Source organism: Caulobacter sp. S45 (genome assembly GCF_009765965.1).
Lineage (GTDB): Bacteria > Pseudomonadota > Alphaproteobacteria > Caulobacterales > Caulobacteraceae > CAHJWH01.
The window spans coordinates 2,147,884-2,205,554 of record NZ_LMUL01000014.1 but is presented as its reverse complement, the minus strand read 5'-3'; the positions used below and the strand labels follow the sequence as shown (position 1 = coordinate 2,205,554).

The following is a 57,671-nucleotide window of genomic DNA, read 5'->3' as shown; positions in this document are numbered from 1 at the left end:
GTGATCTGGGCCGCGGGGCTTTGGGCCTTCGCCGCGCGGATCGCGGACTCCACCCCGGCGACCGATCCGCCCCGGGCCGACGGGGTGGTGGCGCTGACCGGCGCATCCTCGCTGCGGATCGAAGCGGCCACCGAACTCCTGGAACAGGGGCTCGGCCAGCGCCTGTTGATCTCGGGGGTCAACCGGGAGGCGACCCGCGCCCAGGTGCGCGACACCACCACCAGCGCCGGCCGCGCCTTCGACTGCTGCGTGGACCTGGGGTTCGAGGCGGAGAACACGCTCGGCAACGCTCACGAGACCGCCGGCTGGGCGCGCTATCACCACTACCGCTCGCTGATCGTGGTGACGGGGGACTACCACATGCCCCGCGCCATCCAGGAACTGCACGCCGCCATGCCGGGGGTGGCGCTCTATCCCTATCCGGTGGCGAGCCAGAGCCTGGACGCGCATCGCTGGTGGGCGACGCCGAGCGCGGCGCGGCGCATGGCGCTGGAGTATTGCAAGTACCTGGCGGTGCTCGGTCGCAACGGCTTGTCCGGACTGCATCATCGCGGCGGCGACGCGCCGGAGCGGACCAGGCCAGGACCTACACCTTCGGAAAATGCGACGGAGAATACGGCGGCATGAGACGCGGACGGCGAAGCCTGGTGGGCGCCGCCTTGCTGGCGGTATGGAGCTTCGCCTCGGCGCTGGTGATCGGATTGCTATTCCTGCCGGTGATGCTGGCCCCGCGAAAGGTGGCCTTGTTCCCCATGCGGCTGTGGGCGCGGGGGATGATCCTGGCGCTGCGTCTGCTGGTCGGCGCGCGGGTGGAGATTCGTGGGCGCGAGAACCTGCCCACCACCGGTTGCCTGGTCGCGGCCAAGCATCAGGGCATGATCGACATCATCATCGCGGTGCTGGCGCTGCGCGATCCCTGCATCATCCTGAAAAAGCAGCTGATGCGGATTCCGATCTTCGGCTGGTACGCCTGGAAGTCCGGGATGATCCCCATCGACCGCAAGGGCGGTGCAGTCACCCTGCGCGCCATGAACCACGCCACCGCCTCGGCCCTGGCGCAGGGCCGGCAGGTGCTGATCTATCCCGAGGGCACCCGGACCGAGCCCGGTGCGCCGCCGGCCTACAAGGGTGGCGTCGGGGTGCTGTACCGGGACCTCCAGGCTGTGTGCGCGCCGATGGCTTCCAATTCGGGACTGGTCTGGCCGGCCCATGGTCTGGCCAAGTATTCAGGCCTGGCGGTGTTCGAGTTCCTGCCGCCCATTCCGCCGGGACTGAGCCGCCACGCCTTCATGGCGCGGCTGGAGCAGGAGATCGAGACGACGTCCAACGTCCTGCTGGAGGCGAGCTGAACGGAGAGCGGTCAGACCGCGGTTCGCAACGCCGCCGCTTCCAGCGCCTCCACCCGGGCCAGCAGGGCGTCCATGTCGGGGTCCTCCGCCTGCGCCTCGTGCAGGTGGGCGACCAGGTCGCGGAGATAATCGATGTTGCGGCCCGACAGACCCGAAGCCCCGGCGATCAGTTCGGCCTGGCGCTCGACGCCGAGGTCGCCCGCCCACTGCGGGTGGTCTCGGTCGGACAGGAAGGCCGTGGCCGTGACCCGGCCGCCCTCGGCCAGCACCACCGGCACATGCGCCTCGACATAGGTCTCGGTGGGCTGCTCGCGCTCGAGCAGGTAGGCGTAGACCTGGGGCCAGATGGCGTCGTCCACCCGATAGGCGGTCCCGCGCGTGCACCCGCCCGCCGACAGGCCCAGCACCAGGCCCGGCCGCTCCGGCGTGCCGCGATGATGGACGGAATAGATGCAGAAGGCCCGGCGATGGTCGCGCAGCAGCGCCGGCTGGCTTTCGAGATAGTCGAAGCCCGGCCGCCACATCAGCGAACCGTAGCCGAACACCCAGTGCGGACCGGCTCGCCCGGTCGCCGATTGATCCGCCCTCACCTCGGAAATCCCGTCGCTGTGGTCTGGATCGTTCATTTTTAGCCTATCTTGCGGCCGTACCGGCGCGCCTTTTTCTGCACTGGTCGGGACGCCCGCTGCAAGGCGCAAGCTCGGCCGCCTTGAAGCCGCTCCGATCCAGGCGCTATCTGCGCGAAACGGAAACGCCTCGAACCCCTATGACCGACACCCGCCCGACCTCGCCCCTGGTCCCAAAGCCCAAGCCCGGCATCCTGGACATCGCCCCCTATGTCGGCGGCAAGTCCAGCGCCGAAGGCTTCGCCGACCCGCTGAAGCTGTCTTCCAACGAAAACGTCCTGGGGACCAGCGACGCAGCGCGGCGGGCCTACGTCGGCGTCGCGGGCAAGCTGCACCTTTATCCCGACGGACGGAGCAACGGCCTGCGCGGCGCCCTGGCCGAGCGTTTCGCGCTGGAGCCGGAGCGGCTGATCTTCGGCTGCGGCTCCGACGAGATCTTCACCCTGCTGTGTCAGGTCTACTGCCAGCCCGGCGACAACATGGTGCAAGGCCAGTACGGCTTCCTGGCCTACCGCATCGCCGCCCGCGCCGCCCAGGCCGAGGTGCGCTTCGCCCCCGAGCCCGAGTTCCGCATCGATGTGGACCAGGTGCTCCAGCAGGTGGACGCGCGCACCCGCCTGGTGTTCATCGCCAATCCGTCCAACCCGACCGGGACCTGGATTTCCGGGGCGGAGGTGCGTCGCCTGCACGCGGCGCTGCCTTCCGACGTGGTCCTGGTGCTGGACGGCGCCTATGCCGAATTCGCCGACGACCCCGCCTATGAGGATGGCCTGGAACTGGCGCGCACGGCGCCCAACGTCATCGTCTGCCGCACCTTCTCCAAGATGTACGGGCTGGCGGCGCTGCGGGTCGGCTGGGCCTATGCGGCGACGGCGATGATCGACGCCATGGATCGTATCCGCGCGCCATTCAACATCAACCTGCCGGCCCAGGCGGCGGCGACGGCAGCGCTGGCGGATCAGGCGTTTCTGGACCGCTCCCGCGCGCTGGTGATCGAACAGCGCCCACGTCTGGAAGCCAGCCTCAAGCGGCTGGGCTTGAAGGTCTACCCCTCGCTCGGCAACTTCGTGCTGGTGCGCTTCCCCAGCGAGGCCGGGCGCACGGCGGCGGAGGCCGAAACCTTCCTGGCGCAGCGGGGCGTGCTGGTGCGCGGCCTGGGCGGCTACCAGATCGGCGACGGCCTGCGGATCACCGTCGGCCTGCCCGAGCACATGGATGCGGTGGTCGAGGGCCTGGGCGCCTATCTGCGCGTGGCGGAAGCCGTCGCGTGATCGACCGCCGCAGCCTGATGCTGGCCGGTGGCGCCGGCATCGCCCAACTCGGCCAGCGGGTGCTGCCGCGCATCACCCTGCCGGCCCTACTGGACCAGTCCCACGTCCCGGCGCTCGGCGGCGCGGTGATCACCCCCAAGGGGATCGTCGGGCTCGAGGCCATCGGACGCCGGCGCAGCGGCCAGAAGATCCCGGTCACCGCCCAGGACCTGTGGCTGATCGGCTCCAACACCCAGGCCATGACCGCGGCGCTGTACGCCCGCGTAGCCGAGTCCGGCCGGGTGCGTTGGGGGGCCAAGGTGCCCGACCTGTTCCCCGACCTGACGCCTGAGGAGTCCTGGCGCGACGTCACCATCGAGGAGCTGATGGCCCACGTGGCCGGGGTCAGCGACGAACCGTTCGCCACGCCCGAAGCCCTGCACAAGTGGCTGAACGACACCCGCTCCCTGCCCGCCCAGCGCACCGCCTTCGCCAAGGCCGTGCTGGCCGCGCCGCCAGTAGGACGGCGGGGCGACTACGTCTTCTCCAACGCCGGCTATGTGCTGGTCGGCGCCGCGATCGAACGGGCGACAAAAATGGATTGGGAAACCGCCATCTCGGCGGAGCTGTTCGGTCCCCTGGGCATGGACAGCGCGGGTTTCGGCGCGCCGACGGGCGACCAGCCCTGGGGCCATGCGCGGCTCGACGAGAAGCACAACCTCCAGGTCAACCCCGCCGCCGAGGCGGACGACCCGCCGGTGTTTGGTCCGGCCAGTCGGGTTCACCTGTCGCTGGAGGACTACGCCAAGTTCGTACGCATCTTCCTGACCAACGGCGGCGACTACCTGCAGCCGCGCAGCCTGCCGCACATCGCCTCGCCGATCGTGGACGATCCGACCGGACCGGCGCCGGGATGGCTGGTCAGCACCGAGCGCAGCTGGGCCCAGGGCCCGGTGCTGACCCAGCGCAGCTACAACGGCTACTGGTCCTCCACCGCCATGATCGGTCCGGCCAAGGGGCTTGCGGTGATCGCGGTCTGCAATGCGGGGGGCGCGGACTTCGGCGGCTCCGCCGTCCAGCGGCTGGCGCTCAGCCTGATCCAGAAGTTCGCCGCGAAATCTTGACGGTTATTTGCGGACCGTCTCCGATCCGGGGATGACGCCGATCGAAATCTGCGGACCCGCAAGGAAGCGAATCCGCGAAAACCCAGGGCGCGCTCAACCGACGCCGGCGTCTACTAGCCGGCGCCGGGCGGTGTCTCGATGATCTGTTCCATAGGCTCGGTTTGTGCGGTAAACGCCGACGATGTCTGGTGAAAATGAGCGGCGCCTCGGCGCGGCGAATCGCATTCAGCATTTCCAAACGCAATGTTAGAAGCGTTGCGCCAGTAGCTCTACTGTCCTAACCCGCGCCCGTCCGGTGGAGACTATATCGAATGCGCAAGGCTGTGCTGATGAGCGTCGCCTGTCTGATCGCGGCGGGCTGCCACGCCAAGCCCAAGACCGCCCCGCCGCCGCCCACCGTCGTCATCTCCAAGCCCCTGTCCAAGCGGATCGTCGACTGGGATGATTTCGTCGGCCGGTTCGACGCGGTGAACTCGGTGGACGTGCGGCCCCGGGTGTCCGGCTACCTGCAGTCGATCAACTTCACCGACGGCCAGATCGTCCACAAGGGCCAGGTGCTGTTCGTCATCGACCCGCGCCCCTACAAGGCGGCGCTCGATCAGGCGCAGGGCCAGCTCGCCCATGCGGAGGCCACCCTCGCCAACGCCAAGGTCGAGCTCGACCGGGCGGTCAAGCTGCTGGCCGCGCACGCCATTTCCGAGCAGGAATACCAGACCCGCCTGTCCACCGAGCAGCAGTCGGCCGCCGACGTGCTGACCGCCAAGGGCAATGTCGAGACCGCCGCCCTGAACCTGGTGTTCACGCGGGTGATCTCGCCGCTGAACGGCCGCGCGTCCGACCGCCGCTTCGCAGTGGGCAACCTGGTGACCCAGGACAGCACCATCCTGACCAACGTGGTCGATCTCGACCCGATCCGCTTCACCTTCAACGGGGCGGAGTCGCTGTATCTGAAGTACGAGCGGCAATCCCAGGCCGGCGACCGCCCCTCGTCGCGCCGCTTCGCCAACCCGGTGGACATCCGCCTTCAGGACCAACCCGACTTCGCCATCCATGGCCGGATGGACTTCGTGGACAACCAGCTCGACACCAATTCGGGCACCATCCGCGGCCGGGCTCTGATCGCCAATCCCAAGTACCTGCTCACGCCGGGCCTGTTCGGGCATCTGCGGCTGCTGGGCTCGGGCGCCTACGACGCCCTGCTGATCCCCGACGACGCGGTGACCAGCCAGCAGAGCGACCAGATCGTCTACGTCGTCGACCATGACGGCGTGGTCCAGCAGCGCAAGGTCATGTTCGGCCCCACGGTCGACGGCCTGCGGGTGGTGCGTTCGGGCCTCAAGGCCGACGAGGATGTGATCATCAGCGGCGTCCAACGGGCCAAGGTCGGGGTCAAGGTGCGCATCCAGCAGGGCACGATCACCCCGCCCGACCCCGGAAGCTCGCCAACGCCGGCCGATCTGACGCCGCCGCCGGCCGCCGGCACCTTCGCCGAACAGACACGCTAAGGGCGGCGCGCGCGGATGCGTTTCTCCCACTTCATGATCGACCGGCCGGTGTTCGCGGCCGTCATCGCCATCCTGATCACCCTGCTGGGAGCGATCGCCTATCCGAACCTGCCCGCCGCCCAGTATCCCGAGATCGTGCCGCCGACGGTCAACGTCACGCTGACCTATCCGGGCGCCTCGGCCGAAACCATCGCCGAAACCGTGGCCGATCCGATCGAGGAGCAGATCAACGGCGTCCAGGACATGCTCTACATGTCCTCGCAGTCCACCGGCGACGGCAAGCTGCAGATCACCGTCACCTTCGCGCTCGGCACCGACCTCGATAAGTCCCAGGAACTGGTCCAGGACCGGGTGACCACCGCCCAGCCGCGCCTGCCGCAGCAGGTCCAGCAGACCGGCATCATCGTCCGCAAGTCCAGCCCCGACATCCTGCTGGCGGTGCACATGTACTCGCCGGACAAGTCGCTCGACCAGGCCTACGTCGCCAACTACGTCACCCTGCAGATTCAGAATCCGCTGCTGCGCCTAAAGGGCGTGGGCGACATCAGCACCCGCGCGGCCCGCGACTATTCCATCCGCATCTGGATCGACCCGGACAAGGCGGCGGCGCGCAACCTGACGGTGGACGACATCGTCACCCAGCTGCGCAGCCACAACATCCAGATCGCCGCCGGCAATATCGGCTCGCCGCCCTTCGGCGCACGGCCGTCCGCCTACCAGCTCCAAGTCCAGGCCAAGGGTCGCCTGATCACGCCGCAGGAGTTCGGCGAGATCGTGCTCAAGCGCGACGACCAGAACCGCATCACCCGGGTTTCGGACATCGCCCGGGTCAGCCTGGGCGCGGCGGACTACACCACCAACGCCTATCTGGGCATCCTCACCGACGGCAAGCCGGACACCAACCCCGCCGCCGCCATCGGCGTCCTGCAGCTGCCGGGCACCAACGCCCTGGCCGCCGCCGATGCGGTGACGAAGGAGATGCAGGTCCTGAAGAAGAGCTTCCCGCCGGGGCTCGACTACAAGATCATCTACAACCCGACCCAGTACATCAAGGACTCCATCGCCGAGGTCCGCCAGACCCTGTTCGAGGCCCTGCTGCTGGTGGTCGTCGTGGTGATCGTGTTCCTGCAGAGCTGGCGGGCGGCGATCATCCCCATCCTGGCCATCCCGGTCTCGCTGGTCGGCACCTTCGCGGTGATGCTGGCGGCGGGCTTCTCGCTCAACAACCTGTCGCTGTTCGGCCTGGTGCTGGCCATCGGCATCGTGGTCGACGACGCCATCGTGGTGGTGGAGAACGTCGAGCGCCACCTCGAACACGGAATGGGGCCCCAGGAAGCCGCGCACGCCACCATGGACGAGGTGGGCGGCGCCCTGGTCGCCATCGCGCTGGTGCTGTCGGCGGTGTTCATCCCGGCCGCCATGATCTCGGGCATCTCCGGCCAGTTCTACCGGCAGTTCGCCCTGACCATCGCCACGGCGACCATCTTTTCCCTGATCGTCTCGCTGACCCTGTCGCCCGCCATGGCCGCCCTGCTGCTGCGGCCCAAGCACGCCAGCGGTCGTCGCCTGAAGCCGTGGGAGAAGCCGTTCAGCGGGTTTGCGCGCGTCTTCAACAAGGGCTTCGACCGGCTGGCCAACGGCTATGGCGCAGTCACCAAGAAGCTGATCCGGCTCGGCGTGCTGATGCTGGTGGTCTATGTGGGCCTGATCGCGCTCACCGTCTGGCGGATCGGCGCCACCCCGATCGGCTTCATCCCCGCCCAGGACCAGGGCAACGTGATCATGGCGGCGAACCTGCCCAACGGGTCTTCGCTGGCGCGCACCGACGAGCTGATCCGGCGCACCATCCCCCAGGTGCTCGGGGTGAAGGGCCTGATCGCGACATCCTCCTACGCCGGCGTGGACGCTTCCAGCCAGACCACCAACGCGGCGGCGGGACAGGCCTACCTGATCGAGGACAGCTTCGACGAGCGCAAGAAGCACCACATCACCCTGGACGGCATGATCGCCGACGCCCAGAAGCGGCTTTCGATCGACCCGTCCGCCCAGATCCGCATCCTGCCGCCGCCGCCGGTGCGCGGCATCGGCACCCAGGGCGGGGTGAAGATGATCGTGGAGGACCAGACCGGCAAGGCCGACTACGCGCGGCTTCAGCAGGTCGCCCAGGCCGTGGTCGAGGAGGTGAACAAGGACCCCAGCGTCACCGGCGCCTACCTCACCTTCAACACCAATACGCCCCGCATCTTCGCCGACATCGACCGGACCAAGGCGGAATACTACGGCGTCAACGACAGCTCGGTGTTCGACACGCTCCAGACCTATCTGGGCTCGACCTATATCGACGACTTCAACTACCTGAACCACACCTACGAGGTGTTCGCCCAGGCCGACACCCAGTACCGCCAGGACGTGTCGGAGATCCAGCAGCTGCAGACGCGCACCGCCAGCGGGGCGATGATGCCGCTGGGCGCGGTGGTCAACGTCCACCGCACCACCGGTCCGTACCGCGTGCTGCGCTACCAGCTCTATCCCTCCGCAGAAGTGCAGGCGAGCACGCCGCCCGGCCACTCCACCGGCCAGACCATGGCCGCCATGGAAAAGGCGGCCGCCCGGGTCTTGCCCGAGGGTTTCCACTACGACTGGACCGAACTGGCCTATCAGCAGCAGGCGGCGGGCAATACGGCCGGGCTGGTGTTCGTGCTGGCGGTGATCCTGGTCTTCCTGCTGCTGGCGGCGCTGTACGAAAGCGTGACCATGCCTCTGGCGGTGATCCTGATCATCCCGATGTGCCTGCTGGCCGCCATCACCGGCGTGAACCTGATGGGGATGGACAACAACATCCTGACCCAGATCGGCTTCATAGTGCTGATCGGACTGGCGGCTAAGAACGCCATCCTGATCGTGGAGTTCGCGCGCCAGGGCGAGATCGAGCATGGCCACGACCGCTTCGAAGCGGCGGTGGAGGCGGCGCGCACCCGCCTGCGGCCGATCCTGATGACCTCTTTCGCCTTCATCCTGGGGGTGATCCCGCTGGCCTTTGCCCATGGTGCGGGCGCGGAACTGCGCCAGGCGCTGGGCGTGGCGGTGTTCTTCGGCATGATCGGGGTGACCATCTTCGGCCTGATCTTCACGCCGGTGTTCTACGTGGTGATGCGCTGGCTCGGGGATCGCCTGCCCAAGCCACCAAAGAAGCAGCCGGACGTTCCGACCACCGGGGGCATGCCGTCGGGGGTGGAGACTTGAGCATGGCCAAGCGCTTGCGAAATCCTGTCCTGCGCGGCGCTGGGATCGCCGCCCTGGTCGCGACGCTGGGCGGATGCGTGGTCGGACCGGGCTATGTCCCGCCCAAGACGCCCGCGCCGGACGCGGTCGGCGGCGGGAACTTCGCCTCCAACGCCCCCGACATCACCGCCCTGCCGCCCCCGCCGCCGAACTGGTGGCGGCTGTACAACGTCCCCGCGCTCGACGCCCTGGTCCAGGACGCCCTGACCCACAACACCAACCTGCTGCAGGCCGCCGCCAACCTCAGCGTGGCGCGCGCTGCGCTGTCCCAGGCGCGCGCGGGTCGCTTCCCGTCCACCACGCTGTCAGCGGGCGCCCAGTATGGGGTGAGCAGCGACTCCCTGCTGGTGTCCGACATCGAGAACCGCTCGAGCCTGGGCAGCGGCCCAGTCCCCAACGCCGAAGCCTTCTATTCCTACGGCCTGGACGTCTCCTACGAGGTGGACCTGTTCGGCCGCATCACCCGTTCGATCCGGGCGGCCAAGGCGGACTACCAGGCCCAGGCCGCCGCTGCCGACGTGACCCGCATCACCGTCGCGGCCGAGACCACCCGCGCCTACGTCAACGCCTGCGCATTCGCGCAGGAACTGGCGGTGGCCAACCAGTCGCTGAAGATCACCACCGACGGCTACGACGTCATCGCGGGAGAGCTGAACGCCGGCTCGGTGTCGGACTTCGACCTCGCCCGCCAGCGCGCCCTGGTCGAGCAGACCCGCGCCACCATCCCCACCTTCGAGGGCCAGCGGCGCACCGCCCTGTTCGAACTGGCCGTGCTCACCGGCCGCCCGCCGGAAGACATCTCCAAGGCGGCCGACGCCTGCACCGCGCCGCCCGTCCTGGACCAGGTCCTGCCCGTGGGCGACGCCCAGTCCCTGTTCCGTCGCCGGCCCGACGTGCGCCAGGCGGAACGCCAGCTCGCCGCCAATGTCGAACGGATCGGCGTGGCCACCGCCAACCTGTATCCCTCGATCGATATCGGCGGTTCGGCCCTGGAATCGGCCAGCAAGCTCGGCAACCTGGCCTCGGCCAGCGGGCTGGCGTGGAGCGTCGGGCCGATGCTGACCTGGAACTTCCCCAACACCCTGGTGGCCCAGGCCCAGATCCGCCAGGCGCGCGGCACGGCCTCGGCCTCGCTGGCCAACTTCCAGGGCGTGGTGCTGCAGGCGCTGCAGGACACCGAGGAGGCCCTGACCAGCTATGGTTCCGAGCTGCGCCGCCACGCCTCCCTGGCCGCGGCGCTGGAGGCGGACCAGAGGGCGTACGCCTTGGCCCAGGTGCGTTACCGCGACGGCTCGGCCAGCTATCTGGACCTGCTGACCACCGAGACCGAGCTGGTGAACGCCCAGTCCTCGCTGGCCAATTCCAGCCAACTTCTGGCGTCGGACCAGGTGACCGTATTCAAGGCGCTCGGCGGCGGCTGGGAGCAGGCCCCGCCGGTCACACCGCTGGGAATTCCAGACGCCAAGAAGGGCGGGGCGGAAACGCCGGTGAAGTAGGCGGGGGCCTGCGTGCTTCGAGACGCGCTACGCGCTCCTCAGCATGACGAAGGTTGTGGATTGAGTACGACCACCCGGGCCCACCCACGCTCGTCATCCTGAGGAGCCCCAAAGGGGCGTCTCGAAGGACGCAGACGCGTTCAGCACTCGATGACGTTCACCGCCAGCCCGCCCAGGGAGGTCTCCTTGTAGATCTCCTTCATGTCGTCGCCGGTGCGCTTCATAGTGGCGATCACCTTGTCCAGCGAGACAGAGTGCTGGCCGTCGCCCAGCAGGGCCAGGCGGGCGGCGTCGATGGCCTTGATCGCGCCCATGGCGTTGCGCTCGATGCAGGGGATCTGCACCAGCCCGCCGATCGGATCGCAGGTCAGGCCCAGATTGTGCTCCATGCCGATCTCGGCGGCGTTCTCGATCTGGGCGGTGGTGGCGCCCAGCACGGCGGCCAGTCCCGCCGCCGCCATCGAGCAGGCCACCCCCACCTCGCCCTGGCAGCCGACCTCGGCCCCGGAGATCGAGGCGTTGCGCTTGTACAGCGCGCCGATGGCGGCAGCGGTGAGCAGGAAGGTGCGCCGGGTCTCGGGCGTGCCGCGATGGAAGCGGTCGTGGAAGCGCAGCACCGCCGGGATGATCCCGGCGGCGCCGTTGGTCGGCGCCGTCACCACCCGGCCGCCCGCGGCGTTCTCCTCGTTCACCGCCAGGGCCCACAGGTTGATCCAGTCCATGGCCGACAGCGGGTCGACCAGCTGACGCTCCGCCCGACTGACCAGTTCGTCGCGCGCCTGCCTGGCCCGGCGACGCACGTTCAGGCCGCCCGGAAGCACGCCGCCCATCCGCATGCCGCGCTCGATGCAGGCCTCCATGTCGGCGAAGATGCGGTCCAGGCCAGCCAGCACCTCGGCTTCCGGGCGCAGCGCGAGTTCGTTGGCCAGCATCAGTCCGGCGATCGACAGCCCCGCCGCGTCCGCGCTGGCCACCAGTTCGGCCCCCGAGGCGAAGGGATGGGGGACGGGCGCCGATTCGGCCGGGGCGTTGGCGTTCATCTCCGCCTCCGACGCCACGAAGCCGCCGCCGGTGGAATAGTAGACCCGCGCGAAGGTCTCGACCTCGCCTGAGACATTGGCCGCGAAACGCAGGGCGTTGGGATGGCGCGGGAGGCGGTTGAAGCCTTCCCAGGCGATGTCCTGCGCCTCGTCGAACGCGATGGTCGGCCCGCCCATTCCCAGCGTCATCCGCCCACTGGCGCGCAGGGCTTCCAGCGCGGCGTCGCCCACATCGGGGTCCAGGGTGGCGGGCGCATGGCCCATCAGGCCCAGCATCACCGCCCGATCGGTGGCGTGCCCGCGTCCGGTCAAGGCCAGCGAGCCATGCAGCGTGACCCGCACCTGCTCCACCCCAGCCAGTTGTCCCGCCTCGGCCAGCTCGCCCAGGAACCGCACGGCGGCGGTCATCGGGCCCATGGTGTGCGAGCTGGAAGGACCCACGCCGGGCTTGAAAAGATCGAAAACACTGGTGTTCATGGGCGAAATACACTGCATCCAGATCGAAAACGCCATCCGATCGCGAAAAGCAGCGTGAATTCGAGCGGGGCTATGGCCAAGCCCGACTTTCAAGATATCGTCGCAATGCCGCCGTTTTCTCGACCTGGAGACCTGCATGCCCCTGCGCCGCCTCGCCTGCGTTGCGAGCCTTTCCCTCGCCGCCTTGGCGGTCGCCATGTCCCACGACGCCATAGCGCAGGACGCGGGCATGCTGGGCTTCACCGCCGGCCACGCCGCCGCCGAGCACACCCGCGAACAGGCCCTGGACGCCAGCGTCAGCACCGCCGACCTGGACGCCTGGCTGCTGCGGATGGCCTCGGGACCCAACCAAGTCGGAGCGCCCCACGACCGCGACAACGCCGAATGGCAGCTGCAGCAGTTCAAGGCCTGGGGCTGGGACGCCCATATCGAGACCTTCCAGGTGCTCTACCCGACGCCGATCTCCGAAAGCCTGGAGCTGCTCGGGCCTCATCCCTACACCGCCAAGCTGCATGAGCCGGCCGTGGTCGGGGACCGCACCTCCGCCGACATGCCGGGCGTGCTGCCCCCGTATCTCGCCTACCAGGGCGACGGCGACGTCACAGCGCCCCTGGTCTACGTCAACTTCGGCATGCCGGACGACTACAAGGCCCTGGCTCGCCAAGGGGTCGACGTGCGTGGCAAGATCGTCATCGCGCGATACGGCGGCGGCTGGCGCGGCCTGAAGCCGAAGCTGGCCCAGCAACACGGCGCGGTCGGCTGCATCATCTATTCCGACCCGCATGAGGACGGCTACTACAGCGACGACATCTATCCCAAGGGGCCGCAGCGTCCGCCCGAGGGCGTGCAGCGCGGCTCGGTCAACGACATCATCCTGTATTCCGGCGATCCCCTGACGCCCGGCGTGGGCGCCACCGCCGACGCCAAGCGGCTGACGCGCGAGACCGCGCCGACGCTGATGAAGATCCCGGCGATCCCGATCTCCTACGCCGACGCCCTGCCTCTGCTGCAGTCGCTGGGCGGCCCACTGGCGGAGCCTAGCTTCCGCGGCGCCCTGCCGATCACCTATCACCTCGGGCCGGGGCCGATGGTTCATCTGGCCGTCAAGTCGGACTGGAGCCTGAAGCCGCTCTACGACGTGGTGGCGACGATGAAGGGGTCCGAGCATCCCGACCAGTGGGTGGTGCGCGGCAACCACCACGACGGCTGGGTGTTCGGAGCCGAGGACCCGCTGTCGGGTCAGGTGGCGCTGATGGCCGAGGCCAAGGCCATCGGCCAGCTGGCCAAGACTGGCTGGAAGCCCAAGCGCACCCTGGTCTACACCAGCTGGGACGGGGAAGAGCCCGGCCTGCTGGGCTCCACCGAATGGGCCGAGCAGCACGCCGACGAACTGCAGAAGAAGGCGGTCGTCTACATCAACTCCGACAACATCGACCGCGGCTTCCTGCGGGTCGAGGGCAGCCACGAACTGCAGCGGCTCAGCAACGAGATCGCCGGCGACGTGAAGGACCCCGAGACCGGCGTCACCTTGCTGGCCCGCCAACGCGCCCGCGCCCTGGTCGAGGGGCAGAACCCGACCGGCGCGCGCGCGGACGAGATTCGCAAGGAGGCCAAGGCGGCGGCCAGCGGCGGCGACCTGCCGATCGGCGCCCTGGGATCGGGATCGGACTACACGCCGTTCCTGCAACACCTGGGCATCGCCTCGTTGAACGTGGGCTTCGGCGGCGAGGCGCCCAGCGGCGGCGAGTACCACTCCGCCTACGACACCTACGACCACTACACCCGCTTCGACGATCCGGGCATGAAGTACAGCGCGGCCCTGGCCCGCACGGTGGGGCGCTTCGTGCTCCGCTACGCCGACGCCGACGCCGCGCCGGTGGACGTGAACGGCTTCGCCGAGACGGTCGGGGGCTATGTCGACGAGCTGCACAAGCTGGCCGATCATGCGCGCGAGCAGACGGTTTCGCGTGAAAAGGCGATCAAGGCCGGCGCCTACACGCTCGCCGCCGATCCCATGCGCCCGATGGGGGCCCCGGAACTTGAAGCGGCGGTGCCGCCGGTGGCCTTCGCGCCGCTGGACCAGGCCGCGGCCCGGCTCAAGGCCAGCGCCGCCCACTTCCAGCAGGCCTACAGCGCCGATGCGGTCGCCGCCCTGCCGACGGCCCGCCGCGCGGAGCTGGAGAAGGTGCTGCAGAGCGCCGATCAGGCGCTGATGGACCCGGCCGGCCTGCCCGGCCGGCCCTGGTATCAGAACATGATCTACGCGCCGGGCATGGAGACCGGTTACGGCGTGAAGACGGTTCCGGGCGTGCGTGAAGCGATCGAGGGCCGCCGGTGGGCGGAGGCGGATCACTTCGCCGAGATCACAGCGCGCAGCATCAACGCCTATAGCGACCGCCTCGACAAGGCGGCGGCGCTGCTGACGCGGTGAGATAGTTTCTCCTCCCCTGCGTAAGCGGGGGAGGGGGAGGGGGAGGGGGAGCTTATAGGGCTCAGACAGCTGGAGCCCCCTCCGTCGGCTTCGCCGCCACCTCCCCTGCTGACGCAGGGGAGGAGAAATCTGCCTAACCTTGGAAAGCCAGCACCGCGCGGGTGCCCCGGTGCGCGAGGTCGAACTCGACGCGTGAGCCAAGGCTCTTGGCCATGGCGGCGATGACGCGCTGACCCAGGCCCGTGCCCTTGACCACGATCTCGTCGCCCATGCCTTGGCCGTCGTCTTCGACCACCAGGCGCAGTTGCTGCCGTACCCCAGCCTCCAGAATGACCCGAACCTCGCCATCCTGGCCGACCGGGTAGGCGTACTTGAAGGCGTTGGTGACCAGCTCGGCGACCACGACCCCCAGCGACACCGCCTTGTCGGGGTTCAGCATCACCGCATGGGCGGTCAGCCGGATCGGGCGTTCGCCGCCGTCGGCGGCCAGGGACTGCTGGAGCTCGTCCACCAAGCCGGTCAGGTATTCGCTCATGTCGACGTTCTGCACGTCGTCGGAGGTGTAGAGCCGCCGGTGAACCTGCATCACGGCGGCGATGCGGGCCTGGGTGTCGCGAAGCGCTTCCTGGGCCGCCGGGTCCGACAGCGCCGCGCTCTGCAGATGGACCAGCGAGGAGATCAGTTGCAGGCTGTTGGCGACCCGGTGGTTGACCTCGCGCAGCATGACGGCCTGGCGCGCCACGACGGCTTCGAGGCGGGCGTTGGCCTCGCCCAGCGCGCGCTCGGCCGCATCGCGCTGGCGGCGCAGGCGCACCTGGTCGAGCGCCTGGTTGAGCGCATTGGCCAGCAGATCCTGGAAATCCTCGGCACCGGACTTGACCACATAGTCCGCCGCCCCGGCCTTGAGCGCGGCCACAGCGATGCGGCTTTCATCCGAGCCCGTCACATAGACGATGGGCGGCGGCGATTGCAGCCGGCGCAGTTCGGCGAGCGTGGTCAGGCCGTCCTGGGTCGGCATGTAGTGGTCGAGCGCCATGACGTCGTAGGCCTGCTCGGAGGCCATCTGCACCGCCCGCCGCCCGTCGGTGACGGAGGTCACATTGAAGCCGCGCCGGTCCAGCGTGCGCTTCACCAGGTGGCACAGCGTCTCGTCGTCGTCGATGTAGAGCAGCCGCGGCCGCTCGCTGGCGGCCGCCATTTCCGTCACTTGCCGGCCTCGGGGACCTGGATCACCGACAGGAACAGGCCGAGCTGACGGATGGCCTCGGCGAAGGCCTCGTAGTTCACCGGCTTGGTCACGTAGACGTTGCAGCCGAGGTCGTAGCAGCGCTGGATTTCGACCTTGTCGTCGGTGGTGGTCAGCACCACGACGGGCGTGCGCTTCAGCGAGGGCGCGGCCTTGATCTTGGCCAGGATGTCGGTCCCGCTCATATCGGGCAGGTTCAGGTCGAGCAGGATCAGCGCCGGGCCGTTCATCGACGGGCCGTCCTTGCCGTTGAACAGGAACTCCAGCGCCGAGGTGCCGTCGAGGAAGTGGCGGATGTCGTTGAAGATGCCGGCGCGGCGGATGTTGCGCTCGATCAGGCGCGCGTGACCCTCATCGTCCTCGATCATGACGATGGTGACGGGCTGATGGCTGGTCAAACGGGCTTGTCCTCAATCCGGCGGGCCGTGCGTGGCAGAGAGACGCGAAATGTCGTTCCCTGGTCAAGCGCGGATTCGAGTGAAATGGTCCCACCCAGGCGTACGATCAGGGCGCGGACGTGGGCCAGCCCGATGCCTTCGCCCGGCTGATCCTGGGCGCCGGCGCGGCGAAACAACTCGAACACACGCTCGTAATCCTTGGCGTCGATGCCGCGGCCATTGTCCTGAATCTCGTAGATGTTGAACGCGCCCTCCGTCCGCCCACGCACGATCACATGACCGGGACGCCCCGGCTTGAGATATTTAAGCGCGTTCTCGACGATGTTGCCGAAGACCTGCTCGGTGGCGAGGCGGTCGCTCTGCAGATTGGGCAGCGTCCCCTCGATCTCGACCACCGCCTCGCGCGCGTCGGCCTGATGCTGCAACGAAGCGGCGATCCCCTCGATCAGCGCGTCCATGGCGATGTCTTCGGGATTGAGGGTGCGGCGCCCCTCGCGCGACAGCTTCAGGATGGCGTTGATCAGCCGGTCCATCTTCTGGGTGGAGGAGCGGATGAAGCCGATGGATTCCGGCAGGTCCTCTTCCACCGCGGTCCGCGCATCGGGGAACATCAAGGCCGGGGCCTCCGCCTCCACCGTGTCGGCGAGGCGGTGCAGGGCTTTCAGCGCCACCTCCAGCTCGCTGGTGAAGCCCATGATGTTGACCAGGGGCGCGCGTAGGTCGTGGCTGACGATATAGGCGAAGCGCTGGATCTCCTCGTTGGCGCGGGTCAGGTCCTGGGTGCGCGCCTGCACTGCGTCCTCCAGCCCCTCGTTCATCTTGCGCAGCGCCAACTGGGACCGATCCAGGTCGGCGGCGTAGCGGCGCATGAGCACGAAGGCGCCCACCGCGATCAGGGCCAGCATGATCCCGGACGCCAGCTCCACCACCAGCAGCATCTCGGCATTGGCGGCCTGGCCGCTGGAACGCTCCTCGAGCAGCCGGCCCTCTTCGTTGGCCATGCCCAGGGCGATGTCGCGAACCGCGTTGAGCAGCGGCTGGTCGGCGCGGATCAGGGCGGCGGGATCGGTGGGGCGGGCGTCCATCCGCGCCGCCTGCAAGGTGCTCTCCTGCATCGCCAGCATCTGGGTGATCCGGGACTGCAAAAGGTCGACGTTATGCTGTTCGGCCGAATTGTCGGCCATGAGGGCCCTCAGCGTCTCGACCAGCTGCGGCAAGCGGTTGGCCGAGGTGCGATAGCCGTCGAGGTAAAGGGCGTCGCCGGTGATCAGATAGCCCCGCTGAGCGCCTTCCGTGCGCTCCAGGGTGACCCGCAGGTCGCCGATCTTCTGGTCGACCTGATAGGTATGGTTCACCCAGTGGGTGAAGTCCTGGTCGCGCGACACCAGCACCACGGTCAGGATGGAGACGCCCACCAGCACCAGGAAGCCCAGCGATACGGCGAGCAACATCAACTGCCGCACGCGGCGGGCGGCGCGAACCTCGGCCGCGACCGCGCCCGCCTCGGTGATGGCGGCGGCGGTCACGGCCAGCTTAGCGGACCTGAGAGGGAAGCTGCATGTCGCAGATCGAGAAGTCCGCGCCCTTGTCCGACCGCGCCCGGTCGAGCAGCGCCTTGAAGCTGGTGCTGCCCGCGTCCAGCACCCGCACGTTCACGTGTTCGCCCGCCGGCAGGTCCGAACCTAGCCGCAGCCGGGTCATGCGGTCGGCCGGCGGCGCCGCCGGTTCGCCCACCTTGAACGACTTGACCACGTCCTCGCCGGCGATCACGCGACCGAAGCCGGTGTAGCGCTTTTCCAGCGAGGGGTAGTTCTCGCGCATCAGGAAGAACTGGCTGTTGGCGGAGTCCGGGCTGGCGCTGCGGGCCATGCCGGCGATGCCCGAGCAGAACAGCGGCCAGGCGGTCGCCTTGCCGTCGGCGGTCATGGCCATGATCACGTCGGGTTGGCTTTCCACCGGCATGGAGCCGATGAAGCCGATAGCGCCGCCCGAGGGCTCGGCCACCAGGACGAAGCGCATATTGTGGTCGCGGCGGAAGGTGAACTCGCCGGCCAGGTCCGGCAGGGTCGAACCGCCCTCGCCAGTGTTCTTCGGATCGCCGGTCTGGGCCATGAAGTCGTCGATCACCCGGAAGAACTCCAGGCCGTCGTAGAAGTGCTGCCGCGCCAAGGCCTTCACCCGCGCCACGCTGGCCGGCGCCACCTCGGGCGACAGCTCGACAATGATGCGGCCCTTGTTGGTGTCGATCACCATCAGGTTGTCAGGGTCGGGCGTGCGCCAGTCGCCCTCGGCGATAGGCACGGGCGTTTCCTTGGGCGAGGGCGTCAGCGGGTCCAGGCCGTGCAACGGAATGGCCGGCGCCTGGGTCGCGTTCTTGGACGGCGGCCGCTTGGACTCCTGCGCCAGGGCGGGGCTCGTGGCGCCCAGGATGGCGGCCAGCATGGTTACGGCGCAGACGGCGCGCCCAGTGGAAATGTTCATCGCTGGTATTTGGCTCTCAAGCTTTCGACCACGCCGGGCGTCACGAAGGCGGAGACGTCGCCGCCCAGGCGGGCGATCTCCTTGACCAGTCGCGAGGCCACGGCCTGGTGGTGGGGGTCGGCCATCAGGAAGACGGTTTCGATCTCGCGATTGAGCTGCTGGTTCATCGCGGTCATCTGGAACTCGTACTCGAAGTCGGCCACCGCGCGCAGCCCGCGGATGATCATGGAGGCCCCGACCTCCTCGGCGAAATGCATCAGCAGGCTGTCGAAGGGACGCGCCGTGATCTCGCATCTGCCCTGCAGGTGGGCGCACTCGCGCATCACCATGTCCACCCGCTCTTCCAGGCTGAACAGGGGACCCTTTTCCTGGTTGACGGCGATGCCGATCACCAGCCGGTCAAGCAGCTTCACCGCCCGGCCGATGATGTCCAGGTGACCGTTGGTGATGGGATCGAAAGTCCCGGGATATAGGCCGGTGAGCACGTAAATCCTGCCGCGCCGTTGGCGTTGAGCGAGCCGTAGCGGGCGGCGACGCTTTCCACAAGCGGCGTCGGCCGTTCCGCCTCATCTCCCCTGCCCGAAGGGGCATGGAAGCAGAATTAGACTTCCTCGCCCTCGTCCAGGATCTCGTCGTCCTCCCCATCGCTCTCCAGCCGCTCCACCGAGACGACGCGCTCGCCATCGGTGCGGAAGATGGTCACGCCCTGCGTGTTGCGCGCGGCGATGCGGATGGTTTGGATGCGGGTGCGGATCAGCTGGCCGCCGTCGGTGACCAGCAGCAGCTGGTCGCTGTCCTCGACCGGGAAGCTGGCGGCGAGCTTGCCGCCGCGGCCTTGCAGGTTGTGGGCGATCAGGCCCTGGCCGCCGCGCCCGGTCAGCCGGTAGTCGTAGGCCGAGGTGCGCTTGCCGTAGCCGTTGTCGGTGACCGTCAGGATGAACTGTTCGGCCGCGCCGAGTTCGATGTAGCGCTCCTGGGTCAGGCTGGCGTCCAGGTCGACGCCCTCTTCGGCCTCGATCTCGGTAGCTTCTTCTTCGACGCCTTCGGCCGAGTCCAGGTCGCCGATGGCGGCGCGGGCGGCGGCGGAGCGGCGCAGATAGTCCACCCGTTCGCCCGGCGTGGCCTCCACATGGCGCAGAATGGCCATGGAGATCACCTCGTCGCCCGAGGCCAGGCGCACGCCGCGCACGCCGGTGGACTCGCGGCTCTGGAACACCCGCAGGTCGCCGACCGCGAAGCGGATGCAGCGGCCCATGGCGGTGGTCAGCAGTACGTCCTGGTCCTCGGTGCAGAGCTGCACGCCCAGGATATGCTCGCCCTCGCCGAGCTTCATGGCGATCTTGCCGGCCCGGTTGACGTTGACGAAGTCCGACAGCTTGTTGCGGCGCACGTCGCCCGACGAGGTGGCGAACAGCACGTCCAGCCGTTCCCACTGAGCCTCGTCTTCGGGCAGGGGCAGGACGGTGGTGATGCGGTCGCCGGGCTCCAGCGGCAGCAGGTTGACGAAGGCCTTGCCGCGCGCGTTGGCGGCGGTGTTGGGCAGTTTCCAGACCTTGAGTTTGTAGACCTTGCCGGCCGAGGAGAAGAACAGCACCGGCGCATGGGTGGAGGCGGCGAAGATGCGGGTGACCACATCCTCTTCCTTCATGCTCATGCCCGAGCGGCCCTTGCCGCCGCGATGCTGGGTCCGGTAGGCGGACAGGGGGGTGCGCTTGACGTAGCCGCCGTGGGTGACGGTGACCACCATCTCCTCGCGCGGGATCAGGTCCTCGTCCTCGACGTCGGCGTCGCCGTCGACGATCTGGGTGCGGCGGGGGACGGCGAAGGCCTCGCGGACCTCGACCAGTTCCTCGCGCACGATGCCCATGATCCGCTCGCGCGAGCCCAGGATCGCCAGGTAGCCGGCGATGGCGTCGGCCAGGGTGCGGGCCTCGCCGAAGATCTCGTCGCGGCCGAGCCCGGTCAAGCGCGACAGGGTCAGGGCCAGGATCGCCCGGGCCTGCTCTTCGGACAGCCGCACCCTGTCGTCTTCCACCACCACGGTGCGCGGGTCCTGGATCAGGCCGATCAGCTCGATCATGTCGCCCACCGGCCAGGCGCGGGCGCACAGCCGTTCACGCGCCTCGTTGGGGTTGGCCGACGAGCGGATGATCACGATCACCTCGTCGATATTGGCCACCGCGATCGCCAGGCCCACCAGGACGTGGCCCCGGTTGCGGGCCTTGGTCAGCTCGAACTTGGTGCGGCGGACCACGACCTCCTCGCGGAAGTCGAGGAAACAGTCGAGCAGGACCCGCAGGCCCATCTGCTCGGGCCGGCCACGGTTCAGCGCCAGCATGTTGACCCCGAACGAGGTCTGCAGCGGGGTGAAGCGGTAGAGCTGGTTCAGCACCACGTCGGCGGAGGCGTCGCGCTTCAGCTCGATCACCACGCGCATGCCGTCGCGGTCGCTCTCGTCGCGCAGGTCCGAGATGCCCTCGATGCGCTTTTCGCGGACCAGGTCGGCGATGCGCTCGACCATGGCGGCCTTGTTCACCTGATACGGGATCTCGGTGATGATGATGGCTTCGCGGTCGCGCTTGGTGGTCTCGATCGCCGCCTTGCCGCGCATGATCACCGGGCCGCGGCCGCTGATCAGCGCCTGGCGCGCGCCCGAACGGCCGATGATCTCGCCGCCGGTGGGGAAGTCGGGCCCGGGAACGATGTCCAGCAGCCGCTCCAGCTCAACCGCCGGGTCGTCGATGATCGCCAGGCAGGCGTCGATGATCTCGCCGAGATTGTGCGGCGGGATGTTGGTGGCCATGCCCACCGCGATGCCGCCCGCGCCGTTGACCAACAGGTTCGGCACGCGCGAGGGCATCACCGTCGGCTCGTGCTCGGCGCCGTCGTAGTTGTCCTGAAAGGCGACGGTGTCCTTGTCGAGGTCGGCCAGCAGCGCCTCGGCGGCGCGGGTCATACGGCACTCGGTGTAGCGCATGGCGGCGGGCGGATCGTTGTCCACCGAGCCGAAGTTGCCCTGGCCGTCGATCAGCACCAGCCCCATGGAGAAGGGCTGGGCCATGCGCACCAGGGCGTCATAGACCGAGGCGTCGCCGTGGGGGTGGTACTTACCGATGACGTCGCCGACCACGCGGGCCGACTTGCGATAGGCGCCGGTGGCCGAGAAGCCGTTCTCGTGCATGGAGAACAGGATACGGCGGTGCACGGGCTTCAGCCCGTCGCGCGCATCGGGCAGCGCTCGGCTGACGATCACGCTCATGGCGTAATCGAGATAGGAGCGCTTCATCTCCGTCTCGATGGCGATGGGGGAAATTCCCCCGCGCTCGGCCGGGGGAATCGAGGTGGGCGCGTCGTCGCTCAAGAAGTCAACCGATCGGGGTCTGCAAAGGGCTTTAGGGCCCGGGATTCTCGCCTTCGGCGAATCAGGACCCTTAAGCCGCCGTTAAGGATTACCACCGGCGTCAGACGGGTCAAACCGCGTTCGCGCCGGCCTGTCGAAGGCTCCCTGTATGGAGGTTTTTGGTGGGTTTTCCAATTCGAAAGCTGTGCGGCAGAGCGGCGCTCATCACACTGATGCTCGTGGGCGGGATGTTGGCGGCCAGCATGAGCTATGCGGACGACGACGACGGGTCCCAAACCGCCGGTCCACAGACCCTCGCCTTCCCCTCCGCCGTCGCGGCGACCCCGAATTCGACGGGTCGCACGCACCGGCCCCTTGCGGACTGATCAGACGTCTCCGATGTCTTCGAGGCTGGTCATGCGAGGATTACCCCATGAAGACGCTAGCCGCCCTCTCCGCCCTAGCGCTCTGCCTGAGCGCGGGGATTGGCCACGCCCAAGTCTATAACGCCACGCTGGGCTTCGGAGGGGTCGAGCCCGACATCGGGTGTATCCGCGGCGCCCAGGTCGGCAGCCGGTTCCCGGTGAACGTCTACGACGCGCATACTCACGAGCGCGTGCTGGCGAACATCAGCCGCTGCACGGGCGGCTACATAAAAGCGGTGAACGAGGACACCGGCGCGCACTGGAACGCGGACATGTTCGAGAACGGAACCGCGCGCGGGCGCGACGCCGACGGCCATGCCTGGCGCTACGATCCCAGGGCGCGCCAGTTCACCAACCTGGCCACCAACGCCACCTGCGCCCATACCGATCTGCGCCACGTCTGCGCGGTCGAGCGCTGAGCCCGCACGTACTGGCCGAGCCGCCGTTCTCGGTTTAGATCGACGGGATGTATAGCCTCTACTATTCGCCCGGCACGGCCAGCCTAGCGGTCCACTGGATGCTGATCGAACTCGGCGTCCCGTTCGAGCTTCGGCTGGTCGACATCGAGACCAAGGCGCAGAGGTCGCCCGAGTACCTGGCGATCAACCCCAGCGGCCAAGTGCCGGCGATGGTGATCGAAGGCGTCGCCTACGCCGAGTGCGCCGCCCTGTTGATGCTGCTGGCCGAACGCCATCCCGAGCGAGGCTTCGCGCCGCCGCCGGGCGATCCGCAGCGCGCGGCCTACCTGCAATGGATGATCTATTTCGCCAACACCCTACAGCCGGCCTTCCGCGCCTGGTTCTATGCGGACGAACCGGCGGGCGCGGCGAACGCCGAGGCGGCTATGGCCGCTGCGCGTTCCCGGATCGAAACAGCCTGGGACCGGCTGGATGGCGTTTTCGCCGACGGTCGACCCTTCCTGCTTGGCGAACGCCTGAGCGCTACGGACTTCCTGGCCGCGATGCTCACCCGCTGGTCGCGCAACATGCCCAGGCCCGCCGCCGCATGGCCGCATCTCGGCGCCTATGTCGCGCGCATGCGGTCCATGCCGTCCCTGCGGGAAGTCCATGTCCGGGAAGGGCTGGCCGACTGGATCGACGGCTAGCGGCCCTCCCGGAAGAACGCGTTCCCTAGAACGGGATTTCGTCGTCCAGGTCGAAGTTCTCGCGCGGGCCGCCGCCGCCCTGGGCCGGCTTGCCGGGATTGAACCCGCCACCGCCGCCGCTCCCACCGCCGCTGTAGCCACCCTCGTCGCCGCCGCCCTCGGCCCCGCCGCCGCGGCCGCCCAGCATGGTCAGCTCGCCGCGGAACTTCTGCAGCACGATCTCGGTGGTGTAGCGCTCGGCCCCGGACTGGTCGGTGTACTTGCGGGTCTGGATCGCGCCCTCGATGTAGACGGTCGAGCCCTTGCGCAGATAGCTCTCGGCCACCTTCACCAGGTTATCGTTGAAGATCACCACCTGGTGCCATTCGGTCCGCTCCTTGCGCTCGCCGGAGGTGCGGTCGCGCCAGGTTTCGGAGGTGGCGATGCGCAGGTTGGCGACCCGGTCGCCGGAGTTCAGGGTCCGCACCTCCGGGTCCTTGCCCAGATTGCCGATCAGGATGACTTTGTTGACGCTGCCGGCCATCGCCGTCGCTCCTCAGTTTGTTCTGTTTACGTTCGCAGCTTTCGGCTGCGGAAGTCAATGTGGCCGGTTTGGCCGACCATTTCAGCTTGGCGGCGTTCCCGGCGGGACCAGGTGGCCGTCGCCGCTATGCACCAGGAAGGGGAAGGGGGCTGCGTCCAGGTTGGTGGAAGTGAAGACCCCGCGCGGATCGACGAACAGGAACTGGCCCTGATAGGCGCCCTCCACCTCGGAGATCGAACCGCCGAGGATCAGGAACTTCAGGCGCATGCCTTCCAATGCGGCGGCGCAATGCTCAAGGTCCGGTTCGTTCTGCGACAGGGGGAAGAACTTCGGCTTGGCCGCCTTCTGCTGGACCATGTGCCAGCAGACCCCCTTGTCGGCCGGAGCCTCGACGGAGGCGGTGCAGCCGGCCGTGCCGACGATCGCCAGGCCAAGGACCGCCAGCCCTAGGCCATGTCTGATGGAGCTTCGCCTCATTGAATCCGTGTGTACATGGGCCGTTCGCCGAGCGCGAGGGCTTCAGAGCGGCGGAATGGAACAGTCGGCGGGGTACTGAGGCGCGAGCGGACTGAAGTCGCGGTTGTTGCGCGACACGTCGATGCGCCCAGGCGACGCCCGCAGCGTCAGAGCGCCCCAATGTCCGTACACCACCTGTCCCGGCGCTGGACACCGGCCATCGAACAAGGTGTGGACGCAAGCGTCCAGGTTCACGCCCTGGCCCGCATTGCGCCAGCCACCGGGCGCATAGGCCCTACAGTCGGCCGGCGGCGTGTCGGCGTAGCTGTGCGGATCGCCGTCGCCCGGACCCGCGTCGGCGGCGTCGGGCTTGTCGTCGTCCGCCTGCCCGTCGCTGGTCGCATTGCTCAGAGGCTGGAGGTGGGCGCCAGCGCCGCCGGCGGCGATGGCGCCGCTCTGGTCCAGGCCGACGTCGAGCGCGCCGGGCGCGATCCCGTTCTTCTGGGCGCAGTCGGCGGCGGTCTCCATGCCCACGAACTGGCCCTTGACGAAGCAGCGCACCGAGGTGTCCGCCTGGACCTTGGCGGACTTGCCCATCTCCACCTTCAGTTCCCCGGATGACGAGGCCGGCGTGGCCCCGTCCCCGCCATGTCCGTGACGCAGAAGGGTGAGCGCGCCGCCAAGCGCGATCAACACGACCACGACCGCGATCAGCGCCGCCAGCACACGACGGTCCTGCAGAAATCTCATACTGTTTGGCTAGAACGGGACAGGCGAAAGTGGAAGCCGGTTTCGGCCGCCATCACGGTCTAACTACCAAGAATCGCCAAGCGAGGCGCCGCAGCGGGCTCAGCCCGCCAGCAGGTCGAGCGCGGCGGAGCTGGAGCTGCTCGACGACTGGCCCGAGGTCAGCCGCTGGAGCGCCAGGGTGTAGTTGGAAATCTGGGCGGTGATGTAGGCCGGCACCGTGCCCGATCCCGCGCCCGGGGTGCTGGAGGCCTTGGGTGTGGTCATGTCGCTATAGATCGACTGCACCTCGGCGATAGCCACGCTGAGCGCATTCTGGGTCGCGGTGATGTCGGTGGACGAGTCCAGCGTCAGATCCGCCGGCACGGTGATCGAGTAGTGGGTCTTGATGTTGCTGGCCGCGACCTGGCCGTTAGCGGTTTTGATCGTCGCGGCGGTGGAGCTGGAGGTCGTGTTCGCGGTCGTGGTGACCAGCCCCTCCTGCAACCCGAGCGCCGACAGCGCGTCCTGACCCGGAGGCCCCGCTTCCAGACGGATCTGCGCGGCGGCGTTGCCGGGCGCGATCTTGATCTCCTGCTGGTTGTTGATGGTCACTGTGGTGACGCTGGCCTGGAACCCGGACGCCTGAGAGATCTTTTCCGCCAGGCTCTCATAGGTGTCGTCCGCCGCCACCACGACGGCCGTAGCCGGTCCCGATCCGTTCTGGACAAAGAATTCGTCGCCGGCCCGCACGGAGCTGTTGGACGTCACCAGCGAGGATGGCGTCTGCTGCTGGAGCAGCGGTCCCTGGGGCAGACCCAGCTGGGAGAGCACAGAGCCGCCCGTCGCGCTCACCGCGATCGAAGAGGGTTCGGAAGAGCCGTTGTCCCCGGTGAAGGTGGTGGACCATGAGACCTGGCCCGTCGTCGGGTCGATGGCGGCCGCATAGCCGGTGGAGCCCTGGAGGGGGCCGGAGGTGACGGTCGGGGCCGCGAGCTGGCCGGTGATGTAGACTTGGCCGCCCGAGACCGTCAGCGCCGAGGCGGTGGTCGGAGCCCCGTCGTTGTAATAGGCCACCGACTCGGCGCCGGTGGGGCTCAGGTTGGCGTTGAGGTCGGCGACGAAGGCGTCGCCGTTTCCAGAATAGGCCGAGGTGATGGTCCCGGCGTTCAACGCCGCATTGTGGGTCGACCCGGCCACGATGATGGAGCCGTCCGCAGCGACAGCCAGCCCCGAGAGGTCCCCGCCGTCGACATTGCCCAGGTCCTGTTGCGCGGCCAGGGTGGGCGCGCCCTTCGCCGCCAGGGCGTACTGCTGCACGACGGCGTCGCCGTTCTGCACGCTGGAGACGTAGAGCGACGATCCTTCCACGGCGATGCCGGTGGCCCGGTCGACGCCGCTGGTGCCGAACTCGGTGGTGAAGGTCGGCGCCGCCGTCCAGGTGGTCTCCTGGGTGATCGGGTCGGTGGTGGAGGTGGCGCTGAAGCCCTGGATGTAGGCGTCCTGGCTGCCTTCGGCCGTGGCGCCGGTCAGCCGCCCCTGGGTCGAGCCCGCCACATAGACGCTGTTGTTGGCGCCGAAGGCCACGGCGTTGACCTGGTTGTCGGAACCTTCGTTGGCGTCCTGGTTCTGGCTCCACAGCTCGTCGCCGGTGGAGTCGAACACGGTGACGAAGCTCTGCTGGGTGGTCGAGCCGTTCTGGCTGGTGTCGGTCGGGTCCAGCGCGGCGCCGGTGATCGAGCCGGCGATGGCCACCTGCGAGCCGTCGGCGGAGACGGCCAGGGCGGTGGCGTCGGCGGTGTCGGCCGCGCCCAGCGTGCGCGTGTAGACCAGGTTTCCCGCGCTGTCGTACTTCAGCAGGGCCGCGTCCTGCTGGCCCTGGATCGGTTGTCCGTTGACCGTGCTGGTGACGTTGGCCAGCACGTAGACCGAGCCGTCGGGCGCGGTGGCGGTGGCCGTCACCGTCGAGCCTGCCGGCAGGTCGTCGGTGAAACTGCGCGCGGTGCTCGAGTCCGCATCCGCCGTGTCGAAGCTGATGAACTGGGAGGTGGTCGTGGGGGCCGCGGTGCTGGTGCCGCTGGTGCTGGGGAGGGTCGGCAGGGCGGTCGTCGAGGTGGTGGTGGTGGCCGTCGAGCTGGACGCGGTGGTGGCGTTGGGGTCGGTCGAGGTCGCGGCGATGTAGACCGCCGGCGCGGTCGTGGCCGCCGAAAAGCTCAGTTGCTCGTTCGGCGTGCCGTTGATCTGCAGGGCGTACTGGTCGGGCGTGGCCGGAACCAGGCTGGTCACGCCGTCGACGGTGGTGGTCGAGGCGGCGGTTCCGGGGATCAGGCTGTCGCCGAACCGGGTGGTCAGGCCGGCCGCGGACAGCTGGCTGTTCAGGTAGCTGATCACATTGGAGATGCTTCGCGGCGTGTCGCCCATCTGCGACAGGTCGAAGTTCACCGTCGTGGCCTTCCCCGCCAGGCTGGTGGAGGTGAGGGAGAAGGCCACATTACCCTGGAATGCGGGCACCACCGTGCTGCTGGTGCCGCTCACCAGCGGCTGGGTGGTGTAGGTGTCGCTTTCCTGCTGGGCGCCGGTGGTGGACTCCTCCTGGGTCGTAACCGTGCCGTTGGAGACCTGGAACTCCTTGAACGCCCCACTGGAGATCGACGTGCGCACCTGGCCCAGGCCGGCGCTGAACGCCTGTTGTAGCTGGGAAAGCTCGCTCGAGCTGACCCCGCTGGCGCCGGCGGCGGTGGCCAGGGTCTGCAGGCTGGTCAGGCCCTTATAGAGGGCGAACAGGTTCTGGTAGTCGCTGTTGGCGGCCGCGCTGGACGTGGTGGTCGACAGCTTGGTGGTCGCCGCGTCGACGAGCGGATTGCCTTCCAGCAGCGAGGCTACCAGGGAGTTGACGCTCGAGGTCGTGGCCGTGGCCGACGTGCTGGAGGTCGCCTTCCAAGGGGCGATCGGGGCGGTCGCGGACAGGCTGGTCGCGGCCGTGGAGCTGTTGCTGGCCGCAGTCTGGCCGGTGCGCGCCTGAAAGTAGGCGAGCAGGACCGCGCTGCTGATGCTGGTGCTGGTCGTCACGGCGGACTCATCCTCTCGAGAGGCGGCGCGATTGTCAGGGGAAAACCCTGCTTAGGTCTTAAGGTTTTGAGAACATCTGCAACCGACGGCCTTGGCCCTCGAAGCCATGGGGAACTCACACCCCCTCCATGTCTTTAACAATAAAAGCGCGCATGGCGCTGGGAGGGTTCAAATGTCAATCTTAGCATGGCTTGTGGTTGGCCTGATTTCCGGATTTATCGCCAGTAAGATCGTGAATCACGCGGGTGAAGGCGTGATCATGGACATGGTGCTCGGCGTCGTCGGCGCGATCGTCGGCGGGTTCATCTTCAATTTTCTCGGCCACTCCGCCCCGACCGGAATCAATCTCTACAGCATCTTCGTGTCGGTCATCGGCGCCGTCGTGGTGCTGCTGATCTACCACGCCGTCGTCCGCCGCCGAGCCTGAGGCCGCCCGATGACGATCGACAGCCTGATCAAAAGCGCCGACCTGATCGGCACGGTGGTCCACGATCCCAAGGGCGGCAAGCTGGCCACGATCCGCGAGGTCTTCCTCCATAAGCAGACCGGCCAGGCCCTGTTCGTGGTCCTGGACACGGGCGGCCTTTTTGGCGCGGGCGGCAAATTCTATCCCGTTCCGTGGCGGCTGCTGCGCTTCGATGCCGCTGCCGACACCTACACGTCGTCGCTGACCAAGGAGCGGCTGAAGAGCGCGCCGGCCTATGATCGGGACCAACTCAACAGCACCGCCTATGGCTGGGGAGAGCAGACCGACCGGTTCTTCGGCGACGATGAAGCCGAACCGATCGGCTGAAGACTTAGGACCCAGGCGGTACGACGTACCGCCTGGGTCTTCGATCCGGGCTCGTCGCGCCGACTGCGGACAACCCCGTTCGCAGAGGTCAAGCGCCGACGAGCAATCGTCCGATCACGAAGAAACGATGGCTGGTAGGCCGCTTCGCGCCCCGGAGCCGGTCTCGATCTGTTAGGTTCGGGCCATGCGAATTTCCCGGCAGGTTCAGTCGATAGCTGAACGCGTTGAGTGCGCCCTGAAGTTGGCCGAAGAAACCGGCAGGACTCCCATCGCGATCGCGTTGGGCAAGGACGATTATCCTGCGTTCAAGGAATGGGCCCGAGAAGCGCTCGGCCAGGAGTTCGAGCCGGGCGCCAAGTTCCTTGGTGTGCCGGTTCGCCATCTCGAAAACGTCTTCCTGAGCCGCGTCGAACTCAAATCGAAGCCGGGCGTCCCGAACGCCCTGCTGCTTTAGGCCGTCGATACGAAAAGCCCCCGCGCCGATAAGGCGCGAGGGCTGTCCATATTGAACGGACGGTCGGATCCCGCCAATCGTGCCGGCGGGGCCTGGGTTGCTAGCGGTGATAGTAACGGCGGTGATGGTGGTTGCGGCCGGCGAAGTGGCCGACCGCGCACCCGGCGGCGGCGCCGAGCAGGGCGTGGTGTCCGGCGAAGTGACCTGCCACCCCGCCCACGGCCGCGCCGCCCAGGCACCCTGCGTTTGCGGCGCCCGCGACGGACGTGGCCGCCATCATGCCTGCGATCATCAGCTTGAGCTTCATGGTGTTCGATCCTCTCGACAACTTGACGTCAACGCGCCAGGTCGAGGGAGGAAACCTACGTGAAGGCTAAATCCCTGTAGGGCGTGAGGGGGGCCTACCGAGGCGCCGTCCTCGGAAGGCCTCCACCCTAAGCCTGCTCAGGCGGCCGCTTGTTTTTCAGCGTCCAGCCTTCCCAGAACATCAGCTTGTCCAGCAGGCGGCGCTCGATGAAGTGGGTCGGCGTCCTGGACCGATCCGCGATGATCCCATCCTGCCCGTCGAAGTACGCGATAAGCTGGTCCGCCGCGCTTCGGAAATCCGGGCGCTTGAGTTCGTCGCCCAGGGCGCGCTCGGCGGATGCGTAGAGTTCCGGATAGCTCGCAACGCCGAAGATGCGGTCACGGAGGCTTTTCGCTCCGTCCGCCTGAGGATGGGTTCCCCGCTGGCGGTCCCGCAACCGGGCCGATTTCATCACCGTCGGATCCCAGATGAAGATCTGCACCGTCGGCTTGGCGAAGAAGGCGAGCTTGCTGGCCGCCGACAACGGGCTGGACCGGGGCGCGCTGCATCCGCCCAGGCGCGCCGCCAGCTTCGGCGCATCGACCTGAGGATCGAAGACGGCCTGCTCGCGCAATGCGGTCATGAACGCCGCGACCCCGGCCTCGTCCCACTTGGGGCCATGCGCCAGGTGAAACGACGCCAGGAAGAGATGCGCGTGCTGCGTACCGATCTCGACCTGCGGATCGCCGCCGAACAGCTCCAGCCAAAACCGGTCCGGCTGGCGGTGCTCGACCATGACATCCGGCGCGCCGCACCATTTCAGAGTGTCCTGCACCGCCACGTCGAGCAGCTTCGCCCGGTGCGGGGCCAGAATGTCTTGAGCCATGCCGTCGATCTCTCCGCCCGCCGGATCGCCGCCCGAGCCGCCGGACGATCGTAGCCCAGAGCCTTGACGGATTGGCGACCACGCCCGGAGCGGTGGGGCGCTGTCAAACCAATCCTATGGTTTCCGGGACCTCAAGCGCGGCAAATTTCCACTTTTTGCTAATTTGGCCCTTAGCGCTAACGCGACCTAAACAACCAGGGCCGGACGATGCAGCGTCTACTCCCGGGGGGGACGAGCATGAAGGCCTCGTTGTTACGCAATTTCCTTATCGGACTGGGCTTGGCCTCGCTGGTGAGCACGGTGCTGGCGTCGGTGATCGCGTTCAACGCTTTCAAACATGAGCTGGAGCACCGCCAGGTCGAATATCTCGGCCATTACGTGCAGGAGCGCGCCCACAACATCGGTCATCGCTTCTCGACGCTGACGACCCTGCAGACCACAGCCGGGGAGGAGTTGCGCCGACGCGTCGCCCAGATGCCGGACAAGGAGGTTGAACACGCCTTCGACAGCGTGTTCCAGCTGCAGCCCGACGGGACACGGCGCAGCGTGGCCTCTTCCTTCGATGGCCGGTTCGGCGTCCACGGCCGATTGATCTACGGGATGGGCGCATTCCTGCCCCCCAACTCCGCGCAGACGATCGAGCAGAAGCGGATTCTCCTCTCCGCATTCGATGTGGTCGCCAATTTTGGGCAGGCCGCGCGTGGCGACTACGACAACTTCTACTTCTTCACGAACCATAACCAGGTGGTCCTGTTCGGACCGAACCGACCCGACAAGCTCATGTTCTACCGGCGTGATGCGAAGCCGACCCTCGACTTCTCCAAAGAGGAGATGGTCAAGATCGTGCAGCCGAGCGCCGATCCGACCGGCCAGACCCGCTGCACCAAGCTGCAGCGGCTCATCCAGGACAACGGTGGGGACCGGGTGGCGACAGGGTGCCTGACGCCCGTGTATCTGGACGGCCGCATGATCGGCGCCTTCGGGTCTTCGATCAATGTCACCAGCTATCTGGCCTCGGTCGTCGGCGACACCCTTCCCGGCGCGAAGAGCATCATCATCCGTTCCGACGGCTCCCTGATCGCCTATCCCGGCTTTTCCAAGCCCGGCGTCGCCTCCGAGTTGACCGTCAACCAGTACGAGCGCCAGCTCAAGCTGAAGGCCGTGGCCGAAAGCGTGTCCCGCCAGCCGAAACCCTTCGGCGTCATCAACAGCCCGGACCACAAGCAGATCATCGCTTACGGACGGCTCGACGGGCCGAACTGGATACTGCTGCTCAGCTATCCCGCCACCGCCATCGCCTCGTCCGCCGCGCTTTCGGCGTCGTGGATTTTAGTGCTCGGGCTGATCTTCTCGGCGTTGCAGACCGCCGGCGTGGTCTGGATGGCCCGGCGCGCCATCGTGCGGCCCCTCCAGCGCCTGGCCCTGTCCTGCACCGCCGACGTCGAGCAGGTCGAGCGGAGCGAGGTGATCAAGCTCGAAGGCCGCAAGGACGAGATCGGCATCCTCGCCTCCTCGCTGAGGGCCGAGCGCGAACGCGCCGACGACCTGCTCAGCACACTCGAACGGCGGGTGCAGGATCGCACCGCGGACCTGGAACAGGCGAACGCCGCCAAATCCCGCTTCCTGGCCAATATGAGCCACGAGCTCCGCACTCCGTTGAACGGGGTCATCGCCATTTCCGAGATTCTGGCCAAGGAGCAGACCTCGCCCCGCAACGCCGAGCTGTCGCAGCTCATCGTCTCGTCGGGGCGGCTGCTGCAGCAGGTGCTGACCGACATCCTGGACTTCTCCAAGATCGACGCCGGCGAGATGCAGCTGGAATCCGCGCCGTTCGACCTGGAGACCACGATCTTCCGCGTCGCCGAACTGCACCACGCGTCGGCCGAGGCCAAGGGCGTGCAACTGGCCTGGACGTTGGAGCCGGCGGCGGCCGGCGCCTATCGCGGCGACAGCGTGCGACTGACCCAGGTGCTATCCAACCTGTTGAGCAACGCGGTCAAGTTCACCGCGACCGGCCAGGTCGAGCTGACGGTCGCGGCCCTGGACGACGGCTCCGTCCGCTTCGAGGTCAGCGACACCGGCATCGGCTTCGACGAGGAGGTCAAGGCCAGGCTGTTCCAGCGGTTCGAGCAGGCCGACGCCTCCATCCGGCGCCGATTCGGCGGCACGGGGCTGGGCCTCGCCATCTGCCGTTCGCTGGTGGAGCTGATGGGCGGGCGCATCTGGGCCCAATCCACGCCGGGCGAAGGCTCGCGCTTCACCTTCGACCTGCCACTGCCCCACGACCTGCAGCCGGCCGGCTTCGCGGCGGAACCGGAAGAGGAAGTCGACATCGAGGGCCTGCACATCCTGCTGGCCGAAGACCATCCGACCAACCAGCGCGTGGTGCAGCTGATCATGGACGCCGCCGGGGTGGACCTCACCACCGTCGACGACGGCCAGGCGGCGCTGGACATGCTGGAGGTGCGCACCTTCGACGTGGTCCTGATGGACATGCAGATGCCGGTCTTGGACGGTATCAGCGCCACCAGCCTGCTGCGCCAACGCGAACAGGCCCTAGGCCTGGCGCGCACGCCGGTGCTGATGCTCACCGCCAATGCGCTGCAGGAGCATGTGGACGCGAGTCTAGCGGCGGGCGCGGACGGGCATCTGACCAAGCCGATCCGGGCGATGGAGCTGCTCGAGACCATCGCCCACTTCGCAGGGCGGCGTGAGAAGCGGCCCGAGACGGAACCGGGTCTGAGCGCGCTGCGGGCGTAAGCCGCCCCAGTCGCGCTCCTCAGCCGAAGAAACCGTAGTTCCCGACCTTCAGGTTGGAGCCAACCCCACCCGCGTATTCGATGATCAGCTGCGCATGATAGGCGCCGTCGTCGACCTGGTAGATGTGCTCGTCGGGCGCGCCGGCCACGTCGCCGACATGGGTCAGGGTCGCCGCGCTCGAGAAGCCCTGGAAGCGGATCATGTCGCCGAGACCGGGGACGCCGGCGCCCTTGAAATCCAGGATGGTGTCGTAATGGCCGCCATCGGTGGTCGGGTCGGCCAGATCGCCCTTGTTGATGATGAAGGTGTCCAGACCCGAGCCGCCGATCAGGGTGTCCGCGCCGGTCCCGCCCGTGAGCGCATCCTTGCCCGCGCCGGCGATGATCACATCGTTGCCGGCCCCGCCGTTGGCGCTGCCGCCGGTCCCGTCGCCCATGACGATGTAGTCGGCGCCGGCGCCGCCCGCGAACAGCGCGTTGTTCCCGTGCAGGGCCACCACCTCGCCGCCCCCCGCGCCGATGGTGTAGCCGGAGCCGACCTGCTGGGCCTGGGCGAAGCTGATGGTCGTGCCGCCCGATCCGTCCGCCATCACCTTGAAGACATCGCCGGCGAAGTTCTGCGACGGGTCGAGTTGAAGGGTTTCGACGTGGCCGGCGTTGTCGCGCACGGTCAGCAGGTTGTTCGCGCCCAGCGTCGCGCTGGTCGCCGAGGTGAAGCCCGAGAGGTCGATCGAATCTTGCGCACCCAGCCCGGTGATGGTGTTGGCCAGATGGCCGTCGGTGAACGCCGCCGCCTCGATGCGCAGGGTCCCCGCGCCCGCCTCGAAGCGGATCACGCCCGTACCCGCCGCCTGGGCGCTCGCCAGGTCGAGCACGCCAGAAACGATGGAGGTCCCGCCGGTATAGCTGTTGTCGCCCGACAGGGTCAGCACGCCGGCGCCCTCCTGGGTCACCGAGCCCCGACCCGAGACGACGCTGGAGTAGGTCACGTCGTCGGCATGGTCGAACAGCAGCGCGCCGCTGTCGGCCACATTGGCGGTGAGCGCGCCGCTGGCGACGACCAGGCTCGCGCCCGCATCGATGGAGACGCCGTTGGCGAAGCTCTCGTCGGCGGTGGTCGTCCACACGCCGCCGATCACGTCGAGCGCTTCGAAGTTCACCAGGGCCGACAGGTTGGACGCGCCCTCGCCATAGAGGTGGGCGGTGTCGATGCCGGCGCCGCCGTCGGTCACGCCGGTGATGGACGAGCCGACGAACAGGTTGAGCGTATCGTCGCCGGCGCCCAGCGCAATGCTACCCTGGATCACGCCCTTGTTGGTCAGGGTGTCGGCGAAGGTGTCGGTGATGCTGATCGCCTGGCCGTCGCCGCCGTGGATCAGGCCCTCGTTCAGGATGGTGGTGGGGCCGAAGGCGTTTCCGTCGTTGCTGTTGTCGACGGTGATCGCCCGCTCGAAGCTGGTGATCACCCCGCCCTGGAAGTTGTTGATGACGCCGCCGCCGACAGTCACCGCCTCCTGCAAGATGGTCGCGCCGGTGACCGGATCGACCACATGCACGCCGGTCGCCTGGATCGATCCGTAGTTGTTCAGCGCGATCAGGCCGTCGACGTCCACCCCGTCGCCATCGGCGGTGACGGAGGTGCCGATGATCAAGCCGTGGTTGGTGATCTGGGTGGTGGTCGTGCCGGCCGTATCCAGGTTCACGCCCGAACCGGAGTTGCCGAGGATCTCGCCCCAGTTGGTGATCGTCACCGGGTCGTTGCCGGTCACGCCATGACGGGCGCCCGAGATCAACGCCGTGGTGTCGTCGGCGTTTCCGTTCTGGATCACCCCGCCGGCGTTGTCCTGGAAGTCCACCCCGTCGTTGCCCGAGGAGGTGGGCGTCCCGTTCATCGAGACGATCTTGCCGAGATTGATGATCGTCGTGTTGACGCCGCCGCGGATCGCATCGGCGTCGGCGGCCTGGATCAGCCCTGTCGCCTCGTTGGTGATGGTGGACTTGGCCAGCGGCGAGACCAGGTCGTTGAAGTCGATCGCCTGGCCGTTGTCGCTGCCGACGCCTGTGCTCTTGATCACGCCGGCGTTGTCGATGGTGAACACGCCGGTCGCGGTGGTGTCGAGCGTGGTGGCGGTGATACGCACCGCGTCGCCCTGCGACTGGATGGTCCCGTCGACGCCGTTGATCAGATGGAACTCGGAAATGTCGGAGAGGCTGGCGGTGTTGAGGTTGATCGCGCGGTTGGCCGAGGCGGTCGCGTCGATCAGGCCGTCGTTGGTGATGGTGACATGACCGGCGCTGGGACGGATCGCATCGTCGCCGCTGGACCCGATCACGCCGCCGGCATGGTTGGTGATATTCACCACCGCATCGGGCGAGACGATGGTGGCGAGGTCGATCGCCTGGCCGCTGGCGCCGGCGACGATGTTCCCGTTCTTATCCACCGAGCCCGAGACCAGCAGCCCGTAGTTGTCGATGTCGATCGTACCGCTGGTGAGGGCGGCGTCGATGCGGACCGCGTCGTTGTTGGCGGCGAGGATCTGGGCGTCCGCCTGGTTGATTAGGGTGAAGGAGCCGGTCGTGAAGTTGGACGTGGTGTCGATCGCGCGCGTCTTGGCGCTGATGGTCCCGTCGTTGTCGATCACCACGCCGGGGTCGGTGTCGCCGCCGGTCCAGGTGACCGCAGTGGTCGCCGACAGCGTGGCGCCGGCCTCGATCATGCCGCCGTCGTCGGCGCCGACGGTCTGGGCGATCTTGTCGGTGGCGCCGGAGGCGACGTTGAAGCTGGCCATCGGGGAAGGACTCCGCGGATAGGGGGCGTCGCACCGCAACCAAGTTGGCGCGGTGGATGATCCGTTAACGCTAGAGGGGTTCTATGACAGAGCCTTGACAGTCGCCCACAAGGCGAGTCCGGACGAACCTACAGCCGAAGGCGCAGGATCGCTTCCGCCTCTGGCGACCCGCCCGAGAACTTAGGGGGCGGTGAGCAGGTCCGCCTGATGGGGTTGCGGACCAAAGTACTTTCGCGACAGGCGATAGCCGGCGTCGTTGGCCCGCTTCTCCACATATTTGAAGGTGAACAGGCTGAGCCCAAGGGTCACGACCACGGTCCCGGCCGACAGGGCGATGGCGTACACCCCGCGCGGCATGTGCAGGAAGTTCAGCGCATAGGCTCCAAGCATGATCACCAGCATGTGGAAGACGTAGGTGGAATAGGACGCCTCGCCGATCCGCCGTAAAATCGGATGGGCCAGGGCGCGGTTGAGCCAGCCGGGCCGGATCAGCAACCACAGCACCAGAATCCAGGCCAGCGCTCCCGGCTCGCGGAACACCAGCGTCACCCCGAGCAGCATCACGGCCATCGCCCCGGCCGCCCACGCCGCACGGCGCCGATCCTGCCACCGCGACAGATAGAAGGTCGCCATCCCCACCGCGAACCAGGGCGTGTAGACGGCGATGAAGGCGGTGTTGCCGCGTAGCCAGGGCGCCCAATGCAGGGCGTAGAGCCCGACCGCCGCGACCACCGCCAAGGCCACGCCCAGGCGTCCCCGCCGGATCAACGCTACGAACGCAGGCGCGATGAGATAGTATTGCAGCTCGACGCTCAGGCTCCAGGCCTGGCCCATGATGGCGAGATCGACGCCGGGCAGCAGCTTTTGTGGGACCAGGCCGTGCAGCATGACCGCATGGGCCAGGAACTGCGCGCCCAGGTGAGACATCGCCTGGTCGATCTCGGCGATCCTGAACAGAGACCGTCCCGGATGGAACGGCGCGTCGACCAGCCCCTGACGCTGCCAGGTCAGGGTGGCCGCCGACAGGATCAGGGCCAGCAGGTAGACCGGCCACAGCCGAAACACCCGGCGTGTCAGGAAGGCCGCATAGTTCTCCTCGCCCCGGTTGAGCAGACCCGTGATCACGAACCCGGACAGGGCGATGAACCCCATCACTGCGCTGCGGTTATGGCTGAGATCGCCCGCGCGGTCGGAGAAGACGAACGCGAGGTGGCCGAGCACCACCCACCACGCCATCAACCCGCGGAAGCCTTCCAACTCGTCGAGACGTCCACGCTTCATGCCGCAGCAGCCACCGATAAAACTCACAAACAGCCAGTAACAGCCTGGCTGACTAATGTCGCGCGAGCGGAGCGGTTGCCTGGGCCACGGTAAGCCGTGCGCTTAAGGCGCTTCCTGGGCGTTTTAGAGGCGCCGACGACACCAATCGCCCTCGGTCGGGCTTAATCGCCCACCGAGACCGCCTCCCGATCGATCAAGGCGCGCTTGCGCTCCACGCCCCAGCGGTAGCCGGAAAGCGAGCCGTCGTTGCGCACGACCCGGTGGCAGGGAATAGCGACGGCGATGGCGTTGGCGGCGCAGGCCCCAGCGACCGCGCGCATGGATTTCGGCGCGCCAATGCTGCGGGCGATATCGGAATAGGTCGCCGTCGCGCCCGAAGGGATGTCCCGCAACGCCTGCCAGACCCGCTGCTGGAACGCCGTGCCCCTGACGTCGAGCGGCAGGTCGAGGCCCAGGCCCGGCGCCTCGACGAAACCGACCACCCGCGCCACCAGGGCTTCATACGCCGCATCGCCACCGATCAGATATGCCCGAGGGAAGCGATCCTGTAGGTCGCGGACCAGGGCCTCGGGATCGTCGCCGATCAGGATCGAGGCCACGCCCTTCTCGCTGGACGCGACCAGGATCGCGCCCAAGGAAGACTGGCCGACGGCGAAGCGGATGTCCTCGTTCGCGCCGCCGGCGCGATAGCGACTGGGCGTCATGCCGAGCATCTCGGTCGACGCCGCGTAGAAGCGGCTGCTGGAGTTGAACCCGGCGTCGTAGATCGCTTCGGTCACCGATTGTCCCCGGCTCAACTCGGCCCGGACGTGACCGGCCCGGTAGGCGGCGGCATAGGCCCTGGGCGTAAGACCTGTCACGCCCTTGAACAGGCGATGGAAGTAGCCGGCGCTCAATCCCGCCGCCTCGGCCAGGTCGATCAAGGGCGGCGGCTCTTCGCTTCGTTCGATCGACCGGCAAGCCTTGGCGACCAGGGCCGCGTTGGCGACGTCCCGCGCCTCCTCGTCCGGCTTGCACCTCTTGCAGGCCCGAAAGCCGGTCGCCTTCGCCGCCTCGAGCGTATCGTGCAGGCCGACGTTCTTCGGGTTCGCCGCTCTGGAGGCGCAAGAGGGGCGGCAATAGACGCCCGTGGTCGCCACCGAATACCAGAACAACCCGTCGGCGGTGCGGTCCCGCGCGACGATGCGAAGCCAACGCGGGTCGTCCTCCGTCACAACGGAAGCGGTGGTCTGTTCTCGATCCAAGGTCATGGTCTTCACCAGATCCATCCTGTGAATTCATCCGACGCCACCCTGCCGGGTAGGGATCGGCCTCACACTCCGGCGCTTGCTTTCAAATCGGAATATGGTGGCTGCCGCGGAGTTATGCGCCGTACCGCTGCTCCGCCCTGCCGAGACAATCTCGGATTTGAAAGCAAGCGCCGGAGTGTGGCGTCGCCGCCGGGATGGGACCTTGCCGGACCAACAGCAAACGGAGTTCCCCGCCATGAGCGCGATGCCGACCGCCGCCGCCGACACGCTTCGCTTCGGCTACGGTGAGACCAGGATCGGAACGGCCCTTGTCGCCCGGAGCGATCACGGCGTCGCGGCGATCTTCCTGGGCGACGACCGTGCGAGGCTCCGCCGCGAGCTGGTCGAAGCCTTTCCGACAGCATGCGTGGCCGAAGACCAAGCCGCCCTTGGCGGCACGGTCGCCGAGGTGGTCGCCCTGGTCGACGCGCCGCAGCTGGGATCGAACCTGCCGCTCGACCTGCGCGGATCGGCCCTGGAACTGGCGGTCTGGGAGGCCCTGCGCGCCATCCCGTCGGGCGAGACCCGCACCTATGGCGCCCTCGCCAAAACCCTGCCGATGGCGGCCACCGCCCAGGAGGTGGGCGCGGCCTGCGCCGCCAATGTGCTGGCGGTGGCCATCCCCTGCCACCGCGTCGTCAAGGCGGACGGCTCGATCTCCGGATATCGCTGGGGCGTGCAGCGCAAGCGCCGCCTGATCAACATGGAGGGCGTGGCGTGAGCGGCGTCGACTTGAACCGCCGCTCGGACGAGCGGGCCGCCGCGATCGACTGGCCGCGCGTTTCGGCGGACCTGGACGCCCAGGGCTGGACGGTGCTGCCGAAGCTCCTGACCGGGGCGGAATGCGGGGCCGTCGCCGACCTGTATGGTCGGAGCGATGGCTTCCGCAGCCAGGTGGTCATGGCCCGCCATGGATACGGCCGTGGCGAATATCGCTACTTCAGCTACTCGCTGCCGCCGCTCGTACAGGCGCTTCGGACCACGCTCTACCCCCACCTCGCCCCGTTGGCCAATCGCTGGCACGCGCGGATGGGGATGGAGGTCCGGTTCCCCGACGATCACGCCACCTTCCTGGAGCGGTGCCATCGCGCCGGCCAAGTGCGTCCGACGCCCCTGCTGCTCCAATACGGGCCCGGGGACTATAATTGCCTGCACCAGGACCTGTACGGCGAACACGTCTTCCCGCTGCAGATCGCCGTCCTGCTGTCGGAGCCCGGCGAGGACTTCGATGGCGGCGAATTCGTCCTGACCGAACAACGGCCCCGTATGCAGACACGGGCGGCGGTCGTGCCGCTGAGCAAGGGCGATGCGGTCGTGTTCGCGGTCAATAGTCGGCCGGTGCAGGGCGCTCGCGGCGACTACCGGGTCAACCTGCGCCATGGGGTCAGCCGCGTCCGATCGGGACAAAGACACATCTTGGGCGTTATCTTCCACGACGCCGCCTGATTCAACAGCGCCCCCGCTTATAATAATGTTTTGACATGTGAAAATTGCGCCGATTGTATGAGGAAGGCTTACCCATCCCCCACGCCCGGACGACGGGCTTCGGCGACGGGCGTCCATCGGAGCCGGATCGGCTCCCAATGAAAAAGAGGGGAAACGCCATGATCGGGCGACGTGTGAAGTACGGAATGGTAGCGCTCTCGGTGCTGGCCGCAGCGACGTCGGCCCAGGCAGGGGGAAACGACGTCGGCAGGCCTTGGATGAACGCCCGGCTCGGATCGGACGCCCGGGCCGAGCTGTTGCTCACGCGGATGACCCAGGCGGAAAAGCTCACCCTGGTCACCGGCTTCTACGGCGTCGACCTGACCGCCAAGCACTGGACCGCGCCGCCCGAGGCCCGTCAGGGACAGGCCGGCGTGGTGCCGGGCATTCCACGGCTGGGCATCCCGCCGCAGTGGGAAAGCGATGCAGGCGTGGGCGTCGCCACCCAGAGCTCGGCCAAGGTCGCCTTCGAGCGCACTGCGCTGCCGTCCGGGCTGGCCACTACCGCGACCTGGAACCCGGAGCTGGCGTTCCAGGGCGGCGCCATGGTCGGGGCGGAGGCGCGCGCCTCGGGCATGAACGTCCAGCTCGCCGGCGGGGTCGACCTGATCCGCGAGCCGCGCAACGGCCGCAACTTCGAGTACGCCGGCGAAGACCCGCTGCTGGCGGGGACCATGGCCGGCGCGCAGATCGCCGGCATCCAGTCCAACCACATCGTCTCGACGGTGAAGCACTACGCCTACAACGACCAGGAGACCGGGCGCACCGTACTCGACGTCCATATCGACGAGGCCGCTGGCCGCATGTCGGACCTGCTGGCCTTCGAGATCGCCATCGAGAAGGCCGATCCGGGCTCGGTGATGTGCTCCTACAACAGGGTCGAGGGGGTGCATTCCTGCGAGAACGACCACCTGCTGAACCAGGTGCTGAAGGGCGACTGGGCCTGGAAGGGCTATGTCATGTCCGACTGGGAGGGCACGCACAGCACCGCCGCCGCCGCCCTGGCCGGGCTCGACCAGGAGGACGGCGTCTCCACCCCCGACACGGCTTGGTTCACCAACGGCAAGCTGGACGCGGCGATCAAGGCCGGACAAGTCCCCCAGGCACGGCTGGACGACATGGTCCACCACATCCTGCGCACCCTGTTCGCCAAGGGCGTGATCGACCATCCGGTGGCGCCGGGCCCGATCGACTACGCCGCCCACGCCGCCGTCACCCGCGCGGACGAAACCCAGGCCATCGTGCTGCTCAAGAACACCGGAGGCGCGCTGCCGCTGGGGGATCGGCCGCTTCGGATCGCGGTGATCGGCGGGCATGCCGACGTCGGCGTGCTGGCCGGCGGCGGCTCGGCCCAGGTCCATCCGCGCGGCGGGACGGCGGTTCCCGGCGTGCAGCCGACGACGTGGCCGGGCCCGGTGATCTACGATCCCTCCTCGCCGCTCCAGGCGCTGAAGGCCCGCCTGCCCAAGGCCCGCATCGCCTATGCCGATGGCCGTGATCCGGCCGCTGCGGCCAGCCTGGCGGCGCACAGCGACGTGGTCCTGGTCTTCGCCACCCAGTGGACCGCCGAATCCCAGGACTTCCCGCTCACCCTGCCCGAGCGCCAGGACGCCCTGATCTCCGCTGTCGCCGCCGCCAATCCCCGAACCGTGGTGGTGCTGGAGACCGGCGGCCCGGTGTTCACCCCCTGGCGCGGCCGGGTCGCCGGCGTGGTCGAGGCCTGGTATCCGGGCACGGCCGGCGGCGAGGCCATCGCCGACGTGCTGACCGGCCGGGCCGACGCCTCGGGCCGACTGCCCGTGAGCTTCCCCGACAGCCTGGATCAGCTCCCCCGGCCCAGGCTCGACGGCGAGGGCCTGCCCGAGAACGCGCCCTTCGACGTGACCTACGCCGAGGGGGCTGCGGTCGGGTACAAGTGGTACGACCAGAAGGGGCTGAGCCCCGCCTTCGCCTTCGGCGAGGGCCAGTCCTACACCCACTTCACCTATGGCGGCCTGAAGCTGACGCAGCGCGGCGGCGATCTGGCGGTGAGCTTCACCGTGGCCAACACCGGCCCTCGCGAAGGTTACGCCATACCCCAGGTCTATGTCGGCGCGGCGTCCGGCGCCTGGGAGGCCCCGCGCCGGCTCGGCGGTTTCCGCAAGCTGAAGCTGCGACCCGGCGAGAGCCGGCGGGTCACGCTGACCGTCGATCCTCGCCTGCTGTCGCTATGGGACACGGCCGCGCATGGCTGGCGGCGCGGCGCAGGCGCATATCAGGTCTGGCTGGGCGCCTCGTCACGCGACCTGAAGGCGTCGGCTAAGCTGCGGCTGGACGCGCGCAGCCTGCCCGCATCCTACCATCCGGCGGGGTGATCCCCGCCGAGATACGGTCCAAATTCAATTGGATGCAGCAACAGCAGAGATTTACGAATTTCCTCTCCGCTCATCCCGGCATTCGCCGGGATGAGCGGTAATTGAGTATGGACCTAGGGCTCAGCCGTGGGCGTCGAGGTCGAAGATCAGCTCCGTTGGCGTCCACTTCTCCCCGGGCGTCGCCCAGGGAACCGGCTTCTGGAAGGCGTCCATGAGCTGTTCCCACGCCCGCAACTCGGGATCGGGGCTGGCGTCGGCGCGAACGTCGTCCGACGCTTCGGGTCCGGTCTCCATGATCATGACCAGCCGATCGCCGGAAAGGTAGATTTCCATCGCCTCGACGCCGGCGGCGCGGATGGCTGCGATCACCGCCGGCGGGGTGCGTCCCGGCGTGTGCCATTGCTTGTAGCGGGCGATCAGCTCGGGATCGTCCTTCAGGTCGAGGATCAGGCAACGGCGCGCCATCGCCGCCTCAGACCACAGCCAGCCGGAACGCCACCTGGCTGAGCGGCAGGCAAGCGGGCCCGCTGGGCTCGAACGCCTTGTAGGTCAGGATGAACTCCTGGTGGCCAAGCTCTTCGGAGCAGGTGCGTTGGCCAGACGCCACGGCCACCACCCGGTCCAGGATCTCCTGGCCCACCTCGTCCAGGCTCGCCACGCCGTCCAGGATGCGGCCCGCGTCCACGTCCATGTCGCCTTCCAGCCGGCGATAGGTCTCGGGGTTGGCGCAGACCTTGATCACCGGCGAGATGGCCGACCCCACCACCGAGCCGCGCCCGGTGGTGAACAGGTTGATGTGCGCCCCGCAGGCGATCAGCTCCACAATCTCGGCGTTGTCGGAGATGTTGGGGAAGCCGTATCGCACCTCCCCGTCGGGGATCATGTCGAGCAGGTACAGCCCGCCCGCCGGCGGCAGGTCGCCGGGCTTGATCACCCCACTGATCGGCGAGGCGCCGGACTTGGAGTAGGCGCCCATCGACTTCTCCTCCTGGGTGGTCAGCCCGCCCTCCGCGTTGCCAGGGGCGAAACTGCCGAAGCCCATGGTGGTGTAGTAGCGTTCGGCCTTGGCCACGCTGGCGCGGATCTCCATGCCCAGCTCGGGCGTGATCGCGCGGTCCGCCATCACCCCTTCGCAACCGATCAGCTCGCCCGTCTCCTCGAAGATGCAGGTCGCGCCCGCCGCCACCAGTTGGTCGAAGCAGCGGCCCACGGCGGGGTTGGCGGTGATGCCGCTGGTGCCGTCGGAGCCGCCGCAGATGGTGCCGATCACCAGTTCGTCCAGGCGCATCGGCCCGACGGGCGTCTTAGCGGCCAAGGCCTTCAGCCGGTCCACGGCTTGCAGGCCGGCGGCGATGGTGGCGCGCGTACCGCCCGCCTCCTGGATCACCAGCAGCTCGACCGGGCGTCCGCTGGCGACGATAGCCGCCTGGAGCTGTTCGCGATTGAAGCCCTCGCAGCCCAGCGACACCAGCAGCACGCCGCCGACATTGGGGTGGGTGCAGACCGCCTCCATCACCTTGAGCGCATAGGCGTTGGGATAGCAGCCGGGAAAGCCGATCAGGTGGACGTCTGGATCGTCGCTGCGGGTGGCGATATGGCGGGCCACGTGGTGGGCGCACTCCACCAGATAGACCACCGTCACCACGTTGCGCACGCCCTTGCGGCCGTCGGCGCGCAGATAGCCTCGAAAGGTGTCGGTCATCGTCTCAATCCGCCGCCACACCGTCACGCGTATGACCGGAGATGTAGTCGCTGCGCATGTTGTGCATATGGAGGTGCTCCCCCGCCTCGGCCCGCACGCGCATGGACCCGATCGGGACGCCGTACTTATAGACCTTGTCGCCGGCCTGCAGGGGGCGACGCGCGAGCTTGTGGCCGACCTCGACATCGGCCGTGGCCGTAGTCGGACGGCCCTCGATGACAATGAGATCGCCCCGGCGCACCGACGCACGTACGACCAGCACGTTGTCGTCCTCGTGCAGCAGCAGGAAAGGCGAGGCGGGCGCCATGGGCGTGGGCGCCTCGGGATGCAGCAACCCTTCTTCGCGCAGAGTCCGCCAGAGCGCCTCAGGAAGCGGGGTGCGCATGAGGCGGACGGCGTCGGTGACTTCCTGCGGGTCCGCCAACCCTGGAATGACACTGCAGACCTGCGGATGGGCCAGGGGAAACTGGAGCGCCGCCGCCGCCAGCGGAACGCCGAACCGCTCGCACACCGCCCGAAGCCGCGCCACCCGCGCCATCACCGTGTCCGGCGGCGTTTCGTAATCGTAGCGCAACGGACCAGGCGCAGCCCCGCCCTGGGCCAGGACGCCGGAATTGAACGGGCCGCCGACGATCACCGACACGCCCCTCGCCGCGCACAGCGGCAGGAAGCTGTCCAGGGCCGCCTGTTCGAGCAGGGTGTAGCGCCCTGCCAACAGGAAGACGTCGAAATCGCCCACGGCCAGCGCCTCTTCGCAGACCCGCCACTCGTTGACGCCCAGGCCGATCGCCCCGACAGCGCCGCTGTCGCGCAGCTCCTGCAACGCCCGATAGCCGCCGGTCATGAACTGGTGGAACCGTTCGGGATGGGCGTCACCGTGGACGAGGCGGCCAAGGTCGTGGGCCAGCAGGATGTCGATGCGGTCCCGCCTCAACCGGCGGCGGCTATCCACATAGGATCGCATCACCGCGTCGTAACTGTAGTCGAACACCGGCTCGAACGGCGCCGCATCGACGAAGCCGTGCCGGCTGCCCGCACCGGCGCCCTCGGCGATCGGCTCCAGCCGCCGCCCGACCTTGGTGGACACCAGGGCGCGCTGCTCGGGATCGAATTGCGCCAGCGCCGCGCCCAACCGCGTCTCGCTCAGGCCAAAGCCGTAATGCGGTGCGGTGTCGAAATAGGTCACGCCCTCGGCCAGGGCGACGCGGACGGCCTCGGACGCTTCCGCGTCGGAGATGGGCCGATAGAGATTGCCGATCGCCGCCGCCCCGAAACCGAGCGCCGGATACGCCACGCGCGCGCCACCCACCGTCAACCGCAAATCCATAAAGCGCAGCCTATCCGCTTTATAAGTGAAAGTCATTGCGCAAGTGAAACGGAACGCAGGCCAAATGCACCTTTGCCAAAAGGATTTTTAGGCGTGGTTCACAAGGTGGCGACAAGGTCCTCGGCGATGCGCTCGGCCGCGGCCCGCAGCGCCGTGATGGCCTGATCCAGGTCGGTCGGCGCCGCGCTGCTGTTGAGGTAGGGCATGGTAAGCGCCGCCACCGCCGCCTCGTTGGAGATCACCGGGGTGGAGATGTCGGTCACGCCCGGGACGAAGTCGCTGGCGGCGCGCTCGTAGCCCCGCGCCCGCGTCGCATCGGCACGCGCCAGGAAGGTCTTCATGGCGGCCTTGCCGACGGTCAGGGCGAACCGCGCCGCCCAGGCCTGGCGCACCGCCTCGGGCTGGAAGGCGAACAGGGTCACGCCCGAGCTAGCTTCGTTGAGCTGGCGCCGATAGCCGGGCCGGACGGAGAAGCCGAGATAGCCGGGGTTCTCGATCCGGGCGATCACCACCATCTGGGTCTCCGAGGCGACCGCGATGTGGCAGGACTGGCCGGTCGCGTCCGACAGGTCCCGCATCACCGGCAGGGCCGCCTCCAGCAGATTGCGCACCGGCGCGCGGGACATGCCCAGGGTGAACAGCTTGTTGCTGAGTTCGTAGCCCTCGCCGGAACTGCGCAGGACGATGTAGCCCTTGTATTCCAGCACCTGGATCATGCGGAACAGCTCGCTCATGGAGCGGTCGAGCGCCGTGGAGATATGGGAGGCGGTCATCGGCTGGTCGTTGCTGGCCAGCAGCTCGAGGATATCGAGCCCCTTCTCCAGCGCCGGGGCGCGATAGCGGCGCTCGGCGTCGGCGAGGTCGGCGACGGCGGGCGCTGCGGTCACGGCGTTCTGCATCTCTGTAGGCATAAGGGCCTCAACGGATCGGACCAGACTGGAAGAGAATATATCGGGCCGGCAAGTCAGAACCGATAGAAGCCGCGTGCAGACCGCGCGAACACCCACGCCACAGCCTTATCGCCCGAACCGCGAACCAAGTCCTGCGCCATGGCGAGCCAGCCGGCGTAGTCGCCCGACAGGTTCAGCACCGGCCAGTCGCTTCCCCACATCAGACGTTCGCAGCCGAACATCTCCAGCAGATGATCCACATACGGCCGCAGATGCTCCACCCCCTGCCCCGGCGCACATTCCGTCAGCAGGCCGGACAGCTTGCAGTGGACGTGAGGCAAGGCGGCCAGGGACTGCAGCCCCTCACGCCAGCCGGCGATCTCGCCCCGCCCGATCGCCGGCTTGGCGGCATGGTCGATCACCATCGGCAGTTCGGGGTGGCGCTCGGCGAAGGCCAGCAGGTGGGGCAGATGGCGGGGCTGCACCAGGGCGTCGAAGCTCAACCCATGCTCGACCATGGCCGAGAGGGCGGGCTGCAAGCTCGGATCGAGAATCCAGCTGTCCTGCGCCAAGGCCTGCAGCATGGGCCGCACGCCCCTGAACTTCGGATGGCTGGCGAGTTCGGCGATGCGCGCCGGCGCAGTCGGCGACGCCAGATCGACCCACCCGACCACCGCCTGCACGAAAGGCTCCTCGGCCGCCAACGCCAGCAGGTAGTCCGTGTCGCGGTCGCTGGGCTGGGATTGCACCAGCACCGATCCCCGTACGCCCACCGCCCCGGCCAGAGTCTTTAGCTCTACGGCCTCGAAATCGCGATGGATGTCCCGCAAGCCGGAATGGGGCCAGACGCAGTCGTGTTCGCCTATGCGCCAGAAGTGCTGGTGCGCATCGATGATCGGCTCAGGCGGGGCTTCGGACATCGGTGCGAACCCGGCCGTCTCACCAGGTCCCGAGGCGGACGTGCAGGACCTGGGGCGCGGAGGTGAAGTTCAGGCCGTAGTCGGTCTGGTCCCCGTTCCACAGCCGCTCGAACACCCACTGGCCGCCCTCGTAGCGCCCCTCCTCCACCCGGGTCAGCAACATGTGCTTCTGCGCCGGCTCGGTCGGATGGAAGCTCACGCGCGCATGATAGCCCGTGACCAGGAACTCGTCCGGGCCGAGCTGGGCGATCACCACCCCGCCGGACGGCGTCGGATTGCCCTTGGGCGGGTCCATGCCGAACTGGGCCTGACCATACGACACCTCCGCACTCCAGCGTCCCAAGGTGAGTTCCTGGGCGTGGACGTCGTCGGGCTCCGACACGCCCCAGACCTTGCCCTCGAAGCTGAGCTGGGCCAGCAGGCGCGACATCGGCCCGACCAGTTCATAATCGCTGGCGAAGGACTGGATGGTCTCCCCGTCGATCTTCGCCGCCCCGAGCGGGAAGTTGCTGTAGCCGGTGAAGTCCAGCCCGAACGGGGAGAAGCCGATCCCCTGGTGGCCGAGCGCGCTGAACAGATAGCGCGGATAGGCCGCCGCATTGCCGGTCTCGGCCACGTACAGGGCGTTGTCGGGACGGTGGTACAGGTCCAGCGCCCGCTCGTAGTTGCGCGACTGCGGCATGTAGATGTCCGGCCCGATCAGGTCGAGCGCGGGGGCTGCGGCCTTCCACACGTCCAGCACGTCGTGGGTCGGCCCGCCGCTGGAGAAGGTCAGCGGGTCCTGGGCCCCGAACAGGTCGCGAAGGGCGGCGTTGGCATACATCGGCAGATCGTATTGCGCCTTGCCCGCGCGAGCGACCTGATCGACGAAACGCGCCGTGTACCAGGCGTTGAACACCTCGTCGGCGTCGCGGCCGAACGCCTCGCGCCAGGTCCCGGTCCTATGCCGGGCCGCCGCGAGTTCCGGCGGGATGGGCTGATCGAACAGCTTCTGGGCAGTGGGCGAGTAGTCGCGCACGGCGCCGTATACCCCGGTCTCGTTCTCGACCTGGACCAGGATGACGGTGTGGCGCTCGCCGTCGACCTGGCGCAGGTGGCGCATCAGTTGGGCGAACGCCGCGCTGTCCGCCTTCAGCGTCTCGGGAAACACCGGCGACAGCGAGTTGCGGTCGTCGCCCTCCGCCGTCTTCACCCGGGGGAAGCGGGCGTTGTCCAGCTTCACCCAAGCCGGCGCATAGTTGGGCCCGTTGTTCTTCCAGGTCCCGAACCACAGCAGCGCCAGACGAACGTGATGCTCGCGCGCCTGGGTCAACAGGGTGTCGAGGAAGGCGAAGTCGAAACGTCCTTCCACAGGCTCGATCTGCTCCCAGGCGATAGGGACCAGCACCGTATTGGCGTGCACCTGTTCGATCGCCGGCCATACCTTGGGCAGCATGGACGGCCAGGCGCTGGAATTGTTCACCTGGGCGCCCAGGATCAGGTAGGGCGCGCCGTCCACCATCAGGGCGTAACGGTCGCCTTGGCGGACGAGATGGGGAAGGGCCGCATCGGCCGCCGAGCTCGGCCCCGCCCAGCCGACCGTGCATGCAATCGCCAGCAGCGCGACTAGCGCTCGGAACCTCACGAACGACCTCCGACCAGGGCGCGTTGGATCGCTTGCTGCGCGATAGGGGTCATGATGGCGTATCCCTTGGCGTTCGGATGCACGCCGTCGTGCGTCAGCTCGGCCCGCATCAGGCCCCGCGCGTCGGCCATTGGCGAATAATAATCCGCATACTGATCGCCATGAGCGGCGGCGTAGGCTTGGAGCCATCGGTTGATCGCGCGCAGTTCATCGGGATGACGCTCCGCCACCACCTGCCGCGCTTCCGGCGTGTAGTCGTTCACCGGCAGGATCGAGCCGAACACCACTGCGATCCCGTGGGCGTGGGCGAGCTCGGCCATGGCCTCGAAGTTGGCCTCGATCCCGGCCTGGTCGGGCGCCTGCATAAAGCCCTGCACGTCGTTGACCCCGGCCAAGATAACCACCACGCGCGGTTTCAGCGCGATCACGTCGGCGTGGAAACGCAACAAGAGTTGGGCGCTCACCTGGCTGCCGATCCCGCGGTTGACGTAGTCGCGCGCCGGGAAGCTCTCCGCGATCGGCCACAGGTCGGTGATGGAATCGCCTAGGAACACCACCCGCGGCCGCTCCGGCGAGGGCGGCTGCAGGGCGGCGTCGGCGGAGGCGTAGAGGTATTGCTCGCCGAAGTCGCGCATCAGCGAGGGGACCAGCTTGGCGCGGAACGGGCCTAGCCACCGGCCCCAGTCCTTCTCCTGCACCGTGCGGCGCTCGGGCGAGTTCTGGTGCGGCGCGGGCTGGGCCGACGCGGCCCCGCACAAGGCCCAGGCCGCCGCTCCGCAGAGCATGGCGAGGCGCCGGGGGACGGGTAGACAAGAAACCTGTCTCATGGACCTGCTCCTCGGCGCTGGCCTGCCCTCAATAGCTGACGCGGAGCACCGCCATGTACTGGCGGTCGTTTATGAGGGCGTTTTCGGGCCGCGTGACCAGCCCGTAGTCCTGATCCTGCTCGGAGTTCAGGATGTTGCGCACCTCGAACTGCAGCACGGCATGCGACGTCACGTTGTAGGAGATTGAGCCGTCCAGCTGACCGTAGGGCTCGACATAGACCGGCAGGGCGCCGGTGCCGTTGCCCGCCGTCGTGAGAACGTACTTGTCGCGCCAGTTGTAGGCGATACGCATCTGGATCGGCCCCTTCTCGTACATGCCGATCAGGTTGTAGCTGTTCTTCGACAGGCCCTGCAGCGGAACGGTCAGAGGCGTGCCGTTCGTGTCCGAAGCGGTCGGACTGGGCGTTGCGCTATCCACATAGGTGTAGTTGGCGGTTACGCCGAAGCCATCGAGGGGTTTGGGCAGGAAGTCGAAGAACTGGGTATAGCCGACTTCGGCGCCCTTGATGGTGCCGTCGCCCTGGTTGTAGTAGCGGGTAACCTGGAAGGTGTCGTTGTAATAGATCTCGTTATCGACTTCGGTGGCGATAAAGCCCTTAACCTGTTTGTAGAACGCCGCGCCATACAGCGAACCGGTCTTGTTGAAGTACCATTCCAACGAAACGTCGTAGTTGTTCGTCCGGTATGGCTTCAAGGAGGCGCTGCCGAAGGTTCCCGCGGTCAGGGGCGTGTTGGCGTTGAGCGTGGTTTGGCTTGGCTGACTGATCTGGGCGTTCGGATTCAGTTGGCTGAAGTCCGGCCGGGTCAGACCCTTCGAGGCGGCCAGGCGAAGCTGCAGATCGTCGGTCAGGTGAACCCGCGCGTTGAAGCTCGGCAAGGCGTCGGTATAGTTCTGCTTTACATTGACAGCGGCATAGCTCGGCGCCCCGGTAACGGTGGGCGCGGTGCCATCTGCGTTTGGCGGGGTTCCGGCAGGCGCCGGGACCAGTGGCGTGAGAGAGTTGAAGCCGCTGGTGTTTTCCTGGGTATTGACAACCCGCACACCGACATTCCCGTCAACTGGGAACGGTCCCAACTTGAAGCCGTAGTCACCCACGAAATAGACTGCGTAGGTGTGTTCCTCCTCGCTGGCGAAGTCGCTCGGATTGAAGGCTACCGGCTGAGAGCCAAAGGCATTCAACGTATTCTTGATATTGTTGAGCAAGGAACTCGCCGGCGAAATCGTCGGGCCGAACAGCGTGCTTCTGCCGTCAAACAGGTTGTTGTAATTATAGACGCCGTAATCGCTAGCCGGGAGGCCGGCAGGCACACCGTCAAAGTTGTAGGGCGTCGACCCCGTAATGGCGCCGCGGTCCGTGAAACGGAAGCCGAACTTCAACTTGCGGAGGAAACCCTCGTCAGACACACGGTATTCCAAATCCGTACGGACGGCCTTCTCGGTGCCTGAGTCGTTGTCGTAATGATCCAGCGTATAGCCGATCGCGAAATTGGCGGGGTTCGTGAGATACCCGGTCGGCACAACGATGCTGGCGAGCGGCTTGCTGATGTTGAAATTCACCACAGGCAGCACGCCCGCCGAGTTTTCACCGATAATGAAGCGTTGGTCCTTATTAGTCGAATAGATGTACTGAACGTCGGCCGATACGGTCAATCGATCGGTCGGCGTCCACTTACCGCCGATCGCATAGTTGGTCGTAACCGTGTGCTGATCGGTCAAGCTTCTGTTGAAGTTGATCGACGAACCCGAATAAGAGCCAGTGAGCAGATCGCCTGACGGGCCGACCGTAAAGGGCTGGGACGCGTCGATCGTGCCGGGAGCGGAGGCGCCGACATAGTTCGCCGCATCGTCCCACTTGAAGTAATAATCGATGCGGTTGACTTGCGTGTAGAGTTCGAGGTTCGACGTCGGACGCCATTGCAGGGCGAGGGACAAGCCCTCCCGCTGGCGGCTGCCCTGGGTCTCGTCGATGCCCATGCCATCGGGGATATTGACCGTGCCGACGGCATGTCCCGGAAGGGGGATGGTGCTCGCGTAGAAGGGCTCCTGCGATTGCTGATCCTCGCGGAACCGCGTCTGGGTGAAGGAGGCGTCGGCAAGGATGCCGATCTCGCCGATGGAGGTGTCCCAGCGATCGCTCAGCAGCAGCGAGGCGTTGGGTCGACCGGCGTCGGCAAGGTCGTCATAGGAGCCGCCGACGCTGGCGGCGATCTTGGCGCCTTTGAAGTCGAACGGCATGCGCGTGCGCAGATTGATGACGCCGCCGATGCCGCCTTCGATCTGCTCGGCCGATGGGTCCTTGTAGACGTCGATACCGGCCAACAATTCCGAGGGCACGTCTTCCAAGCTCAGACCGCGGCCGTTCGTGGCGCCGCCGGCGAAGCCCCCATTGGCCGAGAAGCTGTCGCGCCCGTCCAGCTCGGTCTGCACCTGGGTCAAGCCGCGAATGGCGACGCCGGAGCCTTCGCCGTAGTTGCGGGTGATCTGGATGCCGGAAATCCGCTGCAGCGCCTCGGCGACGTTGTTGTCAGGCAGCTTGCCGATGTCCTGGGCGACGATGGAGTCGACGATCTCGTCGGCGTTGCGCTTGATGGCGGTGGCCGAGATGATGCTGGCGCGAACGCCCGTCACCACCACTTCGCCGACGCTGCCGGCGCCCGCCGCCGGGGCGGTGGTCGCCTGATCGTTCTGCGCCGCGACCGGGACAGGGGCGCCGGTGTTGGCCGGCATGGAGTCCTGGGCGAAGGCCGGCGCCGCCTGCACGAAAGCACAGGTCGAGAGCGCCGACGCGCCCAGCAAGGCGAGCCGGTATAGAGCGTGACGAGACATAGCTTCCCCTTGACGTTTCCTCGGGTCGCATCGGCCTCTGCGGGGCCGTAGGCGATAGCGTTAGGGCCGTTTCGCCGACCCTGGACTATATTCGGCGATACTTTCAAATGTGCAAGTACTTTTATCCAGAGTAACGCACGGCTCCCACAACCGACGATTTCAGGCCGTCAGCCCCACCCCGCCGATACGAAGCGCATACACTTCGGAGAGGCGCTCGCCAGCCGGCAGATGCACGGCGAGACCCTCGCCGGTCTGGGAAAATTGCAGGGGTCCCGAAGCGCCCAGAAGCTCCACCTTGCCGACACGAGGCGCATCGGCGCCCGCCACGGCGAGCGACTTCAGCCGAACGACATCGCCCTCGGGCCGCGCCATCATCAGGGCGTAGAGCTGTCCGTCCCGGGTGGTGTAGCGAACGTCCTCGGCCGTGTAGGGCTTGGCGCTCTGCTCGACGAACATGCCCGTCTGCACCTGGGTCGGGCCCTCGCCATAGACCCTCCACGGGCGCGTCCCATAGATCGCCTCGCCATTCACCTCCATCCACGCGGCGAGGCCGGTCAGGAAGGCGTGCTCGTCGCTGTCGATAGTCCCGTCGCCCTTGAGCGGGATGCTGAGCAGCAGGTTGCCGTTCTTGCTGACGATGTCGCACAGCATCCGCACCACGGTCGGCACGGTCTTGTAGCCGTGCCGCTCGAACAGGGCCCGGTCGTAGTGCCACTGGCCGATGCAGGTGCAGGTCTGCCAGGGGTCCGGGCGGATGACGTCGCTGAAGCCGCGCTCGAAGTCCTCGACCACGCCGCCACGGTGGGCGAGCTGCAGCTTTTTCCCCGTGGCGACGGCCTGCAGCGACCCGTTGCGGGCGATGTCGCTATTGTAGAAGTGGGCCACCGCATCGAGGCCCGCCTGCCCCAGCGGCAGCTCGGTGTCGTCGAAATAGATGAAATCCGGGCGGTACTTGTCGACCAGGTCGTTGCAGCGGGCGAGCCACTGGCGCGCATAGCCGGGATCGTCGGTCGGCGGCGTCTCCCACCAGGCGCCGTCGTGGGCGGCGTGCCAGGCGTTGGCGTCCTTGGTGGTCTTGACCCCGTCGGGGATGACCATGTGACGGCCGGTGTAGAGCTCCTGCGGGTCCAGCCCCTCCCACCACTTGCCGACGCCGTCCGCCTTGGTCAGGCGGTAGGCGTCGTAGCGGACGCCGGCGAGCGGCCCCTCGGCGTCGTAACCGTAGGCGGTCTGCCACCAGTGCCAGGCATGGGCGGAATGGTTGCTGACGCCGAACCGGAGGCCCCGGCCCCGGGCGATCTTCTCCCACGTGCCGATGATGTCCTTCTTCGGCCCGACCCGCAGGGTGTTCCAGGCGTGGTGGGCGGAGTCGAAGGTGTCCAGGTTGTCGTGGTGATTGGCGAGGGCGACGAAATACTTGGCGCCGGCCCGCACATAGAGGTCCATCAGCTCTTCCGGCCGCCAATTCTCGGTCTTCCAGAGGTTCTCGATCTCCATGAACCCGAACCGGCTCGGATGACCGTAGGTCTTGACGTGATGTTCGTAGAAGGGATCGCCCTGGACATACATCAGCCGGCCGTACCAGTCGCCGAACTCGGGCACGCACTGGGCGCTCCAGTGCGCCCAGATGCCGAACTTGGCGTCGCGGAACCAGTCAGGCGCCTTGTAGCCCGCGCACAGCGACGCCCAGTTCGGCTGGAAGGGTCCCGCACCGGCTTGGCTGGGCGACGCGGCGGCCGATATCGCGGGCGCGGCCATCGTGGACGCGGACAGGGCGAGCGCGCTGCTCCGAAGCAGGACTTGACGGCGAGAGAGCGGCTGCATCGTCATAAACTCCCTTGCGGCATCGCCTGAACGTCGCCGCATTCGTTTTTATATTTGACGTATGTATTCATATTTGATCACGTAGAGGCAAGCCCGGCGACAGTCCGGACAACAGGGTGGACGATGCCGACACAGAGCCCGCAACGACCTGCGATGGCGGCGATGATCCTGATCGTCAGCCTGTTCTTCCTGTGGGGCGTGGCCAACAACCTCAACGATGTCCTGGTCGCCCACTTCCGCAAGGCGTTCTCCCTGACCGACCTACAGTCGGGCCTGGTGCAGTCGGCCTTCTACCTCGGCTACTTCGCCTTCGCCCTGCCGGCGGCGGCCTTCGCACAGCGATTTGGCTATAAGGCGGCGGTGATCCTGGGGTTGGCGCTCTACGGGTGCGGGGCGCTGCTGTTCTACCCGGCGGCCGAGGCCCGCACCTACGCCTTCTTCCTCGCGGCCCTGTTCGTGATCGCCAGCGGCCTGGCCTTCCTGGAAACCGCGGCCAACCCGCTGATGACCGTGCTGGGCCCGTCCGAGGGCGCCGAGCGGCGGCTGAACCTGGCCCAGGCCTTCAACCCCCTGGGCTCCATCGCCGGGGTGCTGGTCGGACGCACCTTCATCCTGTCCCGCCTCGATCCGGCGCCGAACGCGCTGGCCGCCATGGCCCCGCACGACCTAGAGCGCTTCCGCATCGCCCAGGCCCACGCGGTGGAGCCGCCCTACATCATCCTCGGCCTGCTGGTCCTGACCTGGGCGGTGGTGGTGGCCGTGGTCCGTTTCCCGGCCCAGGCCAGCGCGCCTGGGATCGGAGCGCAGCGCAGCCTGCGGCTCGCCGACGTCCGGGCGCTGGCGAGCCGGGCGCCGTTCCTGTTCGGGGTGATGGCGCAGTTCTGCTACGTCGGCGCCCAGGTCGGGGTGTGGAGCTTCCTGATCCGCTACGCCCGCCACGCCCTGCCCCTGTCCGACGACCGGGCGGCGGCGGGCTATCTCACCGTTTCGCTGGTGCTGTTCATGGCGGGGCGGTTCGCGGGCTCGGCCTTGATGGGGCGGATCAAGGCGAGCCGGTTGCTGGCCATCTTCGCCGGCGTCGATGTCGGGCTCTGCCTGATCGCCGCCCTGGTCGGCGGCCCGACGGGACTCTACGCTCTGGTCGCCGCCAGCTTCTTCATGTCGATCATGTATCCGACCATCTTCGCCGGCGCGATCTCGGGGCTGGGCGGATCGACCAAGCTGGGCTCCAGCTTTCTGGTCATGGCCATCGTCGGCGGGGCGGTCGTCCCTGCGATCATGGGCCGGATCTCCGACCTCAGTTCCATCAGCATCGCCATGCTGGCCCCAGCCGTAGCCTTCGCCGTCGTGTCGGCCTTCGCGCTCTGCGGGCCGCAGGCGCGACGGGCGCTGGTGGTGAAGGAGCTTCCCGCGTGAAGCCCGTTCGACTTCGTCTCCCGATCCCGCTGCCCTCCCCGGGCTTGGGACCCTTGGCCGGCCCTAGCGGCCGGCCCTTTTCTTCCCGTCCCGTCGCCGCCCCCACCGCAAGGATGATCCGATGATCGGCGCCCCTGTCCGCCGCCTGGTCCTGGCCGCCCTGCTGCTGTGCGCCGGCGCCGCGCGCGCCGAGACGTCCCCGCCGCTCGAGCGCAACGGCAGCGTCGTCTCGGTGGAGCCCTACGCCCCCAACATCGTGCGCATCACCCTGAGCACTCTTCGGGACCAGGCGACCATGGGCCCCGGATACGGCTTTATAGCCAAACCCTCCGACCACGGATGGAGCCATCGGGCCGATAGCGCAGGCGATGCGTTCCGCTCGTCGAGCCTCTCGGTCGAGGTCGCCGCGGCCGATCCGCCGACCCCACCCGGCCCGGTGGAAAAATACTTCATCACCTCGCCGCCTCCCGTCCGGCTCAGGGTCCGCGACGCCAAGGGCGCGGTCCTGCTCGACATGACCAGCTGGGAGATGGGTCCCCACGTCGTCTCCGGTGAGAAGACCTATCGCGTCGGCGCCACCTTCGCCTCGCCCGACGACGAGCACTATTACGGCCTGGGCCAGAACCAGGAAGGCGTGCTCGACTATCGCGGCCGCACCATCGACTGCCGCCACGACTACGACGCGCCGGCGGGCGAGACGGTCTGCGTGCCCTTCATGGTCACCAACCGCCACTACGGCATCGTCTGGGACAACCCGTCCGACACCCACGTGTCCCCGGGACTGAACGGGCGCACCATCTGGCAGAGCCAGGTCGGCGAGCGCGTCTCCTTCTTCGTGATCACCGGCGCCACCACCGACGAAATCTACGCCGGCTATCGCCGCCTGACCGGGGCCACCCCCATCCCGCCCAAGGCCGCCTTCGGCTTCATCCAGAGCAAGCAGCGCTACGTCACGCAGCAGCAGGTGCTCGACGCGGCGGACGGCTACCGCAAGCGCGGCTATCCCGCCGACGTCATGGTGGTGGACTGGTTCTACTGGACCAAGATGGGCCAGTTCGACATGAACCCGGCCGAGTGGCCCGACCCCGCCGCCATGAACAAGCGGCTGCACGACCAGGGCTTCCAGACCATCATCAGCATCTGGCCGCGCTTCCAGTCGGACGGGCGGTTCTACGACATGCTGGCGTCGAAGGGCTGGCTGCTGAAGGACGCCGACGGCAAGCCCCAGTACGGCCTGCCGGTCCGCAACGACCGGGCAGGCGCCCTGATCGACAGCACCAACCCCGCGGCGCGCGAATGGTACTGGGACCAGATCCGCGACAACTTCGTCTCCAAGGGCTTCGACGCCTTCTGGCTCGACGAGACCGAGCCCGACCTAGTCCCGGACGGCGGGTTCTTCAGCATCGGCTCGGGCCTGCGCTACCACAACCTGTTCCCCCTGCTGCACACCCAAGGGGTCTACGAGGGCTCGCGGCGCGACCGGCCGGACAAGCGCTCGCTGATCCTGGCGCGGGCGGCCTATCTGGGCTCGCAGCGTAACGGCGCCCTGTTCTGGTCCTCCGACATCTTCCCCACCTGGGACGCGCTGA

45 protein-coding genes (1 of these 45 running past the window's edge) are annotated in these 57,671 nt (G+C 67.7%); 19 read left to right on the top strand and 26 right to left on the bottom strand.

Features of this window, described 5'->3' with window-relative positions; translation table 11 throughout:
• Positions 1-627 carry the 3' portion of a YdcF family protein gene (locus GSQ87_RS17305; RefSeq protein ID WP_158916560.1) on the top strand. Its footprint begins 33 nt before the window's first position, so 627 of the gene's 660 nt are visible here — the last part of the coding sequence; the start codon falls outside the window, past its left edge; the stop codon is at positions 625-627.
• Entirely contained in the window at positions 624-1,349 is a 726-nt protein-coding gene (locus GSQ87_RS17300) for a 1-acyl-sn-glycerol-3-phosphate acyltransferase (protein ID WP_158916559.1), read from the top strand. Before GSQ87_RS17305 ends, GSQ87_RS17300 begins: the two co-directional genes overlap by 4 nt.
• A gap of 11 nt (positions 1,350-1,360) precedes the next feature.
• Here the strand turns inward: GSQ87_RS17300 and GSQ87_RS17295 are convergent, their stop codons facing one another.
• Complete coding sequence (locus tag GSQ87_RS17295) at positions 1,361-1,975, bottom strand: gamma-glutamylcyclotransferase (protein ID WP_158916558.1); 615 nt, start codon at positions 1,973-1,975, stop codon at positions 1,361-1,363.
• 140 nt (positions 1,976-2,115) lie between these two features.
• On the opposite strand from GSQ87_RS17295, the gene hisC reads away from it, so the two are divergent.
• From hisC to GSQ87_RS17270, 5 genes are all read left to right on the top strand, one after another.
• Complete coding sequence (gene hisC / locus GSQ87_RS17290) at positions 2,116-3,246, top strand: histidinol-phosphate transaminase (protein WP_158916557.1); 1,131 nt, start codon at positions 2,116-2,118, stop codon at positions 3,244-3,246.
• A complete protein-coding gene (locus GSQ87_RS17285) occupies positions 3,243-4,349 on the top strand; it encodes a serine hydrolase (protein ID WP_158916556.1) in 1,107 nt (368 codons plus the stop codon). Before hisC ends, GSQ87_RS17285 begins: the two co-directional genes overlap by 4 nt.
• A 311-nt stretch (positions 4,350-4,660) precedes the next feature.
• Positions 4,661-5,854 (top strand): efflux RND transporter periplasmic adaptor subunit, encoded by a 1,194-nt coding sequence (locus tag GSQ87_RS17280; protein ID WP_158916555.1) that lies wholly within the window; start codon positions 4,661-4,663, stop codon positions 5,852-5,854.
• A 15-nt stretch (positions 5,855-5,869) separates the two neighbouring features.
• Positions 5,870-9,097: an efflux RND transporter permease subunit gene (locus GSQ87_RS17275; RefSeq protein WP_158916554.1), complete on the top strand. Its 3,228-nt coding sequence runs from the start codon at positions 5,870-5,872 to the stop codon at positions 9,095-9,097.
• Positions 9,098-9,099: 2 nt separating this feature from the next.
• On the top strand, positions 9,100-10,632 hold the full coding sequence (locus GSQ87_RS17270) for an efflux transporter outer membrane subunit (RefSeq protein ID WP_158916553.1): 1,533 nt from the start codon (positions 9,100-9,102) through the stop codon (positions 10,630-10,632).
• A 140-nt stretch (positions 10,633-10,772) separates the two neighbouring features.
• Here the strand turns inward: GSQ87_RS17270 and GSQ87_RS17265 are convergent, their stop codons facing one another.
• A complete protein-coding gene (locus tag GSQ87_RS17265) occupies positions 10,773-12,149 on the bottom strand; it encodes an L-serine ammonia-lyase (RefSeq protein ID WP_158916552.1) in 1,377 nt (458 codons plus the stop codon).
• A gap of 136 nt (positions 12,150-12,285) precedes the next feature.
• Here GSQ87_RS17265 and GSQ87_RS17260 point away from each other — a divergent pair, with 136 nt between their 5' ends.
• Positions 12,286-14,580 (top strand): transferrin receptor-like dimerization domain-containing protein, encoded by a 2,295-nt coding sequence (locus tag GSQ87_RS17260; RefSeq protein WP_158916551.1) that lies wholly within the window; start codon positions 12,286-12,288, stop codon positions 14,578-14,580.
• 133 nt (positions 14,581-14,713) lie between these two features.
• Here GSQ87_RS17260 and GSQ87_RS17255 read toward each other — a convergent pair whose 3' ends face one another.
• The 6 genes from GSQ87_RS17255 to gyrA all read right to left on the bottom strand — a co-directional run bounded on the left by GSQ87_RS17255 (position 14,714) and on the right by gyrA (position 22,066).
• Positions 14,714-15,778, bottom strand: a complete 1,065-nt coding sequence (locus GSQ87_RS17255; RefSeq protein WP_158916550.1) for a sensor histidine kinase — start codon at positions 15,776-15,778, stop codon at positions 14,714-14,716.
• Between the two features lie 5 nt (positions 15,779-15,783).
• The gene (locus tag GSQ87_RS17250) at positions 15,784-16,194 is read right to left on the bottom strand and encodes a response regulator (protein ID WP_216839470.1); all 411 of its coding nucleotides are present in this window, start codon (positions 16,192-16,194) and stop codon (positions 15,784-15,786) included.
• Positions 16,195-16,220: 26 nt separating this feature from the next.
• Positions 16,221-17,750: a CHASE3 domain-containing protein gene (locus tag GSQ87_RS17245; RefSeq protein ID WP_158916548.1), complete on the bottom strand. Its 1,530-nt coding sequence runs from the start codon at positions 17,748-17,750 to the stop codon at positions 16,221-16,223.
• A gap of 7 nt (positions 17,751-17,757) precedes the next feature.
• Positions 17,758-18,705 (bottom strand): peptidylprolyl isomerase, encoded by a 948-nt coding sequence (locus GSQ87_RS17240; RefSeq protein WP_158916547.1) that lies wholly within the window; start codon positions 18,703-18,705, stop codon positions 17,758-17,760.
• Entirely contained in the window at positions 18,702-19,190 is a 489-nt protein-coding gene (gene coaD, locus GSQ87_RS17235; RefSeq protein ID WP_158916546.1) for a pantetheine-phosphate adenylyltransferase, read from the bottom strand. The genes GSQ87_RS17240 and coaD overlap by 4 nt, the downstream gene beginning before the upstream one ends.
• A gap of 116 nt (positions 19,191-19,306) precedes the next feature.
• Positions 19,307-22,066: a DNA gyrase subunit A gene (gyrA, locus tag GSQ87_RS17230; protein ID WP_254063057.1), complete on the bottom strand. Its 2,760-nt coding sequence runs from the start codon at positions 22,064-22,066 to the stop codon at positions 19,307-19,309.
• 412 nt (positions 22,067-22,478) lie between these two features.
• Between gyrA and GSQ87_RS17225 the strand changes: the two genes are divergently transcribed.
• Together GSQ87_RS17225 and GSQ87_RS17220 are read left to right on the top strand one after the other, a co-directional pair.
• The gene (locus GSQ87_RS17225) at positions 22,479-22,889 is read left to right on the top strand and encodes a hypothetical protein (protein WP_158916545.1); all 411 of its coding nucleotides are present in this window, start codon (positions 22,479-22,481) and stop codon (positions 22,887-22,889) included.
• Between the two features lie 47 nt (positions 22,890-22,936).
• The gene (locus GSQ87_RS17220; protein ID WP_158916544.1) at positions 22,937-23,575 is read left to right on the top strand and encodes a glutathione S-transferase family protein; all 639 of its coding nucleotides are present in this window, start codon (positions 22,937-22,939) and stop codon (positions 23,573-23,575) included.
• 25 nt (positions 23,576-23,600) lie between these two features.
• Here the strand turns inward: GSQ87_RS17220 and ssb are convergent, their stop codons facing one another.
• The 4 genes from ssb to GSQ87_RS17200 all read right to left on the bottom strand — a co-directional run bounded on the left by ssb (position 23,601) and on the right by GSQ87_RS17200 (position 28,349).
• A complete protein-coding gene (ssb, locus tag GSQ87_RS17215; RefSeq protein ID WP_158916543.1) occupies positions 23,601-24,098 on the bottom strand; it encodes a single-stranded DNA-binding protein in 498 nt (165 codons plus the stop codon).
• An 81-nt stretch (positions 24,099-24,179) separates the two neighbouring features.
• Complete coding sequence (locus tag GSQ87_RS17210) at positions 24,180-24,575, bottom strand: hypothetical protein (RefSeq protein WP_158916542.1); 396 nt, start codon at positions 24,573-24,575, stop codon at positions 24,180-24,182.
• Positions 24,576-24,617: 42 nt separating this feature from the next.
• Positions 24,618-25,304, bottom strand: coding sequence for a hypothetical protein (locus GSQ87_RS17205; RefSeq protein WP_158916541.1), 687 nt, complete (start codon positions 25,302-25,304; stop codon positions 24,618-24,620).
• Positions 25,305-25,403: 99 nt separating this feature from the next.
• Positions 25,404-28,349, bottom strand: coding sequence for a hypothetical protein (locus GSQ87_RS17200; RefSeq protein ID WP_158916540.1), 2,946 nt, complete (start codon positions 28,347-28,349; stop codon positions 25,404-25,406).
• Positions 28,350-28,542: 193 nt separating this feature from the next.
• On the opposite strand from GSQ87_RS17200, the gene GSQ87_RS17195 reads away from it, so the two are divergent.
• The 3 genes from GSQ87_RS17195 to GSQ87_RS17185 all read left to right on the top strand — a co-directional run bounded on the left by GSQ87_RS17195 (position 28,543) and on the right by GSQ87_RS17185 (position 29,596).
• Positions 28,543-28,776 (top strand): GlsB/YeaQ/YmgE family stress response membrane protein, encoded by a 234-nt coding sequence (locus GSQ87_RS17195; RefSeq protein ID WP_254063054.1) that lies wholly within the window; start codon positions 28,543-28,545, stop codon positions 28,774-28,776.
• Positions 28,777-28,785: 9 nt separating this feature from the next.
• A complete protein-coding gene (locus tag GSQ87_RS17190; protein WP_158916539.1) occupies positions 28,786-29,142 on the top strand; it encodes a PRC-barrel domain-containing protein in 357 nt (118 codons plus the stop codon).
• A gap of 241 nt (positions 29,143-29,383) precedes the next feature.
• A complete protein-coding gene (locus GSQ87_RS17185; protein ID WP_158916538.1) occupies positions 29,384-29,596 on the top strand; it encodes a hypothetical protein in 213 nt (70 codons plus the stop codon).
• 100 nt (positions 29,597-29,696) lie between these two features.
• Here GSQ87_RS17185 and GSQ87_RS17180 read toward each other — a convergent pair whose 3' ends face one another.
• Positions 29,697-29,903, bottom strand: a complete 207-nt coding sequence (locus GSQ87_RS17180) for a hypothetical protein (protein ID WP_158916537.1) — start codon at positions 29,901-29,903, stop codon at positions 29,697-29,699.
• 127 nt (positions 29,904-30,030) lie between these two features.
• Positions 30,031-30,768, bottom strand: coding sequence for a hypothetical protein (locus GSQ87_RS17175; RefSeq protein WP_158916536.1), 738 nt, complete (start codon positions 30,766-30,768; stop codon positions 30,031-30,033).
• Between the two features lie 237 nt (positions 30,769-31,005).
• Here GSQ87_RS17175 and GSQ87_RS17170 point away from each other — a divergent pair, with 237 nt between their 5' ends.
• Complete coding sequence (locus tag GSQ87_RS17170; protein ID WP_158916535.1) at positions 31,006-33,528, top strand: ATP-binding protein; 2,523 nt, start codon at positions 31,006-31,008, stop codon at positions 33,526-33,528.
• Between the two features lie 19 nt (positions 33,529-33,547).
• Here the strand turns inward: GSQ87_RS17170 and GSQ87_RS17165 are convergent, their stop codons facing one another.
• The 3 genes from GSQ87_RS17165 to ada all read right to left on the bottom strand — a co-directional run bounded on the left by GSQ87_RS17165 (position 33,548) and on the right by ada (position 38,847).
• Positions 33,548-36,316, bottom strand: a complete 2,769-nt coding sequence (locus tag GSQ87_RS17165; protein WP_158916534.1) for an autotransporter-associated beta strand repeat-containing protein — start codon at positions 36,314-36,316, stop codon at positions 33,548-33,550.
• A gap of 180 nt (positions 36,317-36,496) precedes the next feature.
• Complete coding sequence (locus GSQ87_RS17160) at positions 36,497-37,597, bottom strand: acyltransferase (RefSeq protein ID WP_158916533.1); 1,101 nt, start codon at positions 37,595-37,597, stop codon at positions 36,497-36,499.
• A gap of 161 nt (positions 37,598-37,758) precedes the next feature.
• Positions 37,759-38,847: a bifunctional DNA-binding transcriptional regulator/O6-methylguanine-DNA methyltransferase Ada gene (gene ada, locus GSQ87_RS17155; RefSeq protein ID WP_158917836.1), complete on the bottom strand. Its 1,089-nt coding sequence runs from the start codon at positions 38,845-38,847 to the stop codon at positions 37,759-37,761.
• A 235-nt stretch (positions 38,848-39,082) separates the two neighbouring features.
• Here ada and GSQ87_RS17150 point away from each other — a divergent pair, with 235 nt between their 5' ends.
• The 3 genes from GSQ87_RS17150 (at position 39,083) to GSQ87_RS17140 (ending at position 42,725) form a co-directional block, all read left to right on the top strand.
• Positions 39,083-39,607: a methylated-DNA--[protein]-cysteine S-methyltransferase gene (locus GSQ87_RS17150; protein ID WP_158916532.1), complete on the top strand. Its 525-nt coding sequence runs from the start codon at positions 39,083-39,085 to the stop codon at positions 39,605-39,607.
• Positions 39,604-40,332 (top strand): 2OG-Fe(II) oxygenase, encoded by a 729-nt coding sequence (locus GSQ87_RS17145; RefSeq protein ID WP_158916531.1) that lies wholly within the window; start codon positions 39,604-39,606, stop codon positions 40,330-40,332. Before GSQ87_RS17150 ends, GSQ87_RS17145 begins: the two co-directional genes overlap by 4 nt.
• A gap of 158 nt (positions 40,333-40,490) precedes the next feature.
• A complete protein-coding gene (locus GSQ87_RS17140) occupies positions 40,491-42,725 on the top strand; it encodes a beta-glucosidase (RefSeq protein ID WP_158916530.1) in 2,235 nt (744 codons plus the stop codon).
• Positions 42,726-42,845: 120 nt separating this feature from the next.
• Here GSQ87_RS17140 and GSQ87_RS17135 read toward each other — a convergent pair whose 3' ends face one another.
• From GSQ87_RS17135 to GSQ87_RS17095, 9 genes are all read right to left on the bottom strand, one after another.
• Positions 42,846-43,190, bottom strand: a complete 345-nt coding sequence (locus GSQ87_RS17135) for an L-rhamnose mutarotase (RefSeq protein ID WP_158916529.1) — start codon at positions 43,188-43,190, stop codon at positions 42,846-42,848.
• Between the two features lie 7 nt (positions 43,191-43,197).
• Complete coding sequence (locus GSQ87_RS17130) at positions 43,198-44,427, bottom strand: UxaA family hydrolase (protein WP_158916528.1); 1,230 nt, start codon at positions 44,425-44,427, stop codon at positions 43,198-43,200.
• Between the two features lie 4 nt (positions 44,428-44,431).
• Complete coding sequence (locus GSQ87_RS17125) at positions 44,432-45,754, bottom strand: aldo/keto reductase (RefSeq protein ID WP_158916527.1); 1,323 nt, start codon at positions 45,752-45,754, stop codon at positions 44,432-44,434.
• Between the two features lie 98 nt (positions 45,755-45,852).
• Positions 45,853-46,665 carry an IclR family transcriptional regulator gene (locus GSQ87_RS17120; protein ID WP_158916526.1) on the bottom strand — a complete coding sequence of 271 codons (813 nt, stop codon included), beginning with the start codon at positions 46,663-46,665 and terminating at the stop codon, positions 45,853-45,855.
• Positions 46,666-46,718: 53 nt separating this feature from the next.
• A complete protein-coding gene (locus tag GSQ87_RS17115) occupies positions 46,719-47,564 on the bottom strand; it encodes an amidohydrolase (RefSeq protein ID WP_158916525.1) in 846 nt (281 codons plus the stop codon).
• Between the two features lie 19 nt (positions 47,565-47,583).
• Entirely contained in the window at positions 47,584-49,188 is a 1,605-nt protein-coding gene (locus GSQ87_RS17110) for a DUF5597 domain-containing protein (RefSeq protein WP_254063052.1), read from the bottom strand.
• Positions 49,185-50,015: a GDSL-type esterase/lipase family protein gene (locus tag GSQ87_RS17105; RefSeq protein WP_254063049.1), complete on the bottom strand. Its 831-nt coding sequence runs from the start codon at positions 50,013-50,015 to the stop codon at positions 49,185-49,187. Before GSQ87_RS17105 ends, GSQ87_RS17110 begins: the two co-directional genes overlap by 4 nt.
• 28 nt (positions 50,016-50,043) lie before the next feature.
• Entirely contained in the window at positions 50,044-52,842 is a 2,799-nt protein-coding gene (locus GSQ87_RS17100) for a TonB-dependent receptor (protein WP_158916524.1), read from the bottom strand.
• Between the two features lie 159 nt (positions 52,843-53,001).
• Positions 53,002-54,666, bottom strand: a complete 1,665-nt coding sequence (locus GSQ87_RS17095; RefSeq protein ID WP_216839369.1) for an alpha-L-fucosidase — start codon at positions 54,664-54,666, stop codon at positions 53,002-53,004.
• A 123-nt stretch (positions 54,667-54,789) separates the two neighbouring features.
• Here GSQ87_RS17095 and fucP point away from each other — a divergent pair, with 123 nt between their 5' ends.
• A complete protein-coding gene (fucP, locus tag GSQ87_RS17090; RefSeq protein ID WP_158916522.1) occupies positions 54,790-56,082 on the top strand; it encodes an L-fucose:H+ symporter permease in 1,293 nt (430 codons plus the stop codon).
• Positions 56,083-56,203: 121 nt separating this feature from the next.
• The coding region (locus GSQ87_RS22855; RefSeq protein WP_305764191.1) for a TIM-barrel domain-containing protein at positions 56,204-57,671 on the top strand (1,468 nt) is incomplete at its 3' end.

Excerpts from the sequence above, each read along its gene's own strand:
- GSQ87_RS17300 (WP_158916559.1), top strand. The coding sequence starts at position 624 with ATGAGACGCGGACGGCGAAGCCTGGTGGGCGCCGCCTTGCTGGCGGTA.
- GSQ87_RS17295 (WP_158916558.1), bottom strand. The coding sequence starts at position 1,975 with ATGAACGATCCAGACCACAGCGACGGGATTTCCGAGGTGAGGGCGGAT.
- hisC (WP_158916557.1), top strand. The coding sequence starts at position 2,116 with ATGACCGACACCCGCCCGACCTCGCCCCTGGTCCCAAAGCCCAAGCCC.
- GSQ87_RS17280 (WP_158916555.1), top strand. The coding sequence starts at position 4,661 with ATGCGCAAGGCTGTGCTGATGAGCGTCGCCTGTCTGATCGCGGCGGGC.
- GSQ87_RS17275 (WP_158916554.1), top strand. The coding sequence starts at position 5,870 with ATGCGTTTCTCCCACTTCATGATCGACCGGCCGGTGTTCGCGGCCGTC.
- GSQ87_RS17270 (WP_158916553.1), top strand. The coding sequence starts at position 9,100 with ATGGCCAAGCGCTTGCGAAATCCTGTCCTGCGCGGCGCTGGGATCGCC.
- GSQ87_RS17265 (WP_158916552.1), bottom strand. The coding sequence starts at position 12,149 with ATGAACACCAGTGTTTTCGATCTTTTCAAGCCCGGCGTGGGTCCTTCC.
- GSQ87_RS17260 (WP_158916551.1), top strand. The coding sequence starts at position 12,286 with ATGCCCCTGCGCCGCCTCGCCTGCGTTGCGAGCCTTTCCCTCGCCGCC.
- GSQ87_RS17255 (WP_158916550.1), bottom strand. The coding sequence starts at position 15,778 with ATGGCGGCCGCCAGCGAGCGGCCGCGGCTGCTCTACATCGACGACGAC.
- GSQ87_RS17250 (WP_216839470.1), bottom strand. The coding sequence starts at position 16,194 with ATGATCGAGGACGATGAGGGTCACGCGCGCCTGATCGAGCGCAACATC.
- GSQ87_RS17240 (WP_158916547.1), bottom strand. The coding sequence starts at position 18,705 with ATGAACATTTCCACTGGGCGCGCCGTCTGCGCCGTAACCATGCTGGCC.
- GSQ87_RS17225 (WP_158916545.1), top strand. The coding sequence starts at position 22,479 with ATGAAGACGCTAGCCGCCCTCTCCGCCCTAGCGCTCTGCCTGAGCGCG.
- GSQ87_RS17220 (WP_158916544.1), top strand. The coding sequence starts at position 22,937 with ATGTATAGCCTCTACTATTCGCCCGGCACGGCCAGCCTAGCGGTCCAC.
- ssb (WP_158916543.1), bottom strand. The coding sequence starts at position 24,098 with ATGGCCGGCAGCGTCAACAAAGTCATCCTGATCGGCAATCTGGGCAAG.
- GSQ87_RS17210 (WP_158916542.1), bottom strand. The coding sequence starts at position 24,575 with ATGAGGCGAAGCTCCATCAGACATGGCCTAGGGCTGGCGGTCCTTGGC.
- GSQ87_RS17205 (WP_158916541.1), bottom strand. The coding sequence starts at position 25,304 with ATGAGATTTCTGCAGGACCGTCGTGTGCTGGCGGCGCTGATCGCGGTC.
- GSQ87_RS17190 (WP_158916539.1), top strand. The coding sequence starts at position 28,786 with ATGACGATCGACAGCCTGATCAAAAGCGCCGACCTGATCGGCACGGTG.
- GSQ87_RS17180 (WP_158916537.1), bottom strand. The coding sequence starts at position 29,903 with ATGAAGCTCAAGCTGATGATCGCAGGCATGATGGCGGCCACGTCCGTC.
- GSQ87_RS17175 (WP_158916536.1), bottom strand. The coding sequence starts at position 30,768 with ATGGCTCAAGACATTCTGGCCCCGCACCGGGCGAAGCTGCTCGACGTG.
- GSQ87_RS17170 (WP_158916535.1), top strand. The coding sequence starts at position 31,006 with ATGAAGGCCTCGTTGTTACGCAATTTCCTTATCGGACTGGGCTTGGCC.
- GSQ87_RS17165 (WP_158916534.1), bottom strand. The coding sequence starts at position 36,316 with ATGGCCAGCTTCAACGTCGCCTCCGGCGCCACCGACAAGATCGCCCAG.
- GSQ87_RS17160 (WP_158916533.1), bottom strand. The coding sequence starts at position 37,597 with ATGAAGCGTGGACGTCTCGACGAGTTGGAAGGCTTCCGCGGGTTGATG.
- ada (WP_158917836.1), bottom strand. The coding sequence starts at position 38,847 with ATGACCTTGGATCGAGAACAGACCACCGCTTCCGTTGTGACGGAGGAC.
- GSQ87_RS17150 (WP_158916532.1), top strand. The coding sequence starts at position 39,083 with ATGAGCGCGATGCCGACCGCCGCCGCCGACACGCTTCGCTTCGGCTAC.
- GSQ87_RS17140 (WP_158916530.1), top strand. The coding sequence starts at position 40,491 with ATGATCGGGCGACGTGTGAAGTACGGAATGGTAGCGCTCTCGGTGCTG.
- GSQ87_RS17135 (WP_158916529.1), bottom strand. The coding sequence starts at position 43,190 with ATGGCGCGCCGTTGCCTGATCCTCGACCTGAAGGACGATCCCGAGCTG.
- GSQ87_RS17130 (WP_158916528.1), bottom strand. The coding sequence starts at position 44,427 with ATGACCGACACCTTTCGAGGCTATCTGCGCGCCGACGGCCGCAAGGGC.
- GSQ87_RS17125 (WP_158916527.1), bottom strand. The coding sequence starts at position 45,754 with ATGGATTTGCGGTTGACGGTGGGTGGCGCGCGCGTGGCGTATCCGGCG.
- GSQ87_RS17120 (WP_158916526.1), bottom strand. The coding sequence starts at position 46,665 with ATGCCTACAGAGATGCAGAACGCCGTGACCGCAGCGCCCGCCGTCGCC.
- GSQ87_RS17115 (WP_158916525.1), bottom strand. The coding sequence starts at position 47,564 with ATGTCCGAAGCCCCGCCTGAGCCGATCATCGATGCGCACCAGCACTTC.
- GSQ87_RS17105 (WP_254063049.1), bottom strand. The coding sequence starts at position 50,015 with ATGAGACAGGTTTCTTGTCTACCCGTCCCCCGGCGCCTCGCCATGCTC.
- GSQ87_RS17100 (WP_158916524.1), bottom strand. The coding sequence starts at position 52,842 with ATGTCTCGTCACGCTCTATACCGGCTCGCCTTGCTGGGCGCGTCGGCG.
- GSQ87_RS17095 (WP_216839369.1), bottom strand. The coding sequence starts at position 54,666 with ATGCAGCCGCTCTCTCGCCGTCAAGTCCTGCTTCGGAGCAGCGCGCTC.
- fucP (WP_158916522.1), top strand. The coding sequence starts at position 54,790 with ATGCCGACACAGAGCCCGCAACGACCTGCGATGGCGGCGATGATCCTG.